Source organism: Pseudomonas cichorii (assembly GCF_019719005.1).
In the GTDB taxonomy this organism is placed as follows: domain Bacteria; phylum Pseudomonadota; class Gammaproteobacteria; order Pseudomonadales; family Pseudomonadaceae; genus Aquipseudomonas; species Aquipseudomonas cichorii_E.
In genome coordinates this window covers 98,190-144,319 of record NZ_JAIGPJ010000005.1, presented here as the reverse complement: position 1 = coordinate 144,319, position 46,130 = coordinate 98,190, and the positions used below count along the sequence as shown (strand labels likewise).

The 46,130-nt window shown below is 58.1% G+C and carries 40 protein-coding genes, 3 tRNA genes and 1 pseudogene; 14 read left to right on the top strand and 30 right to left on the bottom strand.

Annotated features, from left to right (window positions below; genetic code table 11):
* Nucleotides 1-51: 51 nt before the first annotated feature.
* From K5D32_RS06885 to tig, 6 genes are all read right to left on the bottom strand, one after another.
* The gene (locus K5D32_RS06885) at nt 52-1,935 is read right to left on the bottom strand and encodes a SurA N-terminal domain-containing protein (RefSeq protein ID WP_221576433.1); all 1,884 of its coding nucleotides are present in this window, start codon (nt 1,933-1,935) and stop codon (nt 52-54) included.
* Nucleotides 1,936-2,140: 205 nt separating this feature from the next.
* Complete coding sequence (locus tag K5D32_RS06880) at nt 2,141-2,413, bottom strand: HU family DNA-binding protein (protein ID WP_002552737.1); 273 nt, start codon at nt 2,411-2,413, stop codon at nt 2,141-2,143.
* Nucleotides 2,414-2,559: 146 nt separating this feature from the next.
* On the bottom strand, nt 2,560-4,956 hold the full coding sequence (lon, locus tag K5D32_RS06875) for an endopeptidase La (protein ID WP_025259225.1): 2,397 nt from the start codon (nt 4,954-4,956) through the stop codon (nt 2,560-2,562).
* Nucleotides 4,957-5,301: 345 nt separating this feature from the next.
* The gene (gene clpX, locus K5D32_RS06870; protein ID WP_025259224.1) at nt 5,302-6,585 is read right to left on the bottom strand and encodes an ATP-dependent Clp protease ATP-binding subunit ClpX; all 1,284 of its coding nucleotides are present in this window, start codon (nt 6,583-6,585) and stop codon (nt 5,302-5,304) included.
* Nucleotides 6,586-6,691: 106 nt separating this feature from the next.
* On the bottom strand, nt 6,692-7,333 hold the full coding sequence (gene clpP / locus K5D32_RS06865; protein ID WP_025259223.1) for an ATP-dependent Clp endopeptidase proteolytic subunit ClpP: 642 nt from the start codon (nt 7,331-7,333) through the stop codon (nt 6,692-6,694).
* A gap of 91 nt (nt 7,334-7,424) precedes the next feature.
* Nucleotides 7,425-8,735, bottom strand: coding sequence for a trigger factor (gene tig / locus K5D32_RS06860; RefSeq protein ID WP_025259222.1), 1,311 nt, complete (start codon nt 8,733-8,735; stop codon nt 7,425-7,427).
* 965 nt (nt 8,736-9,700) lie between these two features.
* Here tig and K5D32_RS06855 point away from each other — a divergent pair.
* Nucleotides 9,701-9,883, top strand: coding sequence for a type II toxin-antitoxin system HicA family toxin (locus K5D32_RS06855; RefSeq protein ID WP_221599558.1), 183 nt, complete (start codon nt 9,701-9,703; stop codon nt 9,881-9,883).
* A 28-nt stretch (nt 9,884-9,911) separates the two neighbouring features.
* Nucleotides 9,912-10,304: pseudogene (locus tag K5D32_RS25900) on the top strand (type II toxin-antitoxin system HicB family antitoxin); the annotation flags it as partial.
* Between the two features lie 390 nt (nt 10,305-10,694).
* Here the strand turns inward: K5D32_RS25900 and K5D32_RS06845 are convergent.
* The 3 genes from K5D32_RS06845 to K5D32_RS06835 all read right to left on the bottom strand — a co-directional run bounded on the left by K5D32_RS06845 (nt 10,695) and on the right by K5D32_RS06835 (nt 11,048).
* Nucleotides 10,695-10,779: transfer RNA gene (locus tag K5D32_RS06845), tRNA-Leu, on the bottom strand.
* 63 nt (nt 10,780-10,842) lie between these two features.
* Nucleotides 10,843-10,918 (bottom strand) — tRNA-His (locus K5D32_RS06840).
* Between the two features lie 53 nt (nt 10,919-10,971).
* Nucleotides 10,972-11,048, bottom strand: a tRNA-Arg gene (locus K5D32_RS06835).
* A 297-nt stretch (nt 11,049-11,345) separates the two neighbouring features.
* Here K5D32_RS06835 and folD point away from each other — a divergent pair.
* The gene (folD, locus tag K5D32_RS06830; RefSeq protein WP_221599556.1) at nt 11,346-12,200 is read left to right on the top strand and encodes a bifunctional methylenetetrahydrofolate dehydrogenase/methenyltetrahydrofolate cyclohydrolase FolD; all 855 of its coding nucleotides are present in this window, start codon (nt 11,346-11,348) and stop codon (nt 12,198-12,200) included.
* Between the two features lie 58 nt (nt 12,201-12,258).
* Here the strand turns inward: folD and K5D32_RS06825 are convergent, their stop codons facing one another.
* From K5D32_RS06825 to K5D32_RS06800, 6 genes are all read right to left on the bottom strand, one after another.
* Nucleotides 12,259-14,031, bottom strand: a complete 1,773-nt coding sequence (locus K5D32_RS06825; RefSeq protein ID WP_221599555.1) for an ABC transporter substrate-binding protein — start codon at nt 14,029-14,031, stop codon at nt 12,259-12,261.
* A gap of 74 nt (nt 14,032-14,105) precedes the next feature.
* Nucleotides 14,106-14,378, bottom strand: a complete 273-nt coding sequence (locus K5D32_RS06820; protein WP_221599554.1) for a DUF2160 domain-containing protein — start codon at nt 14,376-14,378, stop codon at nt 14,106-14,108.
* A gap of 11 nt (nt 14,379-14,389) precedes the next feature.
* Nucleotides 14,390-15,190, bottom strand: coding sequence for a carbohydrate ABC transporter permease (locus tag K5D32_RS06815; RefSeq protein ID WP_025259218.1), 801 nt, complete (start codon nt 15,188-15,190; stop codon nt 14,390-14,392).
* Nucleotides 15,191-15,199: 9 nt separating this feature from the next.
* The gene (locus K5D32_RS06810; protein WP_221593484.1) at nt 15,200-16,063 is read right to left on the bottom strand and encodes a carbohydrate ABC transporter permease; all 864 of its coding nucleotides are present in this window, start codon (nt 16,061-16,063) and stop codon (nt 15,200-15,202) included.
* Nucleotides 16,060-17,169 carry an ABC transporter ATP-binding protein gene (locus tag K5D32_RS06805; protein ID WP_221599553.1) on the bottom strand — a complete coding sequence of 370 codons (1,110 nt, stop codon included), beginning with the start codon at nt 17,167-17,169 and terminating at the stop codon, nt 16,060-16,062. Before K5D32_RS06805 ends, K5D32_RS06810 begins: the two co-directional genes overlap by 4 nt.
* On the bottom strand, nt 17,169-18,263 hold the full coding sequence (locus K5D32_RS06800; protein WP_221599552.1) for an ABC transporter ATP-binding protein: 1,095 nt from the start codon (nt 18,261-18,263) through the stop codon (nt 17,169-17,171). Before K5D32_RS06800 ends, K5D32_RS06805 begins: the two co-directional genes overlap by 1 nt.
* A gap of 299 nt (nt 18,264-18,562) precedes the next feature.
* Between K5D32_RS06800 and K5D32_RS06795 the strand changes: the two genes are divergently transcribed.
* Complete coding sequence (locus tag K5D32_RS06795; RefSeq protein WP_221599551.1) at nt 18,563-20,416, top strand: sigma-54-dependent Fis family transcriptional regulator; 1,854 nt, start codon at nt 18,563-18,565, stop codon at nt 20,414-20,416.
* 63 nt (nt 20,417-20,479) lie between these two features.
* Here the strand turns inward: K5D32_RS06795 and cysS are convergent, their stop codons facing one another.
* Both cysS and K5D32_RS06785 read right to left on the bottom strand, forming a co-directional pair.
* Entirely contained in the window at nt 20,480-21,862 is a 1,383-nt protein-coding gene (cysS, locus tag K5D32_RS06790) for a cysteine--tRNA ligase (RefSeq protein ID WP_221593480.1), read from the bottom strand.
* 10 nt (nt 21,863-21,872) lie between these two features.
* The gene (locus K5D32_RS06785) at nt 21,873-23,567 is read right to left on the bottom strand and encodes a glutamine--tRNA ligase/YqeY domain fusion protein (RefSeq protein WP_221599550.1); all 1,695 of its coding nucleotides are present in this window, start codon (nt 23,565-23,567) and stop codon (nt 21,873-21,875) included.
* Nucleotides 23,568-23,775: 208 nt separating this feature from the next.
* On the opposite strand from K5D32_RS06785, the gene K5D32_RS06780 reads away from it, so the two are divergent.
* Together K5D32_RS06780 and lpxH are read left to right on the top strand one after the other, a co-directional pair.
* Nucleotides 23,776-24,279 carry a peptidylprolyl isomerase gene (locus tag K5D32_RS06780; protein WP_221593478.1) on the top strand — a complete coding sequence of 168 codons (504 nt, stop codon included), beginning with the start codon at nt 23,776-23,778 and terminating at the stop codon, nt 24,277-24,279.
* Nucleotides 24,276-25,022, top strand: coding sequence for a UDP-2,3-diacylglucosamine diphosphatase (gene lpxH / locus K5D32_RS06775; RefSeq protein WP_221599549.1), 747 nt, complete (start codon nt 24,276-24,278; stop codon nt 25,020-25,022). The genes K5D32_RS06780 and lpxH overlap by 4 nt, the downstream gene beginning before the upstream one ends.
* 112 nt (nt 25,023-25,134) lie before the next feature.
* On the opposite strand, the gene K5D32_RS06770 is transcribed toward lpxH, so the two are convergent.
* The 4 genes from K5D32_RS06770 to K5D32_RS06755 form a co-directional block, all read right to left on the bottom strand.
* On the bottom strand, nt 25,135-26,664 hold the full coding sequence (locus tag K5D32_RS06770) for a DHA2 family efflux MFS transporter permease subunit (protein ID WP_221576422.1): 1,530 nt from the start codon (nt 26,662-26,664) through the stop codon (nt 25,135-25,137).
* A gap of 63 nt (nt 26,665-26,727) precedes the next feature.
* The gene (locus K5D32_RS06765; RefSeq protein ID WP_221593475.1) at nt 26,728-27,933 is read right to left on the bottom strand and encodes an HlyD family efflux transporter periplasmic adaptor subunit; all 1,206 of its coding nucleotides are present in this window, start codon (nt 27,931-27,933) and stop codon (nt 26,728-26,730) included.
* Nucleotides 27,934-27,994: 61 nt separating this feature from the next.
* On the bottom strand, nt 27,995-28,483 hold the full coding sequence (locus tag K5D32_RS06760; protein WP_221593474.1) for a MarR family winged helix-turn-helix transcriptional regulator: 489 nt from the start codon (nt 28,481-28,483) through the stop codon (nt 27,995-27,997).
* A 150-nt stretch (nt 28,484-28,633) separates the two neighbouring features.
* Nucleotides 28,634-29,245 carry a tRNA-(ms[2]io[6]A)-hydroxylase gene (locus K5D32_RS06755; protein ID WP_117165289.1) on the bottom strand — a complete coding sequence of 204 codons (612 nt, stop codon included), beginning with the start codon at nt 29,243-29,245 and terminating at the stop codon, nt 28,634-28,636.
* Nucleotides 29,246-29,395: 150 nt separating this feature from the next.
* Here K5D32_RS06755 and K5D32_RS06750 point away from each other — a divergent pair, with 150 nt between their 5' ends.
* A complete protein-coding gene (locus K5D32_RS06750; protein ID WP_221576419.1) occupies nt 29,396-30,256 on the top strand; it encodes a universal stress protein in 861 nt (286 codons plus the stop codon).
* A gap of 80 nt (nt 30,257-30,336) precedes the next feature.
* Here the strand turns inward: K5D32_RS06750 and K5D32_RS06745 are convergent, their stop codons facing one another.
* Nucleotides 30,337-30,807 (bottom strand): DUF1289 domain-containing protein, encoded by a 471-nt coding sequence (locus tag K5D32_RS06745; protein ID WP_221576418.1) that lies wholly within the window; start codon nt 30,805-30,807, stop codon nt 30,337-30,339.
* Between the two features lie 399 nt (nt 30,808-31,206).
* Between K5D32_RS06745 and acnB the strand changes: the two genes are divergently transcribed.
* The 3 genes from acnB (at nt 31,207) to K5D32_RS06730 (ending at nt 35,249) form a co-directional block, all read left to right on the top strand.
* Nucleotides 31,207-33,807 (top strand): bifunctional aconitate hydratase 2/2-methylisocitrate dehydratase, encoded by a 2,601-nt coding sequence (gene acnB, locus K5D32_RS06740; RefSeq protein ID WP_221576417.1) that lies wholly within the window; start codon nt 31,207-31,209, stop codon nt 33,805-33,807.
* A 151-nt stretch (nt 33,808-33,958) separates the two neighbouring features.
* Nucleotides 33,959-34,837 (top strand): serine aminopeptidase domain-containing protein, encoded by an 879-nt coding sequence (locus K5D32_RS06735; protein WP_221599548.1) that lies wholly within the window; start codon nt 33,959-33,961, stop codon nt 34,835-34,837.
* Entirely contained in the window at nt 34,827-35,249 is a 423-nt protein-coding gene (locus K5D32_RS06730; RefSeq protein ID WP_025259201.1) for a MarR family winged helix-turn-helix transcriptional regulator, read from the top strand. The genes K5D32_RS06735 and K5D32_RS06730 overlap by 11 nt, the downstream gene beginning before the upstream one ends.
* Before the next feature lie 9 nt (nt 35,250-35,258).
* On the opposite strand, the gene K5D32_RS06725 is transcribed toward K5D32_RS06730, so the two are convergent.
* Entirely contained in the window at nt 35,259-36,185 is a 927-nt protein-coding gene (locus K5D32_RS06725) for a LysR family transcriptional regulator (protein WP_221599547.1), read from the bottom strand.
* Between the two features lie 144 nt (nt 36,186-36,329).
* Here K5D32_RS06725 and K5D32_RS06720 point away from each other — a divergent pair, with 144 nt between their 5' ends.
* Nucleotides 36,330-36,734: a RidA family protein gene (locus K5D32_RS06720; RefSeq protein WP_221599546.1), complete on the top strand. Its 405-nt coding sequence runs from the start codon at nt 36,330-36,332 to the stop codon at nt 36,732-36,734.
* Between the two features lie 48 nt (nt 36,735-36,782).
* Here the strand turns inward: K5D32_RS06720 and K5D32_RS06715 are convergent, their stop codons facing one another.
* Both K5D32_RS06715 and K5D32_RS06710 read right to left on the bottom strand, forming a co-directional pair.
* Nucleotides 36,783-37,223, bottom strand: coding sequence for a YqaA family protein (locus K5D32_RS06715; RefSeq protein WP_201019808.1), 441 nt, complete (start codon nt 37,221-37,223; stop codon nt 36,783-36,785).
* A gap of 39 nt (nt 37,224-37,262) precedes the next feature.
* The gene (locus K5D32_RS06710) at nt 37,263-37,682 is read right to left on the bottom strand and encodes a MerR family transcriptional regulator (RefSeq protein ID WP_221599545.1); all 420 of its coding nucleotides are present in this window, start codon (nt 37,680-37,682) and stop codon (nt 37,263-37,265) included.
* A 108-nt stretch (nt 37,683-37,790) separates the two neighbouring features.
* Between K5D32_RS06710 and K5D32_RS06705 the strand changes: the two genes are divergently transcribed.
* Nucleotides 37,791-38,699 (top strand): alpha/beta fold hydrolase, encoded by a 909-nt coding sequence (locus tag K5D32_RS06705; RefSeq protein ID WP_221599544.1) that lies wholly within the window; start codon nt 37,791-37,793, stop codon nt 38,697-38,699.
* A gap of 33 nt (nt 38,700-38,732) precedes the next feature.
* Here K5D32_RS06705 and K5D32_RS06700 read toward each other — a convergent pair whose 3' ends face one another.
* Nucleotides 38,733-39,074, bottom strand: a complete 342-nt coding sequence (locus K5D32_RS06700; RefSeq protein ID WP_221576414.1) for a hypothetical protein — start codon at nt 39,072-39,074, stop codon at nt 38,733-38,735.
* A 206-nt stretch (nt 39,075-39,280) separates the two neighbouring features.
* On the opposite strand from K5D32_RS06700, the gene K5D32_RS06695 reads away from it, so the two are divergent.
* On the top strand, nt 39,281-39,445 hold the full coding sequence (locus K5D32_RS06695; RefSeq protein ID WP_221599598.1) for a hypothetical protein: 165 nt from the start codon (nt 39,281-39,283) through the stop codon (nt 39,443-39,445).
* A gap of 10 nt (nt 39,446-39,455) precedes the next feature.
* On the opposite strand, the gene K5D32_RS06690 is transcribed toward K5D32_RS06695, so the two are convergent.
* Genes K5D32_RS06690 through K5D32_RS06675 form a run of 4 tightly spaced genes read right to left on the bottom strand, consistent with a single transcriptional unit; the run spans nt 39,456 to nt 44,632 of the window.
* A complete protein-coding gene (locus K5D32_RS06690; protein ID WP_221599543.1) occupies nt 39,456-41,210 on the bottom strand; it encodes an ABC transporter ATP-binding protein in 1,755 nt (584 codons plus the stop codon).
* Nucleotides 41,207-42,355: a beta-galactosidase gene (locus K5D32_RS06685; RefSeq protein ID WP_221599542.1), complete on the bottom strand. Its 1,149-nt coding sequence runs from the start codon at nt 42,353-42,355 to the stop codon at nt 41,207-41,209. The genes K5D32_RS06690 and K5D32_RS06685 overlap by 4 nt, the downstream gene beginning before the upstream one ends.
* Nucleotides 42,342-43,544 (bottom strand): UDP-galactopyranose mutase, encoded by a 1,203-nt coding sequence (gene glf / locus K5D32_RS06680; RefSeq protein WP_221599541.1) that lies wholly within the window; start codon nt 43,542-43,544, stop codon nt 42,342-42,344. Before glf ends, K5D32_RS06685 begins: the two co-directional genes overlap by 14 nt.
* Nucleotides 43,532-44,632, bottom strand: coding sequence for a glycosyltransferase family 1 protein (locus K5D32_RS06675; RefSeq protein ID WP_260407272.1), 1,101 nt, complete (start codon nt 44,630-44,632; stop codon nt 43,532-43,534). The genes glf and K5D32_RS06675 overlap by 13 nt, the downstream gene beginning before the upstream one ends.
* Before the next feature lie 325 nt (nt 44,633-44,957).
* Between K5D32_RS06675 and galE the strand changes: the two genes are divergently transcribed.
* Nucleotides 44,958-46,079, top strand: coding sequence for a UDP-glucose 4-epimerase GalE (gene galE, locus K5D32_RS06670; RefSeq protein WP_221576409.1), 1,122 nt, complete (start codon nt 44,958-44,960; stop codon nt 46,077-46,079).
* The last annotated feature ends 51 nt before the right edge of the window (nt 46,080-46,130 follow it).

The window sequence follows — 46,130 nt, the reverse complement described above, 5'->3', positions numbered from 1 at the left end:
AACGCCCGGTCTATGGACCGGGCGTTCTGGGTGCATCACATCAGACAGAGCTTAGAAGCGCTCGATCTTCGCCTTGCTTTCCAGCTCCGAGCGGTAGGCAGCGAAATCCTGCTGACCGGCACGTGAAGCCAGGAAACGGCGGTATTGCGTTTTTTCCGCATCGCTCGGCGCTGCAGCCTGATTCACGCCATTGAGGCGCACAATCACGAAGCTGCCGTCTGCTGCGGTCAGGCTGGCAAACTCCGGCTTGTCCTTGCCAGTTGGCTTGGGCATGCGGAACACCGTTTGCAGCACTTGTGGATCTACGCTGTCCTGGCTGCGGCTGGCCGCTTCCAGTACTGTCCAGGCACGACCGTCCTGCTTGGCGGCCAAAGGAATCTTGCCATCGCGCAGACCTGCCAGCAGGGCTTCGCCCTTGGCCTTGGCTGCAGCACTGGCGTGCTCCTTGAGCAACTGGGCACGAATGGAACCCGCGACGCTTTCAAGCGGCAACTGCTTGGGTTGCAGATGTTCCTTGGAGCGCACGACCACGACAGTCTCGGGATCCAGTTCCAGCGTGTTGCTGTTGGAGCCTTCTTCGAGCACTTCCGGGCTGAATGCGGCCTGGATCACTGCACGATTGGCTGTCAGGCCTTCGCCGCCTTCACGACCGAACGGCGCGGTGGTCTGAACCTTGAGGCCAAGATCCTGAGCCGGCTGAGTCAGATCGGACGACTCGAAAGCAGAGTCTTCGAGCTGCTTGGTGACTTCCACAAACTTCTGCTCGACCTGCTGAGCCTTCAGATCATGGGTCAGCTTCTCTTTCAGGCTGGCAAAGCTCGGCACCGAAGGTGCTTCAACGCCCAACAGCTTGATGAGGTGCCAGCCGAAGTCAGTGCGCACTGGCTGCGAAACCTGATCCTTGTTCAAGGCATACAGCGCCTCTTCAAAGGCCGGATCGTAGACACCCTTGCCGGCATAGCCCAGATCGCCACCCTTGTTCGACGAGCCCGGATCCTGCGAGAACTCCTTGGCCAGCGCGGCAAAACTCTCGCCCTTGGCCAGACGCTGCTGGATTTCTTCCAGCCTGGCCTTGGCCTGGGTTTCATTGAGCTTGTCGTTGACTTCAATCAGGATGTGCGCAGCACGACGCTGCTCGGCCAGATTGGCGATTTCACTCTGGTAAGCCGCCTGCAAGTCTTCGTCCTTGACCTGCACCTTGTCGAAGAAGGTCGACTTCTTCAATTCGATGTAATCAAGCACGACCTGCTCAGGACTCATGAACTCCTTGGCATGCTGGTCGTAGTGAGCCTTGACTTCGTCATCGGTCACTTTCGCGGCAGACAGATCGACGGGCAGGGTCAGGCTGGCAAAATCGCGGGTCTGTTTTTCCAGACTGGCAAAAGCCTCGACCTCTTTGTCAGTCACGAAAGCACTGCCAGCGATACCGGCGCGAACCTGACCGATGAGCATTTCCTGACCCAGCAACTGGCGGAACTGCATGCGGCTGTAGCCCAGCTGGCGGATGACCTGATCAAAGCGGTCAGCGTTGAACTTGCCGTCGACCTGGAATTCAGGCGTCATCAGCAGTTGCTGATCCAGCGCGGCCTCGGAAAAGGCGAACTTGGCATCGGCTGCGCCCTGAAGCAGCAGCTTGCGATCGATCAGGCCCTTGAGAGCCGATTCACGCAACAGCTTTTCATCCAGCATCGCAGGATCGAAATCCTTGCCCAACTGTTGAGTCAGCTGCTGAGCCAGTTGGCGACGTTGCATGTCGACGGCCTGGCTCAGTTCGTTCTGAGACACCTTCTCGCCGTTGACCTCGGCAGCGTTCTGCCCGTTGCCACTGGCGGTGAACAGCGCCTCGATGCCCGTCAGGGCCATCAACGCGATGATGATCCCGATAATTGTCTTGGCAATCCAGCCTTGTGAATTGTCCCTGATATTCTGCAGCATTGCGTCCCCCAAAACGGTTGAACCGACTAACCAACCGCAGAGCGTGGGTAGAAAGCGGATAGAAGAAAGGCGCATCCGAGGATGCGCCTTCTCGTAACTGACGAAGCGGAAGGGCTCGAACCCTCCGGCGTTGCAACCGGCTGCACCACCGCTCCGCTACCGGCCCGGATTGACTCCGGCCCGGCGGGCAAAGGCTTGAAGAGGCTTAGTTGACCGCTTCTTTCAGGGCTTTACCGGCTTTGAAACCTGGTTTTTTAGCAGCAGCGATTTCCAGCGTCTTACCAGTCTGTGGGTTGCGACCGATACGAGCAGGACGATCTGTAACGGAGAAAGTACCAAAGCCAACCAGAACAACAGAGTCGCCAGCCTTCAGAGCGCCAGTGACGGATTCGATCACTGCATCCAGCGCACGGCCAGCAGCAGCTTTCGGGATATCAGCAGATGCAGCGATAGCATCAATCAGTTCCGACTTGTTCACTCTAAGTCCCCTTATCTCTATATTGAGTATGTTTCTAAGTTTTTGGTGGTAAGCAAAACGAGCACTGGTGGGCTTGCTGGCACTTGCTTTAAAGAGCCGCTTTATAACAAGGGCCTTAAAAAGCTGTCAAGGAAGCCCACACAGACTTAATGCGTGCTAATTCTTTCCTTAGAGTCAGACTCGCGTTTTTCATCCTTTGCAACAATATCGGGAGCCACATCCGGCAAGGGCTCCGGCGCGTATTGCAGCGCAATTTGCAGGACTTCGTCAATCCATTTAACGGGCTTGATCTGCAAATCCTGCTTGATATTGTCAGGAATTTCCTTCAAATCGCGCACATTCTCTTCCGGGATGATCACGGTCTTGATTCCACCGCGATGCGCCGCCAGCAATTTTTCCTTCAGACCACCAATCGCCAGCACCTGTCCGCGAAGGGTAATTTCACCGGTCATGGCCACATCGGCACGTACCGGAATCTGCGTCAGGGCCGATACCAGCGCCGTGCACATGCCTACGCCAGCGCTAGGACCATCCTTCGGAGTGGCCCCTTCCGGCATGTGAATGTGGGTGTCGTGCTTCTCGTGGAAGTCCGGCGCAATGCCCAGGCTCTTGGCCCGGCTGCGCACGACGGTCTGCGCCGCAGTGATCGATTCGACCATGACATCGCCCAGCGAACCGGTCTTGATCAACTGCCCCTTGCCCGGTATGACAGCGGCTTCGATGGTCAGCAACTCGCCACCGACCTGAGTCCAGGCAAGACCGGTAACCTGACCGATCTGGTCCTGCTGCTCGGCCAGACCGTAGCGGAATTTGCGCACGCCCAGGAAGTGTTCGAGCATCTCGGTCGTGACACGAATTGCAAAACGTTTTTCCAGCGCATGCTCTTTGACCGCCTTGCGGCAGACCTTGGCAATCTGACGTTCAAGACCCCGCACGCCCGCTTCACGGGTGTAATAGCGAATGATGTCGCGGATCGCATCATCGTCGAACTCGATTTCGCCTTTTTTCAGGCCATTGGCCTGAATCTGTTTTGGCGAGAGGTATTTGACGGCAATGTTGACCTTCTCGTCCTCGGTGTAGCCCGGCAGACGGATGACCTCCATCCGGTCCAGCAACGCTGGCGGGATGTTCATCGAGTTCGAGGTACACAGGAACATCACATCCGAGAGGTCGTAATCGACTTCCAGGTAGTGGTCGTTGAAGTTGTGGTTCTGCTCGGGATCCAGCACCTCAAGCAGTGCCGACGCAGGGTCGCCACGCATGTCACTGCCCATCTTGTCGATTTCATCGAGAAGAAACAGCGGGTTGCGCACGCCAACCTTGGTCATTTTCTGGATCAGACGACCTGGCATCGACCCGATGTAAGTCCGGCGATGACCACGAATCTCGGCCTCGTCACGCACGCCACCCAGAGCCATGCGCACGAACTTGCGGTTGGTGGCGCTGGCGATGGACTCGGCCAGGGAGGTTTTACCCACGCCCGGTGGCCCTACGAGGCACAGTACAGGCCCACGAATCTTCTTCACGCGCTTTTGCACGGCGAGGTATTCAAGGATGCGTTCCTTGACCTCTTCCAGACCGTAGTGGTCGGAGTCGAGAATGGCCTCAGCGCGCCCCAGATCGAGGCGAACCTTGCTCTGAGCCTTCCACGGCACCTGAACCAGCCAGTCGATGTAGGAACGCACCACAGTGGCTTCAGCCGACATCGGAGACATTTGCTTGAGCTTGTTCAGCTCGGCGGTCGCCTTGGCCAGAGCATCTTTGGGCAAGCCGGCGGCTTCGATGCGCTTTTTCAGCTCTTCAATTTCGTTGTGGCCTTCATCGCCATCGCCCAGTTCTTTCTGAATGGCCTTCATCTGCTCATTCAGGTAGTACTCGCGCTGGCTGCGCTCCATCTGCTTCTTGACGCGACCGCGAATGCGCTTTTCAACCTGCAGCAGGTCGATTTCGGCATCCAGCAAGGCCAGTACGTGTTCGACACGGGCTGGCAGGTCGATGATTTCGAGGATTTCCTGCTTCTGCTCGATTTTCAGCGCCATATGCGCTGCCATGGTATCTACCAGACGACCCGGCTCATCGATGCTGTTGAGCGATGACAGGACTTCGGCAGGGACTTTCTTGCCAAGCTGGACATACTGCTCGAACTGCGACAGCAGGCTGCGTACGAAAACTTCGGACTCACGGTCCGGCGCTTCGGTCTCATCGATCAGCGCGACTTCTGCGCGGCAATGGCCTTCGACCTCGATGAAACGCTCGACAGAGCCACGCTGCTCGCCTTCGACCAGCACCTTGACGGTACCGTCAGGCAACTTGAGCAACTGCAATACGGTTGCAATGGTGCCTACGCTATAAAGGGCTTTCTCATCGGGATCGTCGTCAGCCGGATTTCTTTGCGCCAGCAACAGGATTTGCTTGTCGCCGGTCATCGCTGCTTCTAGAGCTTCGATAGACTTCTCGCGCCCCACGAACAGCGGGATAACCATGTGCGGATAAACCACAACATCACGCAATGGCAAGAGAGGCAATTCGATTGTGGTCTTCATGATTTCGCCTCTACGGCGGCCAATTGGCCGTGGACAGGTGGAAGTAGCTTGAAGTCAAGATGGGGGTAGCGTTCAAAAAAAACAAGCTTTAGTGGCCTGTTTTGAAAATACGCTCTCTTTTTGACGAACGAGCGCAGCTGACGGACAGGCCGCCGCATCCGCTCATAACGAGGAATGGCAACACAATCAGGCGGTTACAGGCGCTGTCAAAAGAGCAAAATGACTCACTGGACAGGATACTAGTGGCCCGCGGAGGGAAAACGTTCCCTGGGAATACAAAAAGCGGCGATGCATAAATGCAGAAGGAGGCCCGCAGGCCCCCTTCTGTACGTCTCTTGCTGCGCTTTACGCGTCAGGAGCAACCTTGGCAGGCGGCTCGCTGTTTTCGTAGATCAGCAACGGCTTGGACGAGCCATCGATAACGCTCTCGTCGATCACCACTTTGCTCACGTCAGTCTGCGACGGGATTTCATACATGGTGTCGAGCAATACGCCTTCCAGGATGGAACGCAGACCGCGGGCACCTGTCTTGCGCTCCAGCGCACGACGAGCAACCGATTTCAGTGCGTCGGTACGGAACTCGAGGTCCACACCTTCCATCTCGAACAGCTTGGCATACTGCTTGGTAAGGGCGTTTTTCGGCTCTGTGAGGATCTGCATCAGCGCAGCCTCATCCAGCTCGTCCAGCGTCGCCAGCACTGGCAGACGGCCCACGAACTCGGGGATCAGACCGAACTTGACCAGATCGTCAGGCTCGACTTCACGCAGGGATTCGCCAACCTTCTTGCCTTCTTCCTTGCTGCGCACTTCGGCGTTGAAGCCGATGCCGCCACGGGTCGAACGGTTCTGGATGACTTTTTCCAGGCCCGAGAAAGCGCCACCGCAGATAAACAGGATATTGCGCGTGTCCACCTGCAGGAATTCCTGCTGTGGGTGCTTGCGTCCGCCTTGAGGAGGAACGGAAGCCACGGTGCCCTCGATCAGTTTCAGCAAGGCTTGCTGCACGCCTTCACCGGAAACGTCACGAGTAATCGAAGGGTTGTCGGATTTGCGGGAAATCTTGTCGATTTCGTCGATGTAGACAATACCCATCTGGGCCTTTTCTACGTCGTAATCGCATTTCTGCAACAGCTTCTGAATGATGTTTTCCACGTCCTCACCGACATAACCGGCTTCGGTCAGGGTCGTGGCATCGGCGATGGTGAACGGTACATTGAGCAGACGTGCCAGTGTTTCAGCGAGCAAGGTCTTGCCGGAGCCTGTAGGGCCGATCAGCAGGATGTTGCTTTTGCCGAGTTCAACATCATCGTTTTTCTTGTCGCGCTGGTTCAGGCGTTTGTAGTGGTTGTACACCGCTACTGCGAGAACCTTTTTGGCACGTTCCTGACCAATTACATACTGATCAAGGATGCCGCTGATTTCTTTAGGCGAAGGCAATTTATGCGCGCTGCTTTCTGCCTGTGCTTCCTGCACCTCCTCGCGGATGATGTCATTGCACAGGTCGACGCACTCGTCGCAGATAAAGACCGAGGGGCCGGCAATCAATTTGCGCACTTCATGCTGGCTTTTGCCACAGAAGGAGCAATAGAGCAGTTTGCCGTTGTCCTCGCCGTTGCGGGTGTCAGTCATTCGATCGATCCAATCCGGTAGGCTTGCAACACAAGATGAAGGCTATTGCGGGCTTTTTCAAGTCCGCAGGTGGTCGGTTGGTCCAACCACCTACATTTTGAGTTACTTAGGCAGGCATTTGACGTTTGTTGATCACAGAGTCGATCAGGCCGTATTCCGCCGCGCGATCAGCGCTCATGAAATTGTCGCGCTCGGTATCGCGCTCAATGGTTTCAAGGCTTTGACCGGTGTGGTGGGCCAGCAGCGAGTTCAGGCGATGACGAATGTGCAGGATTTCCTTGGCATGGATGTCGATATCCGACGCCTGCCCCTGGAAACCGCCCAACGGCTGGTGAATCATCATCCGCGAGTTAGGCAGGCAATGACGCTTGCCCTCGGCACCGCCAGCCAGCAGGAAAGCACCCATGCTGCAGGCCTGACCGATACAGATGGTCGATACGTCCGGCTTGATGAACTGCATGGTGTCGTAGATCGACATGCCTGCTGTCACCGAACCGCCAGGTGAGTTGATGTAGAGATGGATATCCTTGTCCGGGTTTTCCGCTTCAAGGAACAGCAGTTGCGCCGCAATAAGGTTGGCCATGTAGTCCTCTACCGGACCAACCATAAAGATCACACGCTCCTTGAGAAGGCGCGAGTAGATGTCATAGGCGCGTTCGCCACGGGCGGACTGCTCGATAACCATCGGGACCAGGCCGCCAGCGGCCTGGATGTCAGAGTTCTGCTGAATATAAGAATTGCGGGACATGTCCTGCATTCACTCCCAAATAGTCGAGTCTTGAATACGCACAAGCCAGCGCGAAGGCTGGCTTGTGGGTGTTTTCGAACGAAAGGAGAAATCAGTCGGCTTTTGGAGCTTCCACCGGCTTGACCGCTTCTTCGTAGGAGACCGATTTGTCGGTCACGCTAGCTTTCTGCAAAACAGTATCTACAACTTGCTCTTCAAGCACAACAGAACGTACTTCGTTCATTTGCTGCTCGTTCTTGTAGTACCAGGCAACAACCTGCTCAGGCTCTTGATAGGCAGAGGCCATTTCCTGGATCAGATCACGAACGCGAGCGTCGTCTGGCTTGAGCTCGAACTGCTTGACCACTTCAGCAACGATCAGGCCCAGCTCGACACGACGCTTGGCTTGCTCTTCGAACAGCTCGGCCGGCAGTTGGTCAGGCTTGATGTTGCCACCGAACTGTTGAACAGCCTGGACGCGCAGACGGTTGACTTCGTTTTCCAGCAGCGCTTTTGGCACTTCGATCGGGTTGGCAGCCAGCAGACCGTCCATGACCTGGTTCTTGACCTTGGACTTGATGGCCTGACGCAGCTCACGCTCCATGTTCTTGCGAACTTCGGTGCGGAAACCTTCGATACCGGTTTCCTTGATACCGAACTGCTTGAAGAACTCTTCGTTCAGCTCAGGCAGCGTTGGTGCGGAAACACTGTTGACGGTAACGGTGAACTCAGCAGCTTTGCCAGCCAGCTCCAGGTTCTGGTAGTCCTCAGGGAAGGTGACGTTCAGAACGCGCTCTTCACCCGCCTTGGCGCCAACCAGACCATCTTCGAAACCAGGGATCATGCGGCCGGAACCCAGAACCAGCTGGGTGCCAGTGGCAGAACCGCCAGCGAAGACTTCGCCATCAACCTTGCCAACAAAATCGATGTTCAGCTGGTCTTCGTTCTGGGCAGCACGATCGGCCACTTCAAAACGAACGTTCTGCTTGCGCAGGATTTCCAGCATGTTGTCCAGGTCGCTGTCAGCCACGTCAGCGGACAGGCGCTCGACGGAGATGGACTCGAAACCTGCGACGGTGAACTCAGGGAACACTTCGAAAGTAGCGATGTATTCCAGGTCCTTGCCTTTCTCGAAGGACTTTGGCTCTACAGCAGGTGCGCCAGCCGGGTTCAGCTTCTGCTCGACCACTGCTTCGTAGAAGGTAGCCTGAATCAGATCGCCCAGCGCTTCCTGACGTGCGCCATCTTCATAACGCTGACGGATCACGCTCATAGGCACTTTGCCAGGGCGGAAGCCCGGGATCTTGGCTTTACGTGCGGTCTGCTGCAGACGCTTGTTGACTTCAGTCTCGATGCGTTCGGCAGGCACGCCAATGGTCATGCGGCGCTCAAGAGCGGAAGTATTTTCAACAGAAACTTGCATGGATATTCCTCGTTGCACAGACGTTAGCCGGCCGTTTCCGACCCCAGAATCAAGGGCATGCATTCTAGTGGGTCAAACTCAAGAAGTCACCCTACTGAAAAAGGGCAGATTTAAGAGGATGGAATCGGACTGCTGGCGAGCAAGGGCAACAAGGCCGTTACTGCACCGGCAACGCGTCTGGCACGGGCTATATAAAGGAAGCACGTGCGCCGGACCGCTACCGATTCCATCCACGTAGCGCGCCCCGCTCGACCGGCGGCAATGCGCCAACCGACCAGCGAGACGATAAAACCAACACGCTGAAACAAAAGAAGCCGCACTGGGCGGCTCCTTCAAATAGTGAGTTTTTCAAGAAACTCACTACCCTATATCTGGGTGCGGACGGAGGAAACCACATTTATCCGTTCATGTCACTGATTTTATTGGAAATATCCAGCACACACTCCAGATCGATGTAATGCCAACATCCAGACACCAGGCGCTATACCCCGAGATTGAACGAGATCCCGGACAGATCAACTTGTACAATGGCAGGGCTGACTCCCGTACCCACCGGGAAAAACAGGTCGCTTTGCGGACGAGCCTCAGATGGAAGTGTCGCCAGCACCCCAACAGCACCACCACTTACGGTTCCGCGCAACTGCACCTTGTTATCCAAGTCGATCCCCGCCACCGCTATATATATAGATATCCCACTTCATGGCAGCACGCATCATATCCTCTGCCCTTGCCCACATATCCATCGCCGCAAGGCATATACAGCGCCACTTCAAATGGCGTCAGGGCTCGGCGGGGCGAGCTCCTGATTACAGACATCCACCTTATCGTCGTGACCAGCAGTCATCAGCACACCACTAGCTGAGGCTCAACCACACAAAAAAAATAACCCCAGACACACCTTTTTTAAATTGACAAACATAACCCCAGAGTCATACCTTTCACATCAACCACCCAAGGAGGCGGAGGTGCAAAGCAGGCAACTCTTCAAGGAGCTTGAAGCAGATGGATGGATTCTGGATCGCGTCACCGGAAGCCACCACATGTTCAAACACCCAGACAAAACCCAGACAGTTCCAGTACCCCACCCCAGGAAAGACCTACCAATTGGAACGGTAAGGGCAATCAAGAAACTAGCCGGACTGCTGTAACCCAGCTTCACCTTTGCAGGAGAACCACATGAAATATCCAATGTGCATCGAATGGGGTGACGAGAACACCGCCTTCGGCATTCAGATCCCCGACATTCCAGGAGCTATTACCGCAGGCGACACTTTTGATGAGGCGCACACAGCGGCAGTCGAAATTGCTCACATCATGCTGCAGGAGATCGCAGCAGGCGGCGGAGACATTCCAACGCCAACCGCTATGGCTGGGCACGTCAAGAATCCTGATTTCGCAGGCATGGGATGGGGAATGCTTGAGATTGATATCACCCCTTATCTGGGCAAGACCGAGAAGGTGAACGTCACGTTGCCCGGCTCCGTGATTCAGCAGATCGACAAGTATGTCGAGACTCACAACCTGAAAAGCAGATCCACCTTCCTGGCTGAAACAGCATTGAGAGCTCTACAACTGAAAGGAGATTCCATGTCTGTCAGAAAGATCTCGTACCTGAATTCTCGCGGCGAGAAGCGCGAGGTACCAACCGCAGCAAAGGCTCACAGACCCGAAAGCGAGTCCGCCCTCTACTTTGCCTGTCGCACCATATGCATCATTGAGGGCCTACCCCTGAAGGCAGGCAGCGATTTCTCGGAAGCACTCATCTCCAACGGCATTACCGAGATTGAAGTCAGCTTTAGCGCAACAAACCCTTAGCAGCGCTCTATGACGAAAAGGGACGCGCCAGCGTACATAAATAGAGCGAAAGAAGATAAAAACAGCCAGAAAAGAAAAAAGCCGCTCAAGGCGGCTTTATTCCTGTGTTTCGCGCATGTCACTGAATGACTGCGAAACCTTGTATGGTGCGGACGGAGAGACTCGAACTCTCACACCTTGCGGCGCTGGAACCTAAATCCAGTGTGTCTACCAATTCCACCACATCCGCGTTACAAGCTTTTAAAGCAAAGGCGCCAGTTTATATGTAATAAATCTGGCGCCTCTCTGAATATGGGGTGGACGATGGGGATCGAACCCACGACAACAGGAGTCACAATCCTGTGCTCTACCAACTGAGCTACGCCCACCATATTGCATGCAACTCTTACAACTTACCTACCGTGCCAAAGCCGCCATTAAATGGCGCACCCGGCAGGACTCGAACCTGCGACCATCCGCTTAGAAGGCGGATGCTCTATCCAGCTGAGCTACGGGCACTTATATAATCTGCATTCTTATCGAGTACAAATCAGAAGGCTTTCAATCACGTCGAGTTGAACTTCAACCCCACCTGACTCACATCAACCAACGCCAGCTTCTTCAGCAGTGCTGGGTGCTGCCCGGCAAGTGCGACGAATCTTATAGACGCCCCCCAGGGTCGTCAACTCTTTTTTGAAAAAAATTCAGTTAGATAAAGGAGTTAGCTGAATATACAGACCAAGCGCCTTTGCCCTTGCGCCATGTCATGCGAGAATGCGCGCTCATTTTTTCCCTCTCGATGGTTAATCACGCGTCATGACTGCACAACTTATCGACGGCAAAGCGATCGCCGCCAGCCTGCGCCAGCAGATCGCCAAACGTGTCGCCGAACGTCGCGAGCAAGGCCTGCGCACGCCAGGCCTCGCGGTGATTCTGGTGGGCAGCGACCCCGCTTCCCAGGTTTATGTCTCTCACAAGCGCAAGGACTGCGAGGAAGTCGGCTTCATTTCCCAGGCCTACGACCTGCCCGCCGAGACCACACAGGTTGCGCTGACAGAGCTGATCGATCGCCTCAACGGCGACGCCGATGTCGACGGCATTCTGCTGCAACTGCCATTGCCCGAGCATCTGGACGCATCCCTGCTGCTTGAGCGCATTCGCCCGGACAAGGATGTTGATGGCTTCCACCCTTATAACGTCGGTCGTCTGGCCCAGCGCATCCCGCTGCTGCGCCCCTGCACCCCGAAAGGGATCATGACTCTGCTGGAAAGCACCGGTGTCGATCTGTACGGGCTGGACGCAGTGGTTGTCGGCGCTTCCAATATCGTCGGCCGTCCGATGGCGATGGAACTGTTGCTGGCCGGCTGCACCGTCACCGTGACCCACCGTTTCACCAAGGATCTGGCAGGCCATGTGGGCCGCGCCGATCTGGTGGTGGTGGCCGCTGGCAAACCCGGTCTGGTCAAGGGCGAGTGGATCAAGCCCGGTGCCATCGTCATCGACGTGGGTATCAACCGCCAGGAAGACGGCAAGCTTGTGGGTGACGTCGTGTACGAAACCGCCCTGCCCCGCGCTGGCTGGATCACTCCGGTCCCTGGCGGTGTCGGCCCGATGACTCGCGCCTGCCTGCTGGAAAACACCCTGTACGCTGCAGAAACCCTGCACGACTGAGTGTTTCCACCATGAAAAACGGCACCTCATGAGGTGCCGTTTTCATTTCTGTCACCGATTACTTGCGTGCCGCCTCCCAGCTCTTGAGCAGTTCGGAGTACGACACGGTTTCGCCTTTCGGTTTCTCGTTGGCCAGTTTGCGTTGCGGAGCAGCCCAGCCATCCGGGGACGCCTCACCCTTCTTGTACCACTCTTCAGCCGTGGTTTCCGGGTTCAGCTTCGGCGCACAACCACTCTTCTCCTGAGCCTTGGAGCGTTCAAGACGCATCAGGATCGAATCCTGATCCTTGGCCAGACCGTCCAGAGCCTGCTGTGCGGTTTTCTCGCCGGTGACCGCTTCCGCTACGTGACTCCACCACAGTTGCGCCAGCTTCGGATAATCAGGGACGTTGGTGCCGGTTGGCGACCATTGCACACGGGCCGGGCTGCGATAGAACTCCACCAGACCACCCAGCTTGGGCGCCAGTTCGGTCATTTCCCTGGAGTTGATGTCCGACTCACGAATCGGCGTCAGGCCCACGATGGTTTTCTTCAGGGAAACGGTTTTCGAGGTCACGAACTGCGCGTACAGCCAGGCTGCCAAGCGCTGTTTCTCGGGTGTCGAGTACAGGAAGGTCCACGAACCCACATCCTGATAGCCCAGCTTCATGCCGTCTTTCCAGTACGGCCCCTTGGGTGAAGGGGCCATGCGCCACTTGGGCGTGCCATCGGCATTCATCACCGGCAAACCGGGTTTGGTCATGTCTGCTGTAAAGGCGGTGTACCAGAAGATCTGCTGCGCGACGTTACCCTGAGAAGGCACCGGGCCAGACTCGGAGAACGTCATGCCTGCCGCTTCCGGTGGCGCATAAGCCTTGAGCCAGTCGATGTATTTCTGAGTCGCGAACACTGCGGCCGGGCCGTTGGTGTCGCCACCGCGAGTGATGCTGGAGCCCACCGGACGGCAGTTCTCTACACGAATCCCCCACTCGTCCACCGGCAAACCGTTGGGCAAGCCCTTGTCGCCGCCACCGGCCATGGAGAACCAGGCATCGGTGAAGCGCCAGCCCAGGGACGGGTCTTTCTTGCCGTAGTCCATGTGCCCATAAATGCGTTTGCCGTCGATTTCCTTGACGTCTTCGCTGAAGAACTTGGCAATGTCCTCGTAGGCAGACCAGTTGACCGGCACACCCAGCTCATAGCCGTACTTGGCCTGGAACTTCGCCTTGAGGTCCGCACGCTCGAACCAGTCGGCACGGAACCAGTAAAGGTTCGCGAACTGCTGGTCAGGCAACTGATAGACCTTGCCGTCCGGCGCAGTCGTGAAAGACAGACCGATAAAGTCTTTCAGGTCCAGGGTCGGAGAAGTCACCTTTTTGCCGGCATCGCTGGCCATCAGCTCGGTCAGCGATTGCGCCTTTCCGTAGCGGAAGTGAGTGCCGATCAGGTCCGAATCGTTGACCCAGCCGTCATAGATGTTCTTGTCCGACTGCATCTGGGTCTGGATCTTCTCGATCACATCCCCTTCCTGCACCAGGTCATGGGTGAGCTTGATCCCGGTGATTTCGGTAAACGCCTTGGCCAGGGTCTTGGATTCATATTCGTGGGTGGTCAGGGTTTCCGACACCACCTTGATTTCCATCCCGCGAAACGGTTCAGCGGCCTTGATGAACCATTCCAGCTCCGCCAGTTGCTGCTCGGGGGTCAGGGTCGAAGGCTTGAATTCGGAGCCGATCCATTTTTTCGCGGCATCCTCATAGGCATCCGCCCACGCCGTCACGCTCAATCCACTGCATGCCAGCATCGAAGCCAGCGCCACGCTATGTCTCAGCTTGTTGTTTTTGTAGAACATAGACACCTCCAGATGATTATTACCCAGGGCACGTTGCCGCCTCCCGGACAGTCCCGGCACGAACAGTTGCCCGGCTACCCCCAACGCATTACGACAAACAACCACACCAGCGATACCAGCGAGGCGACCCAGATACTCCAGTCCGTCACGCCGATGACCAGCAAATGCAGGTAGGCACTTGCCAGCAGTCCGATAAACAAACGATCACCACGGCTGGTTTCGATCGGCAGAAAACCGCGCCGCTCGACACAGGGCGAACTCAGCTCCCACACCGTCATGCCCACCAGCAGCATAGCGATAGAACCGAAGAAACCCGCCGTCAGTGAAGTCCAGGCCATCCACTCCATATCTCGACTCCTCAGACCCGGCCCAGGGCAAAGCCCTTGACCACGTGATTGCGAACAAACCAGATCACCAGCATGCCCGGCAGAATGGTCAGCACGCCTGCCGCCGCCAGCACACCCCAATCGATACCCGATGCCGATACGGTGCGGGTCATGACTGCCGCGATGGGCTTGGCGTTGACCGACGTCAGGGTGCGCGCCAGCAGCAGCTCAACCCAGGAAAACATGAAGCAGAAGAACGCCGTCACGCCGATGCCGGAGCCAATCAGCGGCACGAAGATCTTCACGAAGAAGCGAGGAAAACTATAGCCGTCGATATAAGCCGTCTCGTCGATTTCCTTGGGGACGCCCGACATGAAGCCTTCCAGAATCCACACCGCCAGCGGTACGTTGAACAGGCAGTGCGCCAGCGCCACGGCAATATGGGTGTCGAACAGGCCGATCGAGGAATAGAGCTGGAAGAACGGCAGCAAGAACACCGCCGGTGGTGCCATGCGATTGGTCAGCAGCCAGAAGAACAGATGCTTGTCGCCCAGAAACCGGTAGCGCGAGAACGCATAAGCCGCTGGCAATGCCACAGCCAGGGAAATGACGGTGTTCAGGCACACGTAATACAGCGAGTTGAGATAACCGTTGTACCAACTGGGGTCGGTGAAAATCACCCGGTAATTGGCCAGCGTGAAATCCTGCGGCCAGAGCGTCAGGCCACCGAGAATCTCGGTGTTGCTCTTGAACGACATGTTCAACAGCCAATAGATCGGCACCAGCAGGAACAGGATGTAGATCAATAACGGCACAGCCTTGCGTGCATTCATGGCCGATCCTCAGTTCTTGTCGCTATGGGTCATGGCGGTATAGAACAGCCACGAAACCAGCAGGATGATCAGGAAGTACACCAGCGAGAACGCTGCAGCCGGGCCAAGGTCGAACTGGCCGATAGCCATTTGCGTCAGGGTCTGGCTCAGGAAGGTCGTGGCATTGCCCGGCCCGCCGCCGGTGAGGACAAACGGCTCGGTATAGATCATGAAGCTGTCCATGAAGCGCAACATCACCGCGATCAGCAGCACGCTTTTCATCTTCGGCAACTGGATATGCCGGAACACGGCCCAGCTCGATGCCCGATCGATTCGCGCCGCCTGGTAGTACACGTCCGGAATGGCCCGCAACCCCGAGTAACACAGCAGCGCGACCAGTGACGTCCAGTGCCAGACGTCCATGACCAGCACCGTCACCCAGGCATCCATGGTGTTGGCGGCATAGTTGTAGCTGATGCCCAGCTGATTGAGGCTCCAGCCCAGCAGACCGATATCGGCCCGGCCAAAGATCTGCCAGATGGTGCCCACCACGTTCCAGGGAATCAGCAACGGTATGGTCATCACGATCAGGCACAGCGTCGACCAGCGCCCCTTGGTGGGCATGGTCAGGGCGATGGCAATACCCAAGGGGATTTCGATCAGCAGCACACAGCCCGAATAAATGAACTGGCGCAGCAGCGAATCGTGCAGGCGCGGGTCCTGCAGGACCTGTCGATACCAGTCAGCGCCCACGAAATAGCGGTTGGTCTGATCGAAAATGTCCTGCACCGAGTAGTTGACCACGGTCATCATCGGCACGATGGCACTGAAGGCCACAAGCAGGAAAACCGGCAACACAAGCCACCAGGCCTTGTTGTTATAGACCTTGTTCATGGCGCACCCCGCTCAGGACCGGACTCAAGCAAGAAATCATCGGCATACAGCATCAGCCATTGCGCCGGGAAACTGATCCAGGCCTGGCCTTGTGGCACAGGCTTGTCTTCAGGCAGGCGCGCCTTCAGGGTTTGCCCGGCCAGGGAAAGGGTCACGATCTTGTAGGTGCCAAGGTCCGCCACCTGTACAACCTCAGCACACATCGCCTCATCGTAAGGGCCATCCCAGACATGAATGAACTCCGGGCGAATGCCGATCTTCAGGCTGGTAAAAGGCGTGTGGGCAATCACCTGCTGCAAGGGGCCGGAGAGCGGCACCTGCACATCACCAAACACCACACCATCGCCCTGCGGCCGGACCTCGATCAGGTTCATGCCCGGACTGCCAATGAAATAACCGACAAAAGTGTGTCGCGGCTTCTCGAACAGCTCACGCGGCGTACCGAACTGCACGATCTGCCCGCCGTACATCACCGCGATCTTGTCGGCGAAGGTCGAGGCCTCCAGTTGATCGTGGGTGACGTAGACCATGGTGATATTGAACTGCTCGTGAATCTGCTTGAGCTTGCGGCGCAGCTTCCACTTCAGGTGCGGGTCGATCACCGTCAGCGGCTCATCGAACAGGATGGCCGAGACGTCATCGCGAACCAGCCCGCGCCCCATTGAAACCTTCTGCTTTTCGTCAGCCGTCAGGTTGCGCGCCTTCTTTTTCAGCAAAAGCTGCAAATCCAGGACTTCGGCGATTTCCTGCACCTTGGCCTGCACCCGCTTCTCGTCCAGCCCCTGATTGCGCAGCGGGAAGGCAAGATTATCGAACACGGTCATGGTGTCGTAGACCACGGGGAACTGGAAAACCTGAGCGATGTTGCGGCGCTCGGGGCTCAGGTCATTGACCTCTTTGGAGTCAAACAGCACTTGCCCCTGAGACGGGCTCAGCAGGCCGGAAATGATATTGAGCAAGGTCGACTTGCCGCACCCGGAAGGCCCGAGCAGCGCATAAGCGCCGCCCTGCTCCCAGATATGGGTCATTTCCCGGATGGCGTAATCGTCCGGCCCCGGATTGGCGCTGTAACTGTGGGCCAGGTTCAGCAAACGGATCTCGGCCATCAGGCAACCCTCGCCATGCGCAGACCGGGCGCCTGAATCAGGAGCCCCATCTGATCGAACACAAAGAGTTTATGGGTCGGGATATAGACCCGGATTGCGGCATCGACGTCATAGCCATGCACGCCGGGCAAATGCAGCACCAGAGCAAACAGCTCGTTGCGCACATGCAGAAAGGTTTCGGAACCGCTGATTTCCGCCAGCTCGACAGTCACCGCCAGCTCCAGATCGTCATCGTTGGACGGCACCAGGCTCAAATGGCTGGGCCGCACCCCGAAGCGGTATTCACCGTCACCGATCTTGCGCAGGTCGGCATTGAGGGGGAAATGCACGAAGTTGGCGAAACTGACTTCATTACCCTCGATGCGGCCGGGCATCAGGTTGATGGGTGGCTCGGAGAACAGTTCAGCCGCCAGCACGGTACTTGGCCTCTGGTAGACCTCGGCCGCCTTGCCGGTCTGCACCACCCGCCCTTCGTGGAGAATGGTGGTCGTGCCACCCAGGGCCAGCGCTTCGTTGGGCTCGGTGGTGGCATAGATGGCGATGGTATGGCGGGCCGCGAATAGCTCGCGCATTTCCTGACGCAGCTCTTCGCGCAGTTTGTAGTCAAGGTTGACCAGCGGCTCATCGAACAGGATCAGCTCCGCATCCTTGACCAGCGCCCTGGCCATGGCCGTACGCTGCTGCTGCCCGCCGGACAGCTCCAGAGGATGGCGCTGGAGGAATTTTTCGATGCGCAGCATCTTCGCGGTTTCCAGCACGCGCTCCTGGATAACCTCCCTGGACATACCGGCCTGCCGCAGTGGCGAAGCGATATTCTCGAAGACGGTCATGCTGGGGTAATTGATGAACTGCTGATAGACCATCGACACATTGCGCTGGCGTACCGGCCGCCGGGTGACATCGACCCCGTTCATCAACACCCGCCCCGTGTCGGGCTTGTCCAGACCCGCCATCAGACGCATCAGGCTGGTCTTGCCAGACAGCGTTCGGCCCAACAACACATTGAAGGACCCGGGCTCAAAACTCAGGGATGCGTCGTCGATCCATATCTGGCCATCGACTGCGCGACTGACGTGTTCCAACGTAAGTGACATGGCGTGCCCTTTGTTATTTTTTCTTGTCGGGGGTGCAGCTCAATACAGGTTACATACAGCGACATTCGTGCCAGATCGCTGCATTTTCTTCAAAGGCCCGAGCTAGAGCGCCTGGCATTCATCACACCGTAAACGCACCTTCAGAGCTGAACAAAAGTGAACAAAAAAAGCTGAACACCTGAACAAATTGAACATTGACTTTGAACAGCAGTGAACGACACTGGATGAACACTTCGGGCACGGACGCTCCATGCAAGACCTAAAACAAAAACAACAAGGCACTCGCAGGATCCATGCTAATGGCCAATTCCAGTGCGTCACTTGCTCACGACATCATCATTCAGGATTCATGGACGCGCTGCCGGGACTTCGGTCTCAGTCATCAGTCGCGCCCCTCGTTCGGCGGGCTGCCGGGCGCGCAGGTTTCACAACTGCTGGAACGCCATAACGCCCTGGTGCAGACCACCCATCAGGAAGTGCTGCCGGTCTATGAAAACATCCTCAGCAACTCCAACTGCCTGATCCTGCTGGCCGACAATCACGGCCAGTTGCTCAAGTCATGGGGCACCCAACGCTTCATCGATGCTGCGCAGACCCAGGGTTTCATGGCCGGGGCAAGCTGGAGCGAGCGCGGTGCGGGGACCAACGCCATCGGTACGGCGCTGGCCTGCGAACAGGCGGTGCATATCGAGCCCGACGAGCACTTTCTCAAGGCAAATCGTTTCATGACGGGCTCCGCCTCCCCGATCTTCGATGCAGACCGGCGCATGATTGCGATACTCGACGTTTCCAGCGACAGCTTCCTGCCGCCCTCTCACACCCTGGGCATGGTAAAGATGATGAGTCAGTCGGTGGAAAACCGGCTGATTCTCGACCAGTTTCGCGACACTCATTTCCAGCTGATCTTCAATACCGGCCTGAACAATCTGGACAGCCAATGGGCGGGTCTACTGATTTTCGACGAAAGCGGCAGAATCCTCTGCGCCAATCGGCGGGCCGACAACCTGCTGGGCGTGCGGCTGACCGGCGTCAGTATCGAGGACCTGTTCAAATGCCCGATCCTGCAACTGCTCAGCGAAACCGAAGCACGCCCTTTCGCGCTGCATGCCTTTGGCAATAACCGCTTCCAGTGCCTGCTCAAGCGTCCACGGCGCAAACCGATCCAGCTATTGCAGCCGGTGCGGCCTGAGCAACCGGTCGCCCCACAACACCCCCTCGACCTGAACGCCATCAATCTGGGCGATGCAAAAGTCGAAAAAGCGGTAAGCCAGGCCCAGCGGCTGCTGGAAAAAGACATCCCGCTGTTGATCCACGGCGAGACAGGGGTCGGCAAGGAAGTGTTCGTCAAAGCCCTGCATCTGGGCAGCTCTCGCGCCAGCCAACCGATGATCGCCGTCAACTGCGCGGCGATTCCGGCCGAACTGGTGGAGTCGGAGCTGTTTGGCTACACCAAGGGTGCGTTCACTGGTGCTCACCAGAAAGGCAGCATCGGCCTGATCCGCAAGGCCGATAAAGGCACCCTGTTTCTTGATGAAATCGGCGACATGCCAATGGCGGTGCAGGCACGCCTGTTGCGGGTATTGCAGGAGCGCTGCGTTCAACCGCTGGGCAGCAGCGAGCTATATCCGGTGGATATCCGTCTGATCTCGGCCACCAACCACAGCCTGCGCGAACGGGTGCAGACCGGGCATTTCCGTCAGGACCTGTATTACCGGATCAGCGGACTGAACATAGAGCTGCCGCCACTGCGCGAACGCACCGATAAACAGGCGCTGATCCAGCGCATCTGGGAACGGCATCGCGAACCTCAGCAACGGGCGGGTTTTTCCAGCGAGGTACTTGATCTGTTCGAGCATCATCCGTGGCCGGGCAATCTTCGCCAGCTCAATAGCGTGATTCAGGTGGCCTTGGCGTTGGCAGACGAGCAGAAAATCACCTTCGAGCATTTGCCGGAAGACTTCTTTCTGGATGCGCAACTGGATGAGGACAGAGACGAGCCTGTGGCGGTCTTGCAGATAAAGGGGAGTTTTCCGTGTGCCGAAGACCTGAACCACCTGTTGCAGGCGGCCGGAGGCAACATTTCACAGCTGGCCAAGCGGTTGGGGGTCAGCCGTAATACGCTTTACAAGCGGTTGCGGGAGGTTCGTGAATAAGCTCTTCGCGAATAAATTCGCTCCTACGGCAGGAGCGAATTCATTCGCGAAAGAACAGACAGGTCAGTCAGCCAGACGCCAGGTCGTTGCGCCTTTACCGTCTTCCAGCACCACGCCCATGGCGGTGAGCTGGTCGCGGATGCGGTCGGATTCGGCCCAGTTCTTGGCACCGCGAGCATCCAGGCGAGCCTGGATCAGCGCTTCAACTTCAGCGGCATCCACGCGCCCTTCGGCACCGGCGCGCAGGAAATCGTCCGCTTCGAGCTGCAACACACCCAGCACACTGGCCAGTTGCTTGAGACGTGCGGCCAGACCGGCAGCAGCCACCTGATCGGTGTCACGCAGACGGTTGATCTCGCGCACCATCTCGAACAGCACGGCGCAGGCTTCAGGCGTGCCGAAGTCGTCGTTCATGGCCGCGGTGAAACGCTCGACGAACGCCTCGCCACCCGCAGGCTCGGCCACCGGCAAGCCCTTGAGCGCGTGATAGAAACGCTCCAGCGCGCTCTTGGACTCTTTCAGGCTGTCTTCGGAGTAGTTGATCGCGCTGCGATAGTGGCTGGATACCAGCAGGTAACGCACCACTTCCGGATGATATTTGGCCAGCACGTCGCGAATGGTGAAGAAGTTGTTCAAGGACTTGGACATCTTCTCGCCATTGATGCGAATCATGCCGCAGTGCATCCAGGCATTGGCGTAGGTCTTGCCGGTCGCAGCCTCGCTCTGGGCGATTTCGTTTTCATGGTGCGGAAACTCCAGGTCGCTGCCGCCACCATGAATATCGAACGTCTCACCCAGGCAGCAGGTGGACATCACCGAGCATTCGATGTGCCAGCCCGGACGCCCCGGCCCCCACGGAGATTCCCAGCTCGGCTCGCCGGGCTTGACGCCTTTCCAGAGCACGAAGTCCAGCGGATCGTCCTTGGACTCGTCAACTTCGATCCGCGCACCGATGCGCAGGTCTTCGATCTTCTTGCGCGACAGCTTGCCGTAGCCCAGGAACTTGCCGACGCGGTAGTACACGTCGCCATTGCCTGGCGCGTAGGCATAACCCTTGTCGATCAGGGTCTGGATCATGGCGTGCATGCCGTCGATATGATCGGTGGCACGCGGCTCCATGTCCGGCTTGAGGATGTTCAGACGCGCTTCGTCCTCATGCATGGCGTCGATCATGCGCGCCGTCAGCGCGTCGAACGATTCGCCGTTGTCACGGGCACGATTGATGATCTTGTCATCGATATCGGTGATGTTGCGCACATACGTCAGGTCGTAGCCGCTGAATCGCAACCAGCGGGTGACCAGATCGAAGGCCACCATGCTGCGGCCATGGCCAAGGTGGCAGAAGTCGTACACGGTCATCCCGCAGACGTACATCCGCACCTTGTTGCCATCCAGCGGCTTGAAGACTTCTTTGCTCTTGGTGAGCGTGTTGTAGATTGAAAGCACTGTCCTAACCTCAGCTCCAGGAATCCCGCAATGTCACTGTGCGGTTGAATACCGGACGACCTGGTTTCGAGTCCTTGATGTCCGCGCAGAAATAGCCTTCGCGTTCAAACTGGAAACGGTCTTCCGGTTGCGCTTGCCCCAATGAAGGTTCAGCACGACAACCCGTCAGTACTTGCAGAGAGTCTGGATTGATGTTTTCCAGGAAGGTGGCGCCATCTTCGGCCTTGTCTGGCGTCGGAGAGCGGAACAGGCGGTCATACAGACGCACTTCGCACTCGACGCTCGCCTCTGCCGGAACCCAGTGAATCACGCCCTTGACCTTGCGGCCTTCAGGGTTCTTGCCCAGGGTGTCAGGGTCGTAGGAGCAACGCAGCTCGACGATATTGCCGTCGGCATCCTTGATGGCTTCGTCGGCACGGATTACATAGCTGCCGCGCAGGCGCACTTCACCGGCTGGCTCCAGGCGCTTGTAGCCTTTGGGCGGCTCTTCCATGTAATCGTCGCGGTCGATGTAGATCTCGCGAGCGAATGGCAGCTCACGCACGCCCAGGTCTTCCTTGGGGTGACGTGGCAGTTCAAGTTTCTCGACCTGACCTTCCGGATAGTTGGTGATCACGACTTTCAACGGGCGCAGCACGCACATGGCGCGTGGCGCGTTGCGGTCCAGATCGTCACGGATGCTGAATTCCAGCATCGCGAAGTCCACCACGCCGTCGGAACGGTTGGTGCCGACCATTTCGCAGAAGTTGCGGATCGAAGCCGGGGTGTAACCACGACGACGGAAACCCGACAGCGTCGACATGCGCGGATCGTCCCAGCCACTGACGTGCTTTTCGTCGACCAGTTGCTTGAGTTTGCGCTTGCTGGTGACGGTGTAGCTCAGGTTCAGACGCGAAAACTCGTACTGACGTGGCTTGCACGGTACCGGCAGGTTGTCCAGGAACCAGTCGTACAGCGGACGATGACCTTCGAATTCCAGGGTACAGATCGAGTGTGTGATGCCTTCGAGGGCATCGGACTGACCATGGGTGAAGTCATAGTTGGGGTAGATGCACCACTTGTCGCCGGTCTGGTGGTGATGAGCATGACGGATGCGATACAGGATCGGGTCGCGCAGGTTCATGTTCGGCGAAGCCATGTCGATCTTGGCGCGCAGCACACGGGCACCGTCTTCGAACTCACCGGCTTTCATGCGGGCGAACAGGTCCAGGTTTTCCTCGACGCTGCGCTCACGGAACGGGCTGTTCTTGCCCGGCTCGGTCAGGCTGCCACGGTATTCGCGAGCCTGCTCGGGTGTAAGGTCATCAACATAGGCCTTGCCCAACTTGATCAGCTCGACAGCCCAGTCGTGCAACTGGTCGAAATACTGCGAGGCATAGCGCACTTCGCCTGCCCACTCGAAGCCCAGCCACTTGACGTCACTCATGATGGCGTCGATGTATTCCTGGTCTTCCTTGGCCGGGTTGGTGTCATCGAAACGCAGGTGCGTCGCGCCACCGAACTCGTTGGCCAGACCGAAGTTCACACAGATCGACTTGGCGTGACCGATGTGCAGATAGCCATTAGGCTCCGGCGGGAAGCGGGTCACGATTTTAGTGTGCTTGCCTGAATCCAGGTCTGCCTGCACGATCGGACGCAGGAAATTGGTAGGGACGACAGGGCCTGCCTTTGAATTCGCAGCGGGTTCTGGAGTGGGCTTGCTCATAGGATCCTTGGACATACAAGTGCGCGGCCAGGGTAGGCCGACTAAATCAAAGCGCTTATCATAGCCGAAGCTGTCAAGCCCCTGACAACAGAGTGCGTGTTTGAGGGCGATAAAAGCAGCAAAATACCTGAAATATGTAACCTCCCCTGTAAACTGCGCGTCAGGGTGATACTGCGCCCATTCATGAATGCCAAGAGAGCGAGCAAGTATGTCCAAAGTAAAATTGACCACCAACCACGGCGATATCGTTCTGCAACTGAACGCAGAAAAGGCTCCAGTCACCGTTGCCAACTTTATCGAATACGTGAATGCTGGCCATTACAGCAATACCATCTTTCACCGTGTCATCTCTAACTTCATGATCCAGGGCGGCGGTTTCGAGCCAGGCATGAAAGAGAAGAAAGACAAGCGCCCGAGCATTCAGAACGAAGCCAACAACGGCCTGCCGAACAAGAAATACAGCGTTGCCATGGCCCGTACCATGGAGCCGCATTCGGCTTCCGCCCAGTTCTTCATCAACGTGGCTGACAACAGCTTCCTGAACCACAGCGCACCGACCGTTCAAGGCTGGGGCTATGCAGTGTTCGGCGAAGTGATCGAAGGCACCGAAGTGGTCGACAAGATCAAAGGCGTTGCAACCACCGGCAAGGCTGGTCATCAGGACGTTCCGTCCGAAGACGTGATCATCGAGAAAGCAGAGATCGTTGAGTGATACTGCTGATCTCCGACCTGCATCTTGAGGAAAAGCGCCCGGATATCACCCGGGCGTTTCTGGATCTACTCTCTGGCCGGGCTCGCCAGGCCAAGGCGCTGTATATCCTCGGGGACTTCTTCGAGGTCTGGATCGGCGACGACGCCATGTCGCCGTTCCAGAGTTCGATCTGCCAGGCCCTGCGCGAACTGAGCGACAGCGGCACTCAGGTTTTCCTGATGCACGGCAACCGGGATTTCATGATCGGCAAGGCGTTCTGCAAGGCGGCTGGCTGTACCTTTCTGAACGATCCAAGCGTGGTTCCGTTAAACGGTGAGCCGGTGCTGTTGATGCATGGCGACAGCCTGTGTACTCGCGACGAAGGCTACATAAAGATGCGCCGCTACCTGCGCAATCCGCTGACCTTGTGGATATTGCGGCATCTGCCGTTGAATACCCGCCACAAGCTGGCCCGCAAGCTGCGCAATGAAAGCCGTGCGCAGACCCGCATGAAAGCCAATGACATCGTTGATGTCACCCCCGAATTCATTCCTCAGGTGATGGAGCAATATGGCGTCCGCACCCTGATTCACGGGCACACACATCGCCCGGCGATTCACAAGCTACAGATCGGCGACCAGACCGCGCAGCGTATCGTGCTGGGTGACTGGGATCGTCAGGGCTGGGCCTTGCAGGTGGACGAACAGGGCTTTTCCCTGAATGCCTTCGACTTCCCGCCTGAGCAGATGACACTGCTGAACTGAAGCCTCCGTAGGAGCGAATTCATTCGCGAAGCCACATTCCAGACGATAAATATTTATCGGATGTACGGGACTCTCGCGAATGAATTCGCTCCTACGGACTTGTCGGGCGCGACTAATGCCCGCCCGGCCCGGCCTTGGCGGCAAACGGCGGTTTGGCCAGCCAGACCAGCAGAATCAACCCCGCAAACACCCAGCCCAGCATGTAGAAATAATCCACCGTGGACATCATGTAGGCCTGGCTGTTGAGGGTCTGCTCCAGTTGCGCATAAGCCTGTGGGCTCGCGCCGCCCAGGCTGTTGAGCGCATCACGTGTAGCCGGGTCGAAGGTGCTGATGTTTTCACTCAAGTAGGCGTGATGCTGATCGGCGCGACGAATCCATATCCAGGTCGTGAGGGACGCGGCAAAGCTGCCGCCCAGAGTCCGCAGGAATGTCGCAAGACCCGAACCGTCGGCGATCTGCTGAGGTGGCAAGTCCGAGAGCAGGATGCTCAAGGTCGGCATGAAAAACAGCGCCACGCCGATCCCCATGAACAACTGCACCAGCGCCACATGCTCGAAGTCCACCTCGTTGGTGAACTCAGCCCGCATGAAGCAACTCAAGCCCATGGCCAGAAATGCCAGGCCGGCCAGCAGGCGCAGGTCGAACTTGTGGGCATATTTACCAACGAAAGGCGACATCAGCACCGGCAGGATACCGATAGGCGCCACCGCCAGCCCGGCCCAGGTTGCGGTGTAGCCCATCTGGGTCTGCAACCATTGAGGCAGCAGCAGGTTGATACCGAAGAAACCGGAATAGCCGCCGACCAGCACCAGAGTGCCGATGCGGAAGTTGCGGTAGGCAAACAGCCGCAAGTTGACGATGGGATGTTTGTCGGTCATTTCCCAGATCACGAACACCGACAACGCAACAATGGAAATCACCGAGCCGATCACAATGAAGTTCGACTCGAACCAGTCCATGTCATTGCCCTTGTCCAGGACGATCTGCAATGCCCCAACCCCAATGATCAGGGTCAGCAGCCCGACGTAATCCATGGGCTGACGGCTGGTGCTCACCGGGCGTTTGGCCATTTGCGTACGCACCACCCATGCCGCAAACAGACCGATAGGCACGTTGATGAAGAAAATCCACGGCCAACTGTAACTGTCGGTGATCCAGCCGCCCAGAATCGGCCCGGCAATCGGCGCAACCACCGTAACCATGGCCAGCAGCGCCAAGGCCATCCCCCTTTTGGCGGGCGGATACACCGCGATCAACAGGGTCTGGGTCATGGGATAAAGCGGCCCGGCCACCACGCCCTGCAGAACCCGGAAGCCCACAAGCTCCGGCATCGATTGGGAAATCCCGCACAGAAACGAAGCCAGTACGAACAACAGGGTCGCCCACAGGAACAGCTTGACCTCCCCGAAGCGGCGGCTGAGCCAGCCGGTCAGCGGCAAGGCAATCGCGTTGCTGACGGCAAACGAGGTGATCACCCAGGTGCCCTGCTCCGAACTCACGCCCAGATTCCCGGAAATGGTCGGCAAGGCAACGTTGGCAATGGTGGTATCGAGGACCTGCATGAAGGTCGCCAGGGACAGGCCGATGGTACACATCAACAGGCTGGGCGGCGTAAATGAGGCCGGGGCGTTGTTACTCATCGCAAATCCCTTGAAACTGAAATGCTGCCCCGACCTGAAGGACGGGGCGTACGGATTGGCGGATCAGCGCTGCGCAGTGGCTTTGCTGTTGGCGGCGCTGTTGTCATGGATCAGACGCGCGATCATGGCGTCAGCATCGGCCAGTTGCTCGGCATAGATGTTGGTGCTGAAGCTCGCCTTCTTCGGCGGTTGCTGAGCCAGTACCGGACCACTCTGGTCATGCAGATTGACATCAACCGTAGTGGACAGGCCGATGCGCAGCGGGTTGTTCGCCAGCTCATCGGGGTTGATGTGAATACGCACCGGCACACGCTGGACGATCTTGATCCAGTTGCCGGTGGCGTTCTGGGCTGGCAACAGAGCGAAGGCGCTGCCGGTGCCTGCACCCAGGCTGTCGATGGTGCCGCTGTATTTCACATGGCTGCCGTACAGGTCCGAGGTAATCTCGACCGGCTGACCGATGCGCATCTTGCCCAGTTGGGTTTCCTTGAAATTGGCGTCAATCCACAACTGATCCAGCGGGATCACCGCCATGGTTGCAGTACCCGGCTGGATGCGTTGCCCCAGTTGCACGGTGCGTTTGGCCACATAGCCGGTCACCGGCGACACCACAGTGGTGCGGGCATCGGCCAGATACGCCTGACGCAATTGCGCGGCGGCAGCTTTCACGTCGGGGTGAGAAGAAACGACGGTGTCATCCACCAGCGCAACGCTGCTGGCCAGTTGCTGCTGAACATTGCTCAACGAACTTTGCGCGCTGGTCAGGTCATCCTTGGCGTGGGACAGCTCTTCCTGGGAAATCGCCCCGCTCGCCGCCAGGCTGCGACGACGGTTGTAGTTGTCCTGAGCCTTTTGCACTTCGGCACGCTGCGCAGCCAGTTGCGCCTTCATGCCATCGACATTGCTGTAAAGCCCGCGTACCTGGCGCACAACCTTGGCCAGATTGGCCTCGGCGCTTTGCAGGCTGACTTCGGCGTCGCTGGGGTCGAACTTGATCAGGACCTGGCCTTCACGCACCAGATCACCGTCATCGGCGCCGATACTGATCACCGTGCCGGTGGTCAGCGGCGTGATTTCCACGACGTTGCCATTCACATAGGCATCATCGGTACTTTCGCTCCAACGCCCATAAAACTCATGCCAGGCCCAGACAGCCGCACCGCCAAGGATGACGATCATGGCGAGCACCAACAGCATGAATTTGCGCTTGCCCGGATTTGTATCTTCGGGCGAGCTGGCAGATGGTTTTTCAGTAGCGGCAGTGGCCATGACGATTACCTGTAGTCGGTGAAGCAGTAATTGCGGAATATCGAGGTTTTACCGGGACCGTTCATTTCGTTCCGGTGGACTTGAAGCTCAGGCGCGTAAGAGTGATGTGGTCGTCGGCGGCCACCAGCACCTTGGTCAGGATTCGCTCAAGGGTTGCGACTTCTTCCTTGTCCAGCGCGGCAAAGGTGTCGTTCATCGCGTCGGCACCGATCTGCGGCAGCAAGTCCGAAAGTTTCTGCCCCTGCTCGGTCAAGGCCACATGCACCTGACGCCGGTCGGCGGCCGAACGGGTGCGCACGATCAGCCCCTTTTGTTCCAGACGATCGAGCATGCGCGTCATGGAACCGCTGTCCAGAGACAGGTGCCGACACAATTCGACGGGGGTATCGAGGGCGAACTGGGAAATGATGATCAGCACCTTGAACTGCGAGAAGGTGACGTCATAGGGCAGTAAATACTTGTCCAGCATACGGTCTTTGAGGGCATTGGTGCGACCGACCAACAGACCTATCAGGCTGGAATCGAAATTCTCGGACGTGAAATGTTTCAAGAAGTCACCATAAAAGCTGCTTAGGCAGTGATATGGCGATATTACTGCCTAGGCAGCTAATGTCAAAACATTTGTTAGCTGGCTAACAATATCTTCATAAAAAAACGACCGCTGGCAAGAGTCGGTCGTTTTTGGGGAACAGGCGAAAAATCAGGCCGCGACAGGCACACCACTATGGAAGCGGAATTCCTCGTCCGGGCTTTCGATCAATTCGCGCTCGGCGTGGCGGATTTCCTCGATCTTGGCGTCGACATCAGCCTTGTCACCATAGGTGTAAGCCAGCTTCAGGTAATCCTGGAAATGCCGCGCTTCGGACTTCAGCAGCCCGCCATAGAACTTGGCGAGTTCTTCGTCCAGATGCGGCACCAGTGCGGCAAAACGCTCGCAGGAACGGGCTTCGACAATCGCGCCCACGATCAGGGCGTCGGTCAGCCGGTAGGGATTATGGTTGCGCACCAGCTTGCGCAATGCCCCTGCATACCGCGCCGAACTGACGTTGGCCATGGGGATTTCGCGCTTGCGGATGATGCTCAACACCTGCTCGAAGTGCCGCAGTTCTTCACGGGCCAGACGCGACATCTTGCTCAGCAGGTCGAACTTGTCGTTGTACTGGAACATGAACTGAAACGCCGCCCCGGCCGCCTTTTTCTCGTTGTTCGCATGATCGATCAACAGAATGTCCAGATTGCGCAAAGCGGCCTGAACCCAGCTGTCGGGCGTGCGGCAAAGCAGGAAGGCTTCGATTTCGGGGATCGGGTACATAGGCTCACAGATAGCAGGTTTGCAAGGCCGCGCATTATACGAGGGGCGTGCGTCTGCGGCGATAGAAATGCTGTGATCCAGATCAAGCGACGACCCCATGCACTGCAACTATAGTTGTGGAGCACAATTCGCCTTGTGGAGATTAGCCCCATGCAGTCTATTCGCAGCATCCTGGTGGTCATCGATCCCAACCACGCCGATAGCCTGGCCCTCAAGCGCGCGAAACTGATTGCCGGGGTCACTCAGGCGCATCTGCATCTGCTGATCTGTGACAAGGATCATCCTCACACGCAGCAACTCCACGAGCTGAAAAGAAACCTCCAGGAAGAAGGTTTCACCGCCAGCGCGGAGCAGCACTGGGAAGAGTCCACCCACAAGACCATCTGTAAGGTGCAGCAAACCGAAGGCTGCGGCCTGGTCATCAAACAGCATCTGCCGGACAACCCGCTGAAAAAGGCCCTGCTCACGCCCGACGACTGGAAACTGCTGCGCTACTGCCCAAGCCCGGTGTTGATGGTCAAGACCTCACGGCCCTGGACCGGCGGCGTGATTCTTGCCGCCGTGGATGTCGGCAATGCGGACGGAGAACACAAGGCACTGCATTTCAGCATCGTCGATCACGGCTATGATATTGCGGCGTTGGCCAAAGGGCAGTTGCACGTCATAACCGCTCACCCTTCGCCCATGCTGTCGGCTGCCGATCCGATCTATCAGCTCAAGGAAAGCATCGAAGCCCGCTACCGGGAGCAGTGCCAGGCGTTCCAGTCCGAATTCGATATCGACGACAGCCACCTGCATATCGCCGAAGGCCCGGCGGATGTGCTGATTCCCTTTACCGCTCACCGGCTCGACGCAGCCGTCACCATTATCGGCACCGTGGCGCGCACCGGGCTTTCAGGGGCTTTGATCGGCAATACGGCTGAAGTGGTGCTCGACTCGCTGGAAAGCGATGTGCTGGTGCTCAAGACCGAGGAAATCATCCGGCATCTGGAGGAGAGATTTGATGCGTAGGAGCGAATTCATTCGCGAGACGGCATTGAATCCGATGAATTTTCTTTGAATTCACCGGATCTTCGCGAATGAATTCGCTCCTACAAACCGAACGCATCCTTGAGAAAGCCCGGCGCGATATATCGCTGGTAATGGGCTTCTGACAGCAGGAAAAACTCTCGGTCGATGGCATCGCGCAACTCAGGCAGCCCCCAGTCGCGAAACTCTGGCAGCAATACGAAACCATAGGCCTCCACCTGATTGATGACCCGCGCTCCGCGAGCGATCAACTGGTAGGCCCAGCAGTATTCGGACTGGTGAGCCACAAAGCGGATCTTGCGCTGGACGAGCTGCATGCGCAGCTTCTCGACATCGAAGATTTCGAGCTTGGCCGCCATTACCTGGACCAGCAGTTGTTCCAGGCGCAGCCAGACTGCTCTTTTCTCGTCTTCGTTGTAGCCATTCCAGTTGACCACTTCATGGTGGAAACGCTTGCAGCCACGGCAAACCAAGTCCCCATAAACAGTGGAGCAAAGGCCGACGCAAGGCGTTTTGATGATTTGATCAGGCATGGCTGGCAGGACAAGGGCAGGCGAAACGAGCGGCCATGTTAGCCCTTTGTCTAACAGGGGTCACCCCCGAAGATGTAGGGTCTAACTTACCTTTAGCGAAGTTTTGCCGTAGAATCATCGGGCCTTAGATGGCGCCAATGTCCGTTAGAAGCTGTTTTCAAAGCGTCACGAGCACAGTCAAGTTAATCCCGCAGTCCGGTGTCGACAGGCCGTTCCCTCATCACGAATGGCCGTGTCGACCTGACATCCCCCCGTCCTGCAGGCGTAAAACTTTGAAAACAGCTTCGTTAGGAATTGCCGATACCCTGCCAACAAGGCTCGAAAGCCTTGCGTGGGTGCAGACAATTTCTGGATGAGCGTCCCGGACACCCATTTGGGACCACTGATGAGGGTAATACTGTGCTTGAAGCCTACCGCAAACACATCGAAGAGCGTGCCGCCCAGGGTATCGTGCCCCAGCCGCTTAACGCCGAACAAACTGCAGACCTTATTGAGCTGCTGAAGAATCCTCCCGCTGGCGAAGAAGATTTCCTTGTCGACCTGATCACCAACCGCATTCCACCAGGCGTGGACGAAGCGGCGTACGTCAAGGCCGGCTTCCTGTCTGCTCTGGCCAAGGGCGAAGCCACTTCCCCGCTGATCGACAAAAAACGCGCTACCGAACTGTTGGGCACCATGCAAGGTGGCTACAACATTGTGACTCTGGTTGCCCTGCTCGACGATGCCGAGCTGGCACCGGTCGCTGCCGAACAGCTCAAGCACACGCTGCTGATGTTCGATGCGTTCCACGACGTTGCTGAAAAAGCCAAGAGCGGCAATGCGCACGCTCAAGCAGTCCTGCAATCCTGGGCTGACGGCGAGTGGTTCAAGAAGCGTCCTGTACTGGCTGACAAGATCAGCCTGCGCGTCTTCAAGGTCACCGGCGAAACCAACACCGACGACCTGTCCCCGGCACCTGATGCCTGGTCCCGTCCGGATATCCCGCTGCACGCCTTGGCCATGCTGAAAATGGCCCGTGAAGGCATCGTGCCTGACGTGCAAGGCTCCATCGGTCCGATGAAGCAGATCGAAGAAATGCGCGGCCAGGGTTTCCCTATCGCCTACGTCGGTGACGTGGTCGGTACCGGTTCCTCGCGTAAATCGGCAACCAACTCGGTTCTGTGGTTCTTCGGCGACGACGTTCCTTATGTTCCGAACAAGCGTGCCGGTGGTTTCTGCTTCGGCAGCAAGATCGCCCCGATCTTCTACAACACCATGGAAGATGCTGGCGCACTGCCAATCGAATTCGACGTTTCCAACATGCACATGGGCGACGTGATCGACCTGTACCCGCATGAAGGCAAAGTCACCAAGCACAACAGCGACGAAGTCCTGACCACCTTCGAAATGAAGACTCCGGTCCTGCTCGACGAAGTACGTGCCGGTGGCCGTATCCCGCTGATCATCGGTCGCGGTCTGACCGGCAAGGCACGTGCCGAGCTGGGTCTGCCACCATCGGATCTGTTCAAGACACCGGATCAACCGGCTGCCAGCACCAAGGGTTTCACCCTGGCGCAGAAAATGGTCGGCAAGGCATGCGGCGTAGAAGGTATCCGTCCGGGCACCTACTGCGAACCGAAGATGACCACCGTCGGTTCCCAGGACACCACTGGCCCGATGACCCGCGACGAGCTGAAAGACCTGGCTTGCCTGGGCTTCTCCACCGATCTGGTCATGCAGTCCTTCTGCCACACTGCTGCTTATCCAAAGCCGATCGACGTCAAGACTCACCACACGCTGCCTGATTTCATCATGACCCGTGGTGGTGTTTCCCTGCGTCCAGGCGACGGCATCATCCACAGCTGGCTGAACCGCATGCTGCTGCCGGACACCGTCGGCACCGGTGGTGACTCTCACACCCGCTTCCCGATCGGCATTTCCTTCCCGGCCGGTTCCGGTCTGGTCGCGTTCGCTGCTGCTACTGGCGTCATGCCACTGGACATGCCTGAGTCGATCCTGGTCCGCTTCAAGGGCAAGCTGCAACCTGGCATCACCCTGCGCGACCTGGTTCACGCCATTCCTTACTACGCGATCCAGGCTGGCCTGCTGACCGTAGAGAAGAAAGGCAAGAAGAACGCCTTCTCCGGCCGCATCCTGGAGATCGAAGGTCTGGAAAACCTCAGCATCGAACAGGCTTTCGAGCTGTCCGACGCCTCGGCCGAACGTTCGGCTGCCGGTTGCACCATCAAGCTGGCAAAAGAACCGATCATCGAGTACCTGAACTCCAACATCACCCTGCTGCGCTGGATGATCGAGCAAGGCTACGGTGATCCACGCACTCTGGAGCGCCGCGCCAAGGCGATGGAAGCCTGGATTGCCAACCCTGAGCTGCTGGAAGCCGACAAGGACGCCGAGTACGCCGAAATCATCGAAATCGATCTGGCCGACGTCAAGGAGCCTGTGCTCTGCGCGCCGAACGACCCGGACGATGCACGCCTGCTGTCTTCGGTACAAGGCGAGAAGATCGACGAAGTGTTCATCGGTTCCTGCATGACCAACATCGGCCACTTCCGCGCTGCGGGCAAGTTGCTGGATCAGGTCAAAGGCCAGTTGCCAACTCGTCTGTGGCTGTCGCCTCCGACCAAGATGGACGCTCACCAGCTGACCGAAGAAGGCTACTACGGCATCTACGGCAAGGCTGGCGCGCGCATGGAAATGCCGGGCTGCTCGCTGTGCATGGGTAACCAGGCTCGCGTAGAACCGAACTCCACCGTGGTTTCGACTTCGACCCGTAACTTCCCGAACCGTCTGGGTGACGGCGCGAACGTCTACCTGGCTTCGGCCGAGCTGGCATCCGTCGCTTCGATCCTGGGTCGCCTGCCGACCGTCGAGGAGTACATGAGCTACGCGAACCAGATCGACACCATGGCAGCGGACGTGTACCGCTACCTGAGCTTCGATCAGATCGCAGAGTTCCGCGAAGCCGCTGCAAACGCCAATATCCCGGTCGTTCAAGCGTAATCACGAAACGCCGCGTTAAAAGAACCCCATCCTTGTGATGGGGTTTTTTATTGGCTGTGCGTTTTTCCAAACTATCCAATCGTCATGGAAAATGCTTGCCGCTATTTATTTCGTATGTTAAATAATTTACTTCACATACGAAATAACTCCCATGCGAACGACAACCTATTCGATCACCTGCACCAATGGTCACAGCGTCGAGGTCACGACCCATACCGGCGCAGGACCTGTGAAAGCAGTGGTTCAGATAAACCCGGCGACGGGCGTCACCGAGCGCATGTACTTGCCGTTCGCCCAGTATCTGGTCGCCAATGGCTTTACCGTCATCACCTACAACTATCGGGGTGTCAGCAGGAAAGGTCCTCATCCGAAAACCGTTCAGGCGGGTTTTGTTTCGTGGGCTGACAACGATGTCGAAGCCGTCACTCACTGGGTTTCGGGGCAGTACAGCGGGGTTCCTCATCTCGCAGTGGGCCACAGCTTCGGTGGGCATGCCATTGGGTTATGCGAGAGCAGCAGCAAACTCAGCGCTGCGGTGACTCTGTGCGCCCATGCGGGCTGTCTGCGGTTCATAAGGCCTTGGCAGGAACGCTTGAAAGTGGCGATTCAGCTCAAAGTCCTTGGCCCGCTCAGCGCCAAATTCCTGGGCTATTTTCCGGGGCGCAGGCTGGGAATTGGTGAAGACCTGCCAGCCGATGTCATGCGCGAGTGGTCACGCTGGACAAGCCTTCGCCAGTACTTTTTTGACGATCCGGCAGTCAATGCCGCTGCCCGTTTTGCCAGGCCCACGCTGCCGGTACTGGCCATCGGTGTCGATGACGATCCCTGGGCACCCGCCGAAGCCATCGACCTGATGACAGAGCATCTGACCGGTTGCGCTGTAGAGCGACGCCAGTTTGCCCCGGCGGACAGTCACGGTTCGCCCATCGGGCATCTGGGCTTTTTCCGCCAACAACATGCCGACACCCTATGGCCAGTAGTGACAAGATGGCTGGAAGCTCAGTTACCGGGTAATCCAAATGGCGCATGATCGTCGCTACGTCTATTTATTGAATGCGGCTCAAAAAAGCCTGTCCCGATACATCGAACGGCATATCTCTAATCGAGCCGGCATCAGCGCCACTCAGGCCGGCGCACTCTTTGTACTCAATGGGCAGGATGGAGCCCTCAGTGGCGAAGTCGCGCTGGCGCTGGATATCGCGCCTTCCGCCATGACCGGGCTGGCCGACCGGATGGTCAAGTCAGGGCTGATCGAGCGCCGCGTCGATGAACACGACAAGCGCAGCTTTCGTTTGTGGCTGACAGATGCAGGCCGGACAGCGACCTTGCAGGCCACATCGGAACTGGCACCGCTGAATGAAAAACTGACCCAGGCGTTCAGCGATGAGGAAATGGAGGTTGTTTCCAGATGGCTCGCAGCAGTCAGGGATCGCAGCCAGTGACGGCCTGATTCAGATTCCGCGCCGGTCAATGACAGGCGCATGTTGCGTCATCAGTTCAGCAACCCAATCGATGAATACCCGAAGCTTGAGGCTAATATGCCGGTTGGGCGGAAATGCCACGTACATCGGCATCGAGTCCATGCGCCAATCCCTGAACAGCGGCACCAGGTCACCTCGTTCAAGAGGTGCTTTGGCCATGTAATCCGGCACCCACAGAACACCCATGCCGGCCAGGCCTGCGGCGAGGTAGGCATTGCCATCGTCCACCGCCAGCACGTAACGCCCATGGACGTGAAGACTCTCACCGTCGCGGTGCATGGCATAAGGCAGGGCCTTGCCGGTACGCGCCCACAGGAAACCGACGATGCGGTGGTGGGAATCTTCCAGCTCTCGCGGATGCGCAGGTGTGCCGACCCTTTCCAGGTAACTCGGTGCCGCATACACCCCAAGCCTGAGATCACCCACACGCCGGGCCATCAGGGATTGGTCCGTCAACTCGCCACCGCGAACCACGCAATCCACATTCTCGCCGATCACATCCACGATACGGTCGCTAACGCCCATATCGATCTGGATATCCGGGTATCGCGCATGAAACTCAGGCAGGGCCGGCATCAGAATCGTGCTGGCAAACGGGCTGGGCACATCCACCCGCAGCCGCCCTCTGGGCAAGGCCGAGGCGCTGGACAGGCTGGTCTCGGCATCATCCAGATCAGCCAGCAGCCTGACAACGCGCTCGTAATAAGCCGCGCCATCAGCCGTGACATTGACCTTGCGCGTCGTTCGGTTGAGCAACTTGACCCGCAAGCGGGCTTCCAGTTGCTGCACCAGTTGCGTCACAGTGGTCTTGCTCATGTGCAGGGTTTCGGCCGCCTTGGTAAAACTGCCCGCCTCTACCACCCGCGCAAATGCCTGCATCGCATCGAAACGGTCCATTTCTACTCCGGATAACGGCTGGATTGTTTGGATTTTACAAACAGTGCTGGCTACAGTTGCTCGTTTATCGCCCGGATACAAGCTCTTAGAGTTCTCCCATCGTTAATGACGGGTCGCCTTGACCTGCCTCGATGGAGATCAACCATGACAAAGCGTGATGCAGTTTTCCCAGCCGGACGCCTCGAACTTTACGAGCGCAATCGCTATTCGCCCGCGATCCGCTCCAATGGCTTTCTGTTCGTTTCGGGCCAGGTCGGCAGCAAGGAGGATGGCTCGCCAGAGCAGGATCTGGTGGTACAGGTCAGGACAGCCTTCAACAATCTGAACGCCATCCTGAAAGAAGCGGGTTGCACCTTCGATGACGTGGTTGATGTCACCGTCTTCATGGTCGACCCCGAATCGAAGTTCGAGAAAATCTGGACAGTGTTCCCGGAGTTCTGGGGCCAGGCACCGCACCCGACACTGACGGCAGTGGGCGTCACCTGGCTTTATGGCTTTGATTTCGAGATCAAGGTGATTGCCAGGATTCCGGATGCTGTTGAGGGTTAAGCCACCATGATGATCTGGCTCGCCATGCAGATCATCGGGTCTGGCCCTTTAGGCCATCCACCCGAGAGTAATCGCTGTCAGCACCAGATAACGCAGCCCTTTGGCAAGCGTGACGATAAGCAGAAAACTCCAGAACGGCTCGCGCATGACGCCCGCGATCATGGTGATGGGGTCGCCGATGATCGGCACCCAACTGAACAACAGCGCCCAGCGTCCGTAGCGCTTGTAAGTGTGCTGGGCCTTGTCCAGATGACGCTCGCTGACCGGAAACCAGCGCCGATGCCGAAAGCGTTCGATAGAGCGGCCCAGATACCAGTTCACGGCTGAGCCCAGAACATTGCCTGACGTGGCAACCAGCAAGAGCAGAATCGTCGTATAGCGCTCCGAAAGCAGCATGCCGACCAGCACGGCTTCGGATTGCAGCGGTAACAGCGTGGCAGCGCCAAACGCCACGGCAAAAAGCCCCAGATAACTTGTCAGCTCGAACATCGAGTCATACCTTCATGCAGAGGCAAATTTATTCACGAATCACTGTTTTCGCGAATAAATTCGCTCCTGCACAGCATCCAGAGGGGGCACCACACCTTCCGACAGCATCTTGAGCAATCGTGCCCGACGACGTTCAAGGTCGTTGATCTGCTGTTCGATGGAGGCCAGTCGTTCACGCTGGGCAGCGGTGGTATCCGGGCACGCCGCAGCGCCTTCTATCATGCGCATGCAGTCGGGAAAACTGCGGATCTCGACCAGGCTGAACCCTGTCGCGATCATCCTCTGAATCTGTCTGACTTGCGTAACGGCTATCGCGGGAAATGTGCGATAGCCATTGTCGGCACGCATGGATTTGAGCAGTCCATGTTCATCGTAATGACGGATCGAGCGAACACTGGCACCGGTTTCCCGGGCAAGTTCGCCAATGCTCATGGTGCTTTTGGGAGTGGAATTTGTCATGAATGCAGACCTGAGGCCGGGCAGAAAAGATAGCACGTTCTTTTGCTTGACCCTCACACCTGCGTGAGGGTTGAGACTGCGGGCAACCCTTGAACCCGGAGTCATATCGTGTCCCTTCAACCTGCTTTGCATCGTTTCTACACACTGCTTGTCTCAGCAACGCTATTGGCCGCCTCGGCACTCGCCCACGCCGAAACGAAAAGCTATACGGTCACCGCGCCCGACGGCGTCACTCTGGCGGTCCAGGAGGCCGGCAACCCGAATGGTCCGGCCATCGTTTTCATTCATGGCCTGCTAGGCAGCCGTCTGAACTGGGACGCACAGATAAATAGCCCGCTGCTGCAACGCTATCGGATGATCACCTATGACCTGCGCGGCCATGGTCTTTCAGGCAAGCCTTCGGATGCACAGGCGTATGCCGACGGAAACCGCTGGGCAGACGACCTCGCCGCAGTCATCAAGGCTGCACACGCTGACAAAACAGTGTTGGCGGGATGGTCGTTGGGTGGTGTAGTCATCTCCAACTATCTGGCCCGATATGGTGACAGCCGGATTGCAGGCGCGCTGTATGTCAACGGCGTCATCGAACTGAAGCCCGAGCAGATCGTGGCGCATCTCGAGGTTTACCGGGACCTGAACTCCACCGACCTGAAGACCCACCTCGATACCGTGCGCACATTCCTTGCCCTGTGCTTCCACACCCAGCCCGACACCCAGACCTTCGAGCGATTGTTTGCCAATGCCGCGATGGCGTCCTGGGACATGCAAAAAGCTGTTCAGTCCATGACCGTCGAAGCCACCAAGGGCCTGGGCAATGCAAAGGTGCCGGTGCTATTGCTGTATGGCGCACGCGACGCACTGGTACAAGCCAAGCCTTCGATTGAACGCGCTACGCAACTGAATCCAGGAGTGAAGAGCACGCTTTACGAAAACTCTGGCCATGCTCCTTTCCTTGAGGAAACAGAACGGTTCAATCGCGACCTGTCGGCTTTCATTGATTCAACGTCAGTGCGTTGAGGGATAGGCGTAGCAAGGTTTGTGGCCTCGCAGTCACAAACACTCCTGCGCCGCTCGCTCGAATCGGGAGGTGGTGAGCGTCGATGCCAATAACTGGCGCTCATACAAAAACACTTTTCCGCCTGCCGGAGCCTTGTAGGCCTCAATGACGTTGTCAGCCGCGACCGGGCTGGAGACGACAATCCTGAAGTGCCGTTGGGATTGCGACAACACCGGGTTCAATGAATGTTCTTGCAGTTTGGGCATTACACACTGCACGTATTCATCGGGAGCCTTACTGGTTTGCAAGATAAGCGTCGGTTGATTCGGTGCAGAAGCGCAGCCACTCAACAACGCAAAAACGACGGCAGTGACCGGGACAGTTAAAAGGCGCATGTGAAGATCCTGAAATAAAAAAACGGCTCATCGAGCCGTATGTCCAATGCGCGCATTTTCCATATTTATTACAGGGAATAGAATCCCTGGTTTGTGATAGTCACTATCAGCTCAACCGATTAAACAAGCCTCCACCCGTCATTCCCACTGAACATTCCCCCCGGCAGCACCCTCAACTCAGGTAGAACCCAACCCGAGGTGAACCGATGAAAACGTCCCTGCCCAACACCCCAAGCGCGCCCGATCAATCCGGAACCGAAGGCGATCTGGACAACGAACCCACTCAGAACGAGCCTGAGGAGCCGAACGAGGAGAAAATCGATCACGCCATCGAGGAAACTTTCCCCGCCAGCGATCCGATTTCGCCTTGAGCCATTGCCATCAATCCTGGCGGCCCATTTCCTGGGCCTGCCAGAGCGTTTGAAACAGCCCGCCCGCGCTGCGCAGTTGCTCGGGTGGGCCGTCTTCGACGATACGGCCTTGCTGAATCACCAGCACCCGATCGAACCCGGTCAGTGTGGTCAGTCGATGGGCGATGGCGAGGACCGTGCGGCCGCGCATCAGGCTGCTGAGCGCTGACTGGATGATGGCTTCGGAGCTTGAATCCAGGGCAGCAGTGGCTTCGTCGAGTAACAGGATCGGGGCATTCTTGAGAAAGGCCCGAGCGATACCGAGGCGCTGGCGCTGACCGCCAGAGAGCATCACGCCCCGCTCGCCCACCAGCGCTTCATAGCCTTGGGGCAACTGGTCGATGAACTCGTGGCAATAAGCATTGCGGGCGGCTGCGATCACTTCCTCGCGGGTGGCTTCTGGTCGACCGTAAGCAATGTTTTCGTAGATGCTGCGGTTGAACAGGGTTGGCTCCTGAGGCACCACGGCTATCTGTCGGCGCAGGCTGTCCTGGCTGATCTGCCGAAGGTCGCGGCCATCGATGCGAATGCTCCCCGTACTGACGTCGTCCAGGCGTTGCAGCAAACCCAGCAACGTGGTCTTGCCTGCGCCGGACGGACCGACGATGCCCACTCTTTGCCCAGGCTCAATGCGCAAGGTCAGCCCGCACAACACCTGCCTGCCGCCCGGATAGGCATAGCCGACCTCCTGCAGTTCGATGGCACCGGATGGCACGGCCCATTCCTGTTCGGTATCGCTGAGTTCGTAGGGCTTGGCGATAACGGCCAGCGTATCGCCGATGGCCCCCATATGCTGGCTGGTTTCGACCAACGCCAGCGCCAGATCCCGTGAGCCATGCAGGATGCGAAACGTCAACGCGCTGACCATCACCACGTCGCCGACGCTCACGGCACCGCGCGTCCAGAGCAGAATGGACCAGGCGAGCATGGTTCCCGCCATGCTCGCCAGACACAAATCATGGAGCACCCTCGCCTTTTCAACGTACATCCAGCTGCGGCTCTGAGCCCGCGCCTCGGTGCGGATTTTCGCATCCAGACGCAGGCGCTCTCGATCACGCGCCGTGAAAGCCTTGATCGTCCAGACGTTGTTGACCAGATCCACAAGCTCACCGCCCACACTGGCCGCTTGCGCCGCATACAACTGATGACGACTGCGCCCGCGAATGCCGAAGAAAGTGATGATCGCCGCCACCAGCACCACGAAAGCCACCAGCGCCAGCGCCATCTGGATACGCACCGTGGCCAGCACCACCACAGCCCCCAGAAAATCGACACAGGGCGGAATGATTTTCCACAGCAGCGCACTGTAGATCTGCCCCGCCGCCGCTCCGGTTGCCGAAATGCGGCTGCCCAGGGCTCCGGCGTAGTGCTCGGCAAAATAGCGCATCGGGTGCCCGGTCAGATGGCTGAACAGGTCCACCCGAATGTCCGCGCAACTGGCAACCACCGTACGACAGCCCAGCCAGCCACCCAGACGCCAGAACAGGTTTTCGACGGCGATCAGGAAAATGAACAACCCGAAGGCGAACCAGACCCCGGAACGATTCCCCTCGCCGCCCATGCTGTCGACCAGCAGCTTCATGCCGTACTGCACGGCCACTGCGCAACTGGCGGCGGCAATCACCAGCGTTGCCATACCGCCATAGGCCCATGGCCGACGCCTGACATAGCCCCACAGAAAGCGTCCGGCATGGGAATTGGGCGGCAAACTCTGCGCAATGTTCATGCTGTCGGCCTCTTGGCAATACGCACTTGGGCATCGGCCAGACGTAACGCAAACCGGGCCAGGGCTTCACGGGTCGGCGGATCTTCGGGACGCAAGCCACTGGCATCGGCATAACCAAGCAAGCCGCTGTCACAGTGTCGGTCGTCATCCCAGCCAGGATAGTCGAGCACCGGGTACAGACACAGGCCGCGCAGGTCGACACCTTTGCTCAGCGCCAGAATGGCCTGCTCACCGACATAATCCAGCCACGGCCCTCGCGCAGCACCCTCGGTACCGGTTTCGCTGATCACCAGCGGGCGGCCATAACGGGCATGCACCTCCACCAGCATGCCCGCCAACGGTCGAAAGTGTGGATCACCCAGCAGGATCGTCGGTCCGCCGTGATACCACTGGTTATGGGGATAGAAGTTCACACCGAGGATATCCAGAAAATCCTCCTGCCCGCCCAGGCCCGGCCAGCTTCGGCCACTGATCAGGTCCCAGCTTTCGTACTGGGCCAGACGATAAGCTTCGGCTGCCTCGACATCACCCGCCCGTTGCCGGACGGCACGAACATGAATCAGCGGATCGGCATGAATGAAACGCGCCCGGGGATCGACCTCGCGAATGGCGGTCATGGCGGCAATGCTCGCCCGCACCAACTGGTGTTTGAGTTCGGTGCCGCGCTTATGGCCCAGCGGATAGAAATAGCCCACCTCACCACCGCCCCAGGCCCAGAAAGACGGCTCGTTGATCGGACAGTAAAACGGCACGTCATCGCTGAAGTCGCGCACCCGTCTGGCCACGGCCTGAGCCATGCGGGCAAAACGCTCGACGAAGACCGGCCGCCAGATATCCATATCATCCGGGTATCCGTAATGCCCCAGGTCCCAGATCACCTGAGTGCCGGTTCTTATGGCCGCCATCAACAACCGCTCCAGACTGCTGAAGTCGTAATGGCCGGGACGCGGCTCGATCAGGTGCCAGCGCACCCCGTCGCGCACCGTGCGCATTCCATACCCGGCCAGGCGCCGATAATCCTGCTCGGCCCAACGGTCATGCCCGGTTGAGGCGATCAGGTCCAGACGCTTCCCGTCACCGCGACGGCTGCTGGTGCATTCAAAACCTCCCATGAGAAAACTGGCGAACGGTTCAAGCCCACTCATGGGACGTGCCCTCGGCCGTTGCGCCGCGGGTCTGGGCAATACGTTGGTAAAGCGCCAACGCCTGCCCCACCACCTGATCCATGTTGTAGTACTTGTAGGTGCCCAGCCGGCCGAGGAAGGTCACGCCTTCGGTGGCATCCCCCAGATCCTTGTAGCGTTGATACAACGCGGCATTTTCCGCAGCCGGCACCGGGTAATAAGGATCACCTTCGGCGCAGGGGTATTCATAGGTCACACTGGTGTGCGCATGCTCCTGGCCGGTCAGGTGCTTGTACTCGGTGATGCGGGTATGGGGCACCGTCTCGTCGGGATAGTTGACCACCGCCACCTCTTGAAAACGCTCCTGCGCCAGGGTCCGGTGCTCGAAACGCAGGGAGCGATAAGGCAGACGCCCAAGGGAATAGCCGAAGTACTCGTCCACCGGCCCGCAATACACCAGATGGCCGCGGGGCAGCATCTGGTCGATCTCGGCGAAATCCACGCCCAGCAGAATGTCGATGCCCGGATGGTCGAGCATTCGCTCGAACATGGCGGTGTAGCCCTGTTGCGGCATCATCTGAAAGCTGTCGGTGAAATAACGGTCATCGGCGTTGGTTCTCGCCGGAACACGGGCAGTGACCGAGCGATCGAGTTGCGCCGGATCGAGCCCCCATTGCTTGCGGGTGTAGCCGCGAAAAAACAGCTCGTACAGCTCGCGCCCGACCTGACCGACCACCACGTCCTCGGCACTGCGTATCGGATCGACCGGCTCGGCGCGCTCGGCAAGAAAGCGCTCGGCACCGGCCTCGTCCAGCTCCAGGCCATAGAGTCGATTGAGCGTGGTCAGGTTGATCGGCACAGGCACCTGCTGACCGAGCACCCTGGCCAGCACCCGATGTTCATAGGGTCGCCATTCGGTGAAACGCGACAGGTAATCGACAATCCGTTGCGCATTGGTGTGGAAGATATGCGGCCCATAGCGATGCACCAGAATCCCGGCTTCGTCCAGATGATCGTAGGCATTGCCGCCGATATGCCCACGACGGTCTATCAGCAATACTTTCAGCCCAAGCCCGCAGGCCAGCCGCTCGGCCAGCACGCTGCCCGCAAAACCGGCGCCGACGATGAGGTAGTCGTAGAAGGGCGCGCCGCCCTCCCCTTGCAATTGCCCGGCACGGTAGCGGGCCTGTTCAAGTGTCAGGCGAGGCATGCGATGTGCTCCATCATGGCGTTCCAGGTGGAGTCCCAGCTCATACCGGCCAGGGCCTGATCGGCCAGATGAAACAACGCATCACGGTCCTGACACTGGATCAGTGCGGCTTCGATGGCCGCGACGAAACCGGGCACATCCTCGGCAATATGCACCACCGGGCAAGCGCCATAAGTGCGCACCACATCGCGAATCGGCGTACTCACCACCGGGCAGCCACCTGCAAGGTATTCAGGTGTCTTGGTCGGGCTGATGAAACGCGTGGCTTCATTGAGCGCAAAGGGCATCAGCGCCACGTCCCACCCACTCAGGTAAGCGGGCAATTCGCTGTAGGCCCTGGCGCCCGGATAATGAATGTTGGGCAGACTCGGCAGACTTGCCGGATCGATCTTGACCACAGGGCCAAGGACCACCAGTTGCCAGTCCGGTCGCTGCCGGGCCAGTCCTTCCAGCAAGGAGAGATCGAGACGCTCGTCCACGACCCCGAAAAAACCCAGTCGCGGATGAGCGATACCGGCCTGGTCGGCGGGCTCGGGCAATGCCTGTCGGGCACTGGCGAAATGTTCGATATCGACACTGCTGGGCATAGCATGGACATTGCCGTGCTGGGCACGCTTGGCCTCCCACAGGCTGACGCCACCTGTGAACACCACATCCGCCAGCGCCAGCAGACGCTGCTCGCGTTCAAGCAACTGTGGCGGCGCCCCCTTGAATGCCGAGAGTTCGTCCATGCAGTCATAGACAGTGCCACGGGCCGACAGATGCTCGCTGAAGCCAAGGCTCATGGGTGTGAAATACCAGCGCAGCAAAACCTTGCGTGGATTGCGCAGCAGGTAATCATCGAGCAGTTCGCGAAGTTGCTGTTCGGTCTGCTCGGCATTCAGCCCGGCAGGCAGATACGGCGTCGCCACCGTCACACCGTTGGCCTGAAGAAACAGTTGCAGATGAGCCTGCTGACCCTCGGCTGTCAGTGGCTCCTCGAAAAACAGTACATCGTAGCGCCGCGCCATGCGCGTCATCAGGTGTTGAGGACGCTGGTAGACAAATCCCCAGCGTAAATGGGAAAGGCAGACAAGCAAGGGGCGCATGTTGACAACAACTTCATGGCCTTCGGCCAAATGCTCTGCGACGGGATATGCAGCCGGGGTTGGAATCATGAGGTTCTCTCCAGAGCAAGTGATGTCGTGGCGATGAGCAAGACGCCCGACACAGAGTTATGGACGAGTTCGCTGCGCTGAGCGTTCAGTCGGCACACCTCGATGGCCGACCAGTGACATGACCGCCCGGCCAATTCCCGGAACCGGGGATCGGAACTGCCTTTCGTTATGAAGTAAGCGATCCATTCATTCGCGCAGACCTTCGCTATAGCGCAACAACGATCGCATCCCACTTATTTCATGCGAAGGTGACTCTATGATCCTTGTGACCGGTGGTGCTGGTTACATCGGAGCCCACGCGGTTCTCGCCCTTCTGGAGGTAGGCGAAGATGTGTTGGTTCTGGACAATTTCTGCAACAGCAGCCCCCATGCCCTGACACGGATCGAACAGATCTGTGGCCGTCGTCCTGTTCTGGTACAGGGCGATGTACGTAACCGCGGAGTGCTTGCCAAGCTGTTTTCACGCTACCCGATCCGGGCAGTGCTGCACTTTGCCGGCCTCAAGGCCGTAGGAGAAAGCGTGCGCAAGCCGCTGCATTACTACGACACCAATGTCAGCGGCACCATCAACCTGTGCCAGGCGATGGCTGCCGCCGGTGTTTTCACGCTGGTGTTCAGTTCATCAGCCACCGTCTATGGCAGTTGCCGCAAGATGCCCATCGCCGAACAGGCCCGCAGTGGCCGGCCCACCAATCCCTACGGGCAATCGAAGCTCATGGCCGAACAGGTGCTGGGCAGTCTGGCTCGGGCCGATCAACGCTGGCGCATTGCGCTGCTGCGCTATTTCAATCCGGTGGGCGCTCATCCTTCAGGCCTGATCGGCGAATCGCCCAACACAATCCCCAACAACCTGCTGCCCTATCTGCTGCGGGTGGCTGACGGAAAGTTGCCGGTGCTGCCGGTGTATGGCGGGGATTACCCGACGGTGGACGGCAGCGGCGTGCGGGACTACATCCACGTCCAGGATCTGGTCGCCGGGCATCTCGATGCCTTGCACTACCTGCGCACCCACAGCGGAATCCGCGCCTGGAATCTGGGAACCGGCATCGATCATTCGGTGCTGCAAGTGGTGAAGACGTTCGAGCGGGTCACGGGCGTGAAGGTGCCGGTGCAGATGTGCGAGCGACGCCCCGGCGATGTCGCGCAATGCTGGGCCGACCCGTCACGGGCGCGCAGCGAACTGGGCTGGGTCGCCCGGTATGGCCTGGAAACCATGCTGCGCGATGCCTGGCATTGGCAATGTACAAGCCCCGAAGGCTACGAAGACGGATTGGTCACCGTGCAAGAACCAATACCCGGCGTGCCGCTGTCGGCAGGTGGAGCCGCCGCGACAGACGATGGCTTGCATGCGCTCTCCATGTCTCGCACGCGGCAGTGATTTTGCGAGCTTTCGGGACATGAATACCCTCCTCCCCCGGGGGGGGAGCTG

Coding starts and splice junctions, on each gene's coding strand:
- K5D32_RS06805 (WP_221599553.1), bottom strand. CDS start 17,169: ATGGCCGAGATCCGTTTGCTGAACCTGGCCCACAGTTACAGCGCCAAT.
- K5D32_RS06710 (WP_221599545.1), bottom strand. CDS start 37,682: ATGACAAATTCCACTCCCAAAAGCACCATGAGCATTGGCGAACTTGCC.
- K5D32_RS06720 (WP_221599546.1), top strand. CDS start 36,330: ATGACAAAGCGTGATGCAGTTTTCCCAGCCGGACGCCTCGAACTTTAC.
- K5D32_RS06690 (WP_221599543.1), bottom strand. CDS start 41,210: ATGAACATTGCGCAGAGTTTGCCGCCCAATTCCCATGCCGGACGCTTT.
- K5D32_RS06825 (WP_221599555.1), bottom strand. CDS start 14,031: ATGTTCTACAAAAACAACAAGCTGAGACATAGCGTGGCGCTGGCTTCG.
- clpX (WP_025259224.1), bottom strand. CDS start 6,585: ATGACTGACACCCGCAACGGCGAGGACAACGGCAAACTGCTCTATTGC.
- K5D32_RS06795 (WP_221599551.1), top strand. CDS start 18,563: ATGGCCAATTCCAGTGCGTCACTTGCTCACGACATCATCATTCAGGAT.
- folD (WP_221599556.1), top strand. CDS start 11,346: ATGACTGCACAACTTATCGACGGCAAAGCGATCGCCGCCAGCCTGCGC.
- K5D32_RS06750 (WP_221576419.1), top strand. CDS start 29,396: ATGCAGTCTATTCGCAGCATCCTGGTGGTCATCGATCCCAACCACGCC.
- K5D32_RS06785 (WP_221599550.1), bottom strand. CDS start 23,567: ATGAGCAAGCCCACTCCAGAACCCGCTGCGAATTCAAAGGCAGGCCCT.
- K5D32_RS06885 (WP_221576433.1), bottom strand. CDS start 1,935: ATGCTGCAGAATATCAGGGACAATTCACAAGGCTGGATTGCCAAGACA.
- K5D32_RS06685 (WP_221599542.1), bottom strand. CDS start 42,355: ATGAGTGGGCTTGAACCGTTCGCCAGTTTTCTCATGGGAGGTTTTGAA.
- tig (WP_025259222.1), bottom strand. CDS start 8,735: ATGCAAGTTTCTGTTGAAAATACTTCCGCTCTTGAGCGCCGCATGACC.
- clpP (WP_025259223.1), bottom strand. CDS start 7,333: ATGTCCCGCAATTCTTATATTCAGCAGAACTCTGACATCCAGGCCGCT.
- glf (WP_221599541.1), bottom strand. CDS start 43,544: ATGCCTCGCCTGACACTTGAACAGGCCCGCTACCGTGCCGGGCAATTG.
- K5D32_RS06810 (WP_221593484.1), bottom strand. CDS start 16,063: ATGAACAAGGTCTATAACAACAAGGCCTGGTGGCTTGTGTTGCCGGTT.
- K5D32_RS06745 (WP_221576418.1), bottom strand. CDS start 30,807: ATGCCTGATCAAATCATCAAAACGCCTTGCGTCGGCCTTTGCTCCACT.
- K5D32_RS06730 (WP_025259201.1), top strand. CDS start 34,827: ATGGCGCATGATCGTCGCTACGTCTATTTATTGAATGCGGCTCAAAAA.
- K5D32_RS06815 (WP_025259218.1), bottom strand. CDS start 15,190: ATGAATGCACGCAAGGCTGTGCCGTTATTGATCTACATCCTGTTCCTG.
- K5D32_RS06765 (WP_221593475.1), bottom strand. CDS start 27,933: ATGGCCACTGCCGCTACTGAAAAACCATCTGCCAGCTCGCCCGAAGAT.
- galE (WP_221576409.1), top strand. CDS start 44,958: ATGATCCTTGTGACCGGTGGTGCTGGTTACATCGGAGCCCACGCGGTT.
- lon (WP_025259225.1), bottom strand. CDS start 4,956: ATGAAGACCACAATCGAATTGCCTCTCTTGCCATTGCGTGATGTTGTG.
- K5D32_RS06770 (WP_221576422.1), bottom strand. CDS start 26,664: ATGAGTAACAACGCCCCGGCCTCATTTACGCCGCCCAGCCTGTTGATG.
- K5D32_RS06820 (WP_221599554.1), bottom strand. CDS start 14,378: ATGGAGTGGATGGCCTGGACTTCACTGACGGCGGGTTTCTTCGGTTCT.
- K5D32_RS06725 (WP_221599547.1), bottom strand. CDS start 36,185: ATGGACCGTTTCGATGCGATGCAGGCATTTGCGCGGGTGGTAGAGGCG.
- K5D32_RS06800 (WP_221599552.1), bottom strand. CDS start 18,263: ATGTCACTTACGTTGGAACACGTCAGTCGCGCAGTCGATGGCCAGATA.
- K5D32_RS06700 (WP_221576414.1), bottom strand. CDS start 39,074: ATGCGCCTTTTAACTGTCCCGGTCACTGCCGTCGTTTTTGCGTTGTTG.
- K5D32_RS06675 (WP_260407272.1), bottom strand. CDS start 44,632: ATGCGCCCCTTGCTTGTCTGCCTTTCCCATTTACGCTGGGGATTTGTC.
- K5D32_RS06755 (WP_117165289.1), bottom strand. CDS start 29,245: ATGTACCCGATCCCCGAAATCGAAGCCTTCCTGCTTTGCCGCACGCCC.
- K5D32_RS06735 (WP_221599548.1), top strand. CDS start 33,959: ATGCGAACGACAACCTATTCGATCACCTGCACCAATGGTCACAGCGTC.
- K5D32_RS06695 (WP_221599598.1), top strand. CDS start 39,281: ATGAAAACGTCCCTGCCCAACACCCCAAGCGCGCCCGATCAATCCGGA.
- K5D32_RS06715 (WP_201019808.1), bottom strand. CDS start 37,223: ATGTTCGAGCTGACAAGTTATCTGGGGCTTTTTGCCGTGGCGTTTGGC.
- K5D32_RS06780 (WP_221593478.1), top strand. CDS start 23,776: ATGTCCAAAGTAAAATTGACCACCAACCACGGCGATATCGTTCTGCAA.